Origin of the sequence: Pseudooceanicola onchidii, from assembly GCF_004959925.1 — a bacterium.
GTDB classification, from domain to species: domain Bacteria; phylum Pseudomonadota; class Alphaproteobacteria; order Rhodobacterales; family Rhodobacteraceae; genus Pseudooceanicola; species Pseudooceanicola onchidii.
Genome location: NZ_SPUW01000003.1, coordinates 557,760 through 614,661, shown reverse-complemented (window position 1 = coordinate 614,661; position 56,902 = coordinate 557,760). Strand labels below are relative to the sequence as shown.

General features: G+C 59.9%; 51 protein-coding genes (1 of these 51 running past the window's edge). 26 read left to right on the top strand and 25 right to left on the bottom strand.

From position 1 onward, the window contains the following. Positions 1–84 precede the first annotated feature (84 nt). Together E4S58_RS15910 and E4S58_RS15905 are read left to right on the top strand one after the other, a co-directional pair. Positions 85–444 (top strand): ArsR/SmtB family transcription factor, encoded by a 360-nt coding sequence (locus tag E4S58_RS15910; RefSeq protein WP_136637432.1) that lies wholly within the window; start codon positions 85–87, stop codon positions 442–444. Beyond that, the gene (locus E4S58_RS15905) at positions 441–983 is read left to right on the top strand and encodes an SRPBCC domain-containing protein (protein ID WP_136637431.1); all 543 of its coding nucleotides are present in this window, start codon (positions 441–443) and stop codon (positions 981–983) included. The genes E4S58_RS15910 and E4S58_RS15905 overlap by 4 nt, the downstream gene beginning before the upstream one ends. Before the next feature lie 134 nt (positions 984–1,117). Here the strand turns inward: E4S58_RS15905 and E4S58_RS15900 are convergent, their stop codons facing one another. Further along, positions 1,118–1,717, bottom strand: a complete 600-nt coding sequence (locus E4S58_RS15900; RefSeq protein WP_136637430.1) for a superoxide dismutase — start codon at positions 1,715–1,717, stop codon at positions 1,118–1,120. A 179-nt stretch (positions 1,718–1,896) separates the two neighbouring features. On the opposite strand from E4S58_RS15900, the gene E4S58_RS15895 reads away from it, so the two are divergent. Then, entirely contained in the window at positions 1,897–2,325 is a 429-nt protein-coding gene (locus tag E4S58_RS15895; RefSeq protein ID WP_136637429.1) for a DUF1801 domain-containing protein, read from the top strand. A gap of 241 nt (positions 2,326–2,566) precedes the next feature. Here the strand turns inward: E4S58_RS15895 and E4S58_RS15890 are convergent, their stop codons facing one another. The 5 genes from E4S58_RS15890 to E4S58_RS15870 form a co-directional block, all read right to left on the bottom strand. Beyond that, on the bottom strand, positions 2,567–3,094 hold the full coding sequence (locus E4S58_RS15890; RefSeq protein ID WP_136637428.1) for a VPLPA-CTERM sorting domain-containing protein: 528 nt from the start codon (positions 3,092–3,094) through the stop codon (positions 2,567–2,569). A gap of 424 nt (positions 3,095–3,518) precedes the next feature. Beyond that, complete coding sequence (locus E4S58_RS15885) at positions 3,519–4,082, bottom strand: sarcosine oxidase subunit gamma (protein ID WP_136637427.1); 564 nt, start codon at positions 4,080–4,082, stop codon at positions 3,519–3,521. Continuing rightward, on the bottom strand, positions 4,075–7,074 hold the full coding sequence (locus E4S58_RS15880; protein WP_136637426.1) for a sarcosine oxidase subunit alpha family protein: 3,000 nt from the start codon (positions 7,072–7,074) through the stop codon (positions 4,075–4,077). Before E4S58_RS15880 ends, E4S58_RS15885 begins: the two co-directional genes overlap by 8 nt. Before the next feature lie 48 nt (positions 7,075–7,122). Continuing rightward, positions 7,123–7,452, bottom strand: a complete 330-nt coding sequence (locus tag E4S58_RS15875; protein WP_136637425.1) for a sarcosine oxidase subunit delta — start codon at positions 7,450–7,452, stop codon at positions 7,123–7,125. Between the two features lie 294 nt (positions 7,453–7,746). Beyond that, a complete protein-coding gene (locus E4S58_RS15870; protein ID WP_136637424.1) occupies positions 7,747–8,061 on the bottom strand; it encodes a hypothetical protein in 315 nt (104 codons plus the stop codon). A 269-nt stretch (positions 8,062–8,330) separates the two neighbouring features. On the opposite strand from E4S58_RS15870, the gene E4S58_RS15865 reads away from it, so the two are divergent. Further along, the gene (locus E4S58_RS15865; protein WP_136637423.1) at positions 8,331–8,738 is read left to right on the top strand and encodes a hypothetical protein; all 408 of its coding nucleotides are present in this window, start codon (positions 8,331–8,333) and stop codon (positions 8,736–8,738) included. Between the two features lie 32 nt (positions 8,739–8,770). Here E4S58_RS15865 and E4S58_RS15860 read toward each other — a convergent pair whose 3' ends face one another. Beyond that, positions 8,771–10,018 (bottom strand): sarcosine oxidase subunit beta family protein, encoded by a 1,248-nt coding sequence (locus E4S58_RS15860; RefSeq protein ID WP_136637422.1) that lies wholly within the window; start codon positions 10,016–10,018, stop codon positions 8,771–8,773. 265 nt (positions 10,019–10,283) lie between these two features. On the opposite strand from E4S58_RS15860, the gene ccmI reads away from it, so the two are divergent. The 3 genes from ccmI to E4S58_RS15845 are packed head-to-tail and all read left to right on the top strand — an operon-like array spanning position 10,284 to position 12,252. Next, complete coding sequence (gene ccmI / locus E4S58_RS15855; protein ID WP_136637421.1) at positions 10,284–11,531, top strand: c-type cytochrome biogenesis protein CcmI; 1,248 nt, start codon at positions 10,284–10,286, stop codon at positions 11,529–11,531. Continuing rightward, positions 11,528–12,010 carry a Holliday junction resolvase RuvX gene (gene ruvX, locus E4S58_RS15850; RefSeq protein WP_136637420.1) on the top strand — a complete coding sequence of 161 codons (483 nt, stop codon included), beginning with the start codon at positions 11,528–11,530 and terminating at the stop codon, positions 12,008–12,010. The genes ccmI and ruvX overlap by 4 nt, the downstream gene beginning before the upstream one ends. Next, a complete protein-coding gene (locus tag E4S58_RS15845; protein WP_205965401.1) occupies positions 12,007–12,252 on the top strand; it encodes a DUF1289 domain-containing protein in 246 nt (81 codons plus the stop codon). The genes ruvX and E4S58_RS15845 overlap by 4 nt, the downstream gene beginning before the upstream one ends. An 8-nt stretch (positions 12,253–12,260) precedes the next feature. Here E4S58_RS15845 and E4S58_RS15840 read toward each other — a convergent pair whose 3' ends face one another. Beyond that, the gene (locus tag E4S58_RS15840) at positions 12,261–13,178 is read right to left on the bottom strand and encodes a hypothetical protein (protein WP_136637418.1); all 918 of its coding nucleotides are present in this window, start codon (positions 13,176–13,178) and stop codon (positions 12,261–12,263) included. Between the two features lie 243 nt (positions 13,179–13,421). Then, the gene (locus tag E4S58_RS15835) at positions 13,422–14,243 is read right to left on the bottom strand and encodes a sulfite exporter TauE/SafE family protein (protein ID WP_136637417.1); all 822 of its coding nucleotides are present in this window, start codon (positions 14,241–14,243) and stop codon (positions 13,422–13,424) included. Between the two features lie 176 nt (positions 14,244–14,419). Between E4S58_RS15835 and E4S58_RS15830 the strand changes: the two genes are divergently transcribed. Then, positions 14,420–15,601, top strand: a complete 1,182-nt coding sequence (locus E4S58_RS15830; protein ID WP_136637416.1) for a multidrug effflux MFS transporter — start codon at positions 14,420–14,422, stop codon at positions 15,599–15,601. A gap of 177 nt (positions 15,602–15,778) precedes the next feature. Here the strand turns inward: E4S58_RS15830 and dusA are convergent, their stop codons facing one another. Further along, positions 15,779–16,777 (bottom strand): tRNA dihydrouridine(20/20a) synthase DusA, encoded by a 999-nt coding sequence (gene dusA, locus E4S58_RS15825; RefSeq protein WP_136637415.1) that lies wholly within the window; start codon positions 16,775–16,777, stop codon positions 15,779–15,781. 272 nt (positions 16,778–17,049) lie between these two features. Between dusA and E4S58_RS18050 the strand changes: the two genes are divergently transcribed. From E4S58_RS18050 to E4S58_RS15810, 3 genes are all read left to right on the top strand, one after another. Continuing rightward, the gene (locus E4S58_RS18050) at positions 17,050–18,201 is read left to right on the top strand and encodes a site-specific integrase (protein ID WP_169052694.1); all 1,152 of its coding nucleotides are present in this window, start codon (positions 17,050–17,052) and stop codon (positions 18,199–18,201) included. Between the two features lie 119 nt (positions 18,202–18,320). Beyond that, positions 18,321–18,596, top strand: coding sequence for a pyocin activator PrtN family protein (locus E4S58_RS15815; protein WP_136637413.1), 276 nt, complete (start codon positions 18,321–18,323; stop codon positions 18,594–18,596). An 83-nt stretch (positions 18,597–18,679) separates the two neighbouring features. After that, a complete protein-coding gene (locus E4S58_RS15810; protein ID WP_136637610.1) occupies positions 18,680–18,838 on the top strand; it encodes a DUF2256 domain-containing protein in 159 nt (52 codons plus the stop codon). A gap of 260 nt (positions 18,839–19,098) precedes the next feature. Here the strand turns inward: E4S58_RS15810 and E4S58_RS15805 are convergent, their stop codons facing one another. The 3 genes from E4S58_RS15805 to E4S58_RS15795 form a co-directional block, all read right to left on the bottom strand. Continuing rightward, on the bottom strand, positions 19,099–19,704 hold the full coding sequence (locus tag E4S58_RS15805) for an MAE_28990/MAE_18760 family HEPN-like nuclease (RefSeq protein ID WP_136637412.1): 606 nt from the start codon (positions 19,702–19,704) through the stop codon (positions 19,099–19,101). Continuing rightward, positions 19,704–20,753: a DUF262 domain-containing protein gene (locus E4S58_RS15800; RefSeq protein ID WP_136637411.1), complete on the bottom strand. Its 1,050-nt coding sequence runs from the start codon at positions 20,751–20,753 to the stop codon at positions 19,704–19,706. The genes E4S58_RS15805 and E4S58_RS15800 overlap by 1 nt, the downstream gene beginning before the upstream one ends. A 351-nt stretch (positions 20,754–21,104) precedes the next feature. Continuing rightward, complete coding sequence (locus tag E4S58_RS15795; RefSeq protein ID WP_136637410.1) at positions 21,105–21,641, bottom strand: 3'-5' exonuclease; 537 nt, start codon at positions 21,639–21,641, stop codon at positions 21,105–21,107. A gap of 272 nt (positions 21,642–21,913) precedes the next feature. Here E4S58_RS15795 and E4S58_RS15790 point away from each other — a divergent pair, with 272 nt between their 5' ends. From E4S58_RS15790 to E4S58_RS15780, 3 genes are all read left to right on the top strand, one after another. Further along, positions 21,914–22,483: a hypothetical protein gene (locus E4S58_RS15790; RefSeq protein ID WP_136637409.1), complete on the top strand. Its 570-nt coding sequence runs from the start codon at positions 21,914–21,916 to the stop codon at positions 22,481–22,483. 115 nt (positions 22,484–22,598) lie between these two features. Beyond that, positions 22,599–24,503: a hypothetical protein gene (locus E4S58_RS15785; RefSeq protein WP_136637408.1), complete on the top strand. Its 1,905-nt coding sequence runs from the start codon at positions 22,599–22,601 to the stop codon at positions 24,501–24,503. Continuing rightward, on the top strand, positions 24,500–26,008 hold the full coding sequence (locus E4S58_RS15780) for a hypothetical protein (protein ID WP_136637407.1): 1,509 nt from the start codon (positions 24,500–24,502) through the stop codon (positions 26,006–26,008). Before E4S58_RS15785 ends, E4S58_RS15780 begins: the two co-directional genes overlap by 4 nt. 215 nt (positions 26,009–26,223) lie before the next feature. Here E4S58_RS15780 and E4S58_RS15775 read toward each other — a convergent pair whose 3' ends face one another. Beyond that, entirely contained in the window at positions 26,224–26,625 is a 402-nt protein-coding gene (locus tag E4S58_RS15775; protein WP_136637406.1) for a hypothetical protein, read from the bottom strand. A gap of 915 nt (positions 26,626–27,540) precedes the next feature. Here E4S58_RS15775 and E4S58_RS15765 point away from each other — a divergent pair. The 3 genes from E4S58_RS15765 to E4S58_RS15755 all read left to right on the top strand — a co-directional run bounded on the left by E4S58_RS15765 (position 27,541) and on the right by E4S58_RS15755 (position 30,404). Further along, entirely contained in the window at positions 27,541–28,095 is a 555-nt protein-coding gene (locus E4S58_RS15765; RefSeq protein ID WP_136637404.1) for a hypothetical protein, read from the top strand. Positions 28,096–28,230: 135 nt separating this feature from the next. Next, positions 28,231–29,652, top strand: coding sequence for a hypothetical protein (locus E4S58_RS15760; RefSeq protein ID WP_136637403.1), 1,422 nt, complete (start codon positions 28,231–28,233; stop codon positions 29,650–29,652). A gap of 338 nt (positions 29,653–29,990) precedes the next feature. Then, the gene (locus E4S58_RS15755; protein WP_136637402.1) at positions 29,991–30,404 is read left to right on the top strand and encodes a hypothetical protein; all 414 of its coding nucleotides are present in this window, start codon (positions 29,991–29,993) and stop codon (positions 30,402–30,404) included. A gap of 79 nt (positions 30,405–30,483) precedes the next feature. On the opposite strand, the gene E4S58_RS15750 is transcribed toward E4S58_RS15755, so the two are convergent. From E4S58_RS15750 to E4S58_RS15730, 5 genes are all read right to left on the bottom strand, one after another. After that, complete coding sequence (locus E4S58_RS15750) at positions 30,484–32,877, bottom strand: hybrid sensor histidine kinase/response regulator (RefSeq protein WP_136637401.1); 2,394 nt, start codon at positions 32,875–32,877, stop codon at positions 30,484–30,486. Continuing rightward, on the bottom strand, positions 32,874–34,373 hold the full coding sequence (locus E4S58_RS15745) for an ATPase domain-containing protein (RefSeq protein WP_136637400.1): 1,500 nt from the start codon (positions 34,371–34,373) through the stop codon (positions 32,874–32,876). The genes E4S58_RS15750 and E4S58_RS15745 overlap by 4 nt, the downstream gene beginning before the upstream one ends. Before the next feature lie 82 nt (positions 34,374–34,455). After that, complete coding sequence (locus tag E4S58_RS15740) at positions 34,456–35,109, bottom strand: hypothetical protein (protein WP_136637399.1); 654 nt, start codon at positions 35,107–35,109, stop codon at positions 34,456–34,458. Positions 35,110–35,121: 12 nt separating this feature from the next. After that, positions 35,122–37,242, bottom strand: a complete 2,121-nt coding sequence (locus E4S58_RS15735) for a catalase (protein ID WP_205965399.1) — start codon at positions 37,240–37,242, stop codon at positions 35,122–35,124. Between the two features lie 24 nt (positions 37,243–37,266). Further along, complete coding sequence (locus E4S58_RS15730; RefSeq protein WP_136637397.1) at positions 37,267–38,409, bottom strand: glycosyltransferase; 1,143 nt, start codon at positions 38,407–38,409, stop codon at positions 37,267–37,269. Between the two features lie 222 nt (positions 38,410–38,631). On the opposite strand from E4S58_RS15730, the gene E4S58_RS15725 reads away from it, so the two are divergent. Continuing rightward, positions 38,632–40,233, top strand: a complete 1,602-nt coding sequence (locus E4S58_RS15725) for an FAD/NAD(P)-binding protein (RefSeq protein ID WP_136637396.1) — start codon at positions 38,632–38,634, stop codon at positions 40,231–40,233. On the opposite strand, the gene E4S58_RS15720 is transcribed toward E4S58_RS15725, so the two are convergent. Genes E4S58_RS15720 through E4S58_RS15705 form a run of 4 tightly spaced genes read right to left on the bottom strand, consistent with a single transcriptional unit; the run spans position 40,230 to position 45,149 of the window. Continuing rightward, positions 40,230–40,988, bottom strand: a complete 759-nt coding sequence (locus E4S58_RS15720; RefSeq protein WP_136637395.1) for a hypothetical protein — start codon at positions 40,986–40,988, stop codon at positions 40,230–40,232. The genes E4S58_RS15725 and E4S58_RS15720 overlap by 4 nt on opposite strands. Before the next feature lie 24 nt (positions 40,989–41,012). Then, the gene (locus E4S58_RS15715; RefSeq protein WP_136637394.1) at positions 41,013–41,987 is read right to left on the bottom strand and encodes a glycosyltransferase family 2 protein; all 975 of its coding nucleotides are present in this window, start codon (positions 41,985–41,987) and stop codon (positions 41,013–41,015) included. Then, positions 41,984–43,129: a glycosyltransferase gene (locus E4S58_RS15710; protein ID WP_136637393.1), complete on the bottom strand. Its 1,146-nt coding sequence runs from the start codon at positions 43,127–43,129 to the stop codon at positions 41,984–41,986. Before E4S58_RS15710 ends, E4S58_RS15715 begins: the two co-directional genes overlap by 4 nt. After that, a complete protein-coding gene (locus tag E4S58_RS15705) occupies positions 43,122–45,149 on the bottom strand; it encodes an HAD-IIB family hydrolase (protein ID WP_240789574.1) in 2,028 nt (675 codons plus the stop codon). The genes E4S58_RS15710 and E4S58_RS15705 overlap by 8 nt, the downstream gene beginning before the upstream one ends. A 142-nt stretch (positions 45,150–45,291) precedes the next feature. Between E4S58_RS15705 and E4S58_RS15700 the strand changes: the two genes are divergently transcribed. Continuing rightward, the gene (locus E4S58_RS15700; protein ID WP_136637392.1) at positions 45,292–46,062 is read left to right on the top strand and encodes a sulfotransferase family protein; all 771 of its coding nucleotides are present in this window, start codon (positions 45,292–45,294) and stop codon (positions 46,060–46,062) included. On the opposite strand, the gene E4S58_RS15695 is transcribed toward E4S58_RS15700, so the two are convergent. Both E4S58_RS15695 and E4S58_RS15690 read right to left on the bottom strand, forming a co-directional pair. Next, positions 46,056–47,000 carry a sensor histidine kinase gene (locus E4S58_RS15695; RefSeq protein WP_136637391.1) on the bottom strand — a complete coding sequence of 315 codons (945 nt, stop codon included), beginning with the start codon at positions 46,998–47,000 and terminating at the stop codon, positions 46,056–46,058. The genes E4S58_RS15700 and E4S58_RS15695 overlap by 7 nt on opposite strands. 97 nt (positions 47,001–47,097) lie before the next feature. Further along, positions 47,098–47,838 (bottom strand): Crp/Fnr family transcriptional regulator, encoded by a 741-nt coding sequence (locus E4S58_RS15690; protein WP_136637390.1) that lies wholly within the window; start codon positions 47,836–47,838, stop codon positions 47,098–47,100. 215 nt (positions 47,839–48,053) lie between these two features. Here E4S58_RS15690 and ku point away from each other — a divergent pair, with 215 nt between their 5' ends. The 7 genes from ku to E4S58_RS15655 all read left to right on the top strand — a co-directional run. Then, positions 48,054–48,899 (top strand): non-homologous end joining protein Ku, encoded by an 846-nt coding sequence (gene ku, locus E4S58_RS15685; RefSeq protein ID WP_136637389.1) that lies wholly within the window; start codon positions 48,054–48,056, stop codon positions 48,897–48,899. Further along, positions 48,899–51,316, top strand: a complete 2,418-nt coding sequence (gene ligD / locus E4S58_RS15680; RefSeq protein WP_136637388.1) for a DNA ligase D — start codon at positions 48,899–48,901, stop codon at positions 51,314–51,316. Before ku ends, ligD begins: the two co-directional genes overlap by 1 nt. A 79-nt stretch (positions 51,317–51,395) precedes the next feature. Next, the gene (gene otsB / locus E4S58_RS15675; RefSeq protein ID WP_169052693.1) at positions 51,396–52,133 is read left to right on the top strand and encodes a trehalose-phosphatase; all 738 of its coding nucleotides are present in this window, start codon (positions 51,396–51,398) and stop codon (positions 52,131–52,133) included. After that, positions 52,133–53,908 (top strand): glycoside hydrolase family 15 protein, encoded by a 1,776-nt coding sequence (locus E4S58_RS15670; RefSeq protein ID WP_136637386.1) that lies wholly within the window; start codon positions 52,133–52,135, stop codon positions 53,906–53,908. The genes otsB and E4S58_RS15670 overlap by 1 nt, the downstream gene beginning before the upstream one ends. An 86-nt stretch (positions 53,909–53,994) precedes the next feature. Continuing rightward, positions 53,995–55,431: an alpha,alpha-trehalose-phosphate synthase (UDP-forming) gene (locus tag E4S58_RS15665; protein ID WP_136637385.1), complete on the top strand. Its 1,437-nt coding sequence runs from the start codon at positions 53,995–53,997 to the stop codon at positions 55,429–55,431. After that, positions 55,325–56,353 carry a glucokinase gene (locus E4S58_RS15660; protein ID WP_338101530.1) on the top strand — a complete coding sequence of 343 codons (1,029 nt, stop codon included), beginning with the start codon at positions 55,325–55,327 and terminating at the stop codon, positions 56,351–56,353. The genes E4S58_RS15665 and E4S58_RS15660 overlap by 107 nt, the downstream gene beginning before the upstream one ends. Positions 56,354–56,622: 269 nt before the next feature. Continuing rightward, positions 56,623–56,902, top strand: partial view of a 2Fe-2S iron-sulfur cluster-binding protein gene (locus tag E4S58_RS15655; RefSeq protein WP_136637608.1) — the 5' portion only. The gene runs 245 nt beyond the window's last position; 280 of the gene's 525 nt are visible here — the first part of the coding sequence; the start codon lies at positions 56,623–56,625; the stop codon falls past the right edge of the window.

Sequence of the window (56,902 nt, the reverse complement as noted above, 5' to 3'; positions counted from 1 at the left end):
GAAAAACGCCGTCACCCCGCCCCCTGTTCCACCATGCCCACAACGTGGGTTGACCTTCGCCCACTTATGTAGTTATGTAACTACATGACTACATATAATGAAGATACCGAAGCCGATACGCTTTTCTCCGCCCTGGCCCATGCCAGCAGACGGAAAATGCTTGATATCGTGCGGGATCAGCCCGGGATCACCGTCGGCCAACTGGCGTCGCAGTTCGACACCAGCCGGATCACGGTCATCAACCATCTGTCGCTTCTGACGGATGCGGGCCTGATCCTGAGCGAAAAAGACGGGCGGTCGCGCAAACTGTATCTCAACGCCGCGCCGATCCACGCCATCCAGCGCCGCTGGATCGACGCCTACGGTGCCAATTGGGCCGAGCAGACCCTGACCCTCAAAGACATGGCGGAAGCCGCTCACCTGACCCGAAAGGACAAGACATGACGATATCGGAGACCCTGCCCATGACGGCCCTGCCCGCCGTGCACCGCAACGCAACCTTCATCAACGCCCCGGTTGAGACCGTCTGGTCGATCCTCGTGGCCACCGGCAAACCCCTGCCCTTCTTCTTCGGCGCCATCTGCGACACGAAGGACGGACTGCGCCCCGGGGCCCGGATGCGCATGGTGCATCCCAACGGAAAGATCGCCATGGTCGCCGGAGAGGTTCTGTCCTTCGACCCGCCGCACCTTTATTCCCACACCTTCACGATGACCAATATCGACGAAGGCCCGGCCACCGTGACCTATCGCCTTACCCCCGAAGGCAATGGCACGCGGTTCGAACTGACGATCGAGAACGCCCCGGCAGGCGGCAAGCTGGAGAAGCAGATGCTGGGCGCGCAAACCTTCATCGGGTCCAACCTCAAGGCGCTGGCCGAAACCGGCCGCCCGGCCTTTTCGGGGCGCATGGTCATGCAGATGGCCCCTATTGTCGCGTTGATGGCGAAGCGCAGCCAGCGGATCGAGAACTGGCCTCTGTGAGCCGTAGGGTGCGTGCTTGCACGCACCGCCTGCAGCTCCCCGCCGGGGCGCGGTGCGTGCAAGCACGCACCCTACTCCAAACAAAAAAGGGCCCGCCAATCGGCGAGCCCTTTCCAATTCTGACGTCGCTCGGATCACATCCGCGAGGCGACGTTTTCCCAGTTCACCAGCTTGTCGAGGAAGTTCGACAGGTACGCCGGACGCTTGTTGCGGAAGTCGATGTAGTACGAGTGCTCCCACACGTCGCAACCCAGCAGCGCGGTCTGGCCGAAGCAGACGGGGTTCACGCCGTTCTCGGTCTTGGTGACCTTGAGCGCGCCGTCGGTGTCCTTCACCAGCCAGGCCCAGCCAGAGCCGAACTGACCCGCGCCTGCGGCGGAGAAGTCTTCCTTGAACTTGTCGACCGAGCCAAACGCCTCGGTCAGGGCTTTTTCCAGCTCACCCGGCATCTTGGACTCGCCCGGGCCCATCATTTCCCAGAACTGGTTGTGGTTCCACAGCTGCGAGATGTTATTGAAGATGCCGGACTGCGCGACCGCCTTGGGGTCGTAGGTGCCCTTGATGATCTCTTCCATCGACTTGCCGTCCCACTCGGTGCCGGCGATCGCCTTGTTGCCGTTGTCGACATAGGCCTTGTGGTGAATATCATGGTGATATTCCAGCGTTTCCTTGGACATGCCAAGGTCGGCCAGCGCGTCGTGGGCGTAGGGAAGATCGGGGAGTTCGAAGGCCATGATGCGGCTCCTTTTCCTGAGTAATACGGTTGCCCTTACATGTTATCCTAAAGTGCGGAACGTCAACCCTCCGCCCCCGTTCGGCAGCGCACGAGCGCCCTGCGCCGATCCGCAATGCCTTTCCGCAAGGCCATGAAGTCCAGCAAGATTTGCCGGATGTGATGTGCGATGGTGGGGCCATGGAAGATCTGCCCGCCATCCCGGCTCCGCCCGACGCCGTCGCCCGCGCGATCGACGCCCTCGCCCCCGCGAAGGCCTCGCGTCTGTGGGCCCTGCGACGGCTGGTCTTCGACGTGGCCGCCCGGACGCCGGATGTCGGCCCGCTGACCGAAACGCTGAAATGGGGCGAACCCGCCTATCTGACGCAAGCCACCCGCGCGGGCAGCACCCTGCGGATCGGGCCCTTGCGCGGGCGCGAGGACTGTGTCGCGATCTTCGTCAATTGTCGCACCGTGCTGGCCGACACCTTCCGCGAAAGGTTCGGAGACCACCTTCACGTGGTCGGAGACCGCGCGGTGCGGGTCGCGCTGTCGGGACCGCTGGACGACGCCCTGACCGAGGTTGTCGCGCTGACGCTGACGTACAACCGCTGGCGCAACAAGCGGTGAGTTCGGTGCCGGGCGGCCGGTATTGTCGCCCCTGTCGGGTGCTGATTACACGCGGCGCTACACAAAGACACGCCGCACCCCAAGTATGGTCGTCCGGAAGTTTTCAGTAGCAGCCACCAAACATCTGGCGACGCGGCGCCAATAGGAACCGATCGCAGGTCAGCCCAAAGAGTTGCCCCATAAAAAAAAAGAAAGGCGACCCGTAGGTCGCCTTTCGAAATCTCAGACTTTGATCCCGAAATCAGGACTTGCGACGCTTACGTGCCGCCAGCGCGCCCAGACCACCGAGCAGCAGGAAGCCTGCGGCGGGAACGGGAACTTCAGAGATCGACAGATCATAGTTGAAGCTCTCACCCAAAGCGGGAGTACCGGACCAGCTGAAAACCACCTTGATCGGCGAAATGGCGTCAACGGTGAACTGCGCTTCTTGCGAGCCGAAGAACGACGTGTAGACGGTGCCTGCAATATCTTCAACAGATACGGACAGCGAACCATAACCACCGATGTCATTGCTGTTCACAGCAAGGAACAAAGTAGCCTTGCCGAGAGCCGGCGTGAAGTCATAGTAGGTCGTGATGCTAGAGTCACCACCTTCCGAAATGATATTCGCGTCGATGCTGTCACCGACCATGATGCCGAAAACGGTGTCTCCGTCGTTGTAGCTACCTGCGGATGCTGTGGGGGAAGTAACATCAACCGTCGCAGCTGACGCTGCAAACGGAAGAGCTGCGGCGACGAAGGCAGCAGCAAGGGTATTCCGTGCGAACATAGTTATAATCCTCGTTGTTGGCCGTGTCGACGGCTCAAATGAATGAAGAAATGCTTCTTCCGTCCTTCTGTTTTACCGCGTGACACCTGTTGCCGCAAGGTGAATGTGGCGAAAACCGGGCGCCCCCCCCCTCGCCCACCACAGCGTCTTCAGCCTTATTTCTAACGTTATCAGAGACGCCGACTCTTGTCCGACGGCGTTTGAACTATCTGACAAAAGGCTAATCTGGACAAAAAAAAGGCAGACCGTGGCGTGCCAAGAGCTCGGCGAGTGGGAGGCATCACGCTGCAAGTGCGAACAGTTGCGCCCCCAGGCAGTCATCGTCCCGGCTCGGGAAACAAACGCACATCAACCGCGAATCAGGCACGTCAACTGCGCTAAAAGATACAAATGCAACAGGCATTTAACCGCCTGTCACACAGAGTCATTCGGCGAAAACCCGCGCTGACGACGCCGCCACCGTCAGCACGTCGAACGCATATTTTGCGACGGATCGGAAGCAGATCAGCTCGATGGCGCCGGGCTCGGGCATCCACAGGGCGACGGGGATCTGGGCCAGGCGGGTGCGGCGGATCTCTCCGGTCTCGAAGCGGTCCATGTCGACGGGGGCGAGCCGGACCATGACCTCGCGCAGGTGCGCGTCCTCGCCGGTCAGACGGAACCGCGCGCGGGCGTCGGACATGTCGGCGACCAGCGCATGGGCGGTGCCAAGTGCCTGGGTCAGCGCGGTCACGATCTGCGCCACCTCGGCCCGGGGGACAAGGATCATCGCCTCGTCGGGGCTCATCCACAGGATGGACCGGTCGCCCGCGCTGGACAGGCGCCGGACCTCGGGGACCGCAACGCCGGTCGCGGACTGAACGGCGGCTGCGACGGCATCCGACGACAGATCGCCGCGCAGGGTGATCATGCCGTGGGGGCCGGTTTCCGCGACGCGCACGGGGCCCTCGGCCACGGCGTTGGAAAGGGCGGTTACGGGATCAGACATTCTTTGTCCCTTCCTTGTCGTAGAACACCGGATCGACGATCTTGGTCGGGATTGTCGTGCCGTCGACCTTGTTGAACTGGATGGTCTCGCCCATCCGGTCGGGGCCGTTCAGAACGAGCCCCATGGCGATGCCGCGCCGGAGCGTCGGCGAATGGTAGGTCGAGGTCACGCGCCCCTCGACATTGCGCTGGCCATTGGCGTTGGTGCCCGCTGCCACCGCATAGGCGCCGTCCGGCAGGGTCGATCCGTTGAGCGTCTCGAGCCCCACCAGCTTCCACCGATCGGGGCGCGCCATGTCGTCGCGCAGCTGGGCGCGCTTGCCAATGAAGTCCTCTTTCTTCTTGGAAATCGCCCAGTTGAGCCCAAGGTCCTGCGGGATCACCGTGCCGTCGGTTTCGTCCCCGATCATGATGAAGCCCTTTTCGGCCCGCATCACGTGCAGCGCCTCGGTCCCGTAGGGCATGACGTTGAACTCGGCCCCGGCGTCGAGCAGCGCCTGCCAGAGCGCCAGCGCCTGGCCCGCGGGCACGGCGATTTCATAGGACAGCTCGCCCGAGAACGAGATCCGGTAGACTCGCGCCTGGATCCCCGCCAGAACGTGGTCCTGGAAGGTCATGAAGGGGAAGTCTTCGTTCGACACGCCCGTCGCGCCCAGTTTCTCCAGCACGGTGCGGGCCTGCGGGCCGACCACGGCGATCTGGCCGTACTGTTCGGTTGCGTTCACGACCCAGACGTCCCAGTCCCACCATTCGGTCTGCAGCCATTCCTCCATATGGGCGTGGATGCGATCCGCGCCGCCGGTGGTGGTGTGGCAGAGGTAAGTGTCCTCGTCCCACTTGGCGACAACGCCATCGTCCATCAGGAACCCGTTTTCCGAACACATCAGCCCATAGCGGCATTTGCCCGGTTTCAGGTTGGACATCATGTTGGTGTACATCATGTCCATGAACCGGCCCGCATCCGGTCCCTTGACGATCAGCTTGCCAAGCGTCGAGGCATCGAGCAGCCCAAGCGCGTTGCGCGTCTGGATGATCTCACGCTCGACCGCCGCGTGCTTGTCCTCGCCCGCGCGCAGGTAGGTGTAGGGGCGGCGCCAGTGACCGACGGGTTCGAAGACCGCGCCGTTGGCTTCGTGCCAGGCGTGCATGGGGGTGCGGCGCAGCGGCTGGAAGGTTTCTCCGCGTGCCTCACCCGCGATAGAGCCCATGGAAATGGGCGTATAGGGCGGGCGGAAGGTCGTGGTGCCGACCTGCGGGATCGGCGTGTCCAGCGCGCCAGACAGGATCGCCAAGCCGTTGATGTTCGAGAGTTTCCCCTGATCCGTCGCCATGCCGAGCGTGGTGTAGCGCTTGGCGTGTTCGACCGACTCGTAACCTTCCTGCGCGGCCAGCTGCACGTCCGTCACCTTGACGTCGTTCTGGTAATCGAGCCAGGCCTTGGCACGCAGGTCACGCTTGGCCGAGGCCGGCATGAGCCAGACAGGTTCGGTCGGGCGATCGTCCCGGGCGGTCAGCGCGGGCAGATCGGCGGGGGTCGTGCCCGCCTGGCCTACGGCCTGTGCCGCCGCAAGGCCCTGCGCCACGGCGTCGTCCAGCACGGCGTCCAGGTCCATCACGCCATTCGCGATCCCGGCGACGCGCACGAAGGCCTCGCCGTCCGAGCCCCTGGGCGGGCGGGTCGCGTCGGGGCGGAACATGGCCTGGTCGGTGTCCCAAAGAAGCTTGCCGCCGCAGTGCGACCACAGGTGCACCACCGGGGACCAGCCGCCGGACATGGCGACCGCGTCACAGGCGATCTCCTCGGTCACGGCGCCTTCGCCGGTCTGGCGGCAGACGGCCACGCCGGTGACGCGCTTGCGGCCTTTGACCTTGGCGATGCCATGGCCCTTGAGCACGCGGATCCCCTTGGCTTCGGCCAGGGTGCCAAGCGCCCCGGCCCCGCCTTCGCGCGCATCCAGGATCGCGGGCACGGTAAGCCCGGCCTCGACCAGCTTGATTGCCGTCAGATAGGCGTCGTCGTTGTTGGTCACGACCACGGTGCGGTCCCCGACGGACACGCCGTAATCGACCAGGTAATCGCGCACCGCCGAGGCCAGCATGACGCCCGGCACATCGTTCCCGGCAAAGGACAGCGGGCGTTCGATCGCCCCCGTCGCGGTGACTACCTGCCCGGCGCGGATCCGCCACAGGCGATGGCGCGGGCCGTCCTTGGCATCCAGGTGATCGGTCAGCCGTTCATAGCCCAGCACGTAGCCATGGTCATAGACGCCCGCGCCCATGCAGCGGGTCAGGATGCGGACGTTTTCCATCGCCTGCAGGGTCGCGACCATGCCCGCGATCTCAGCCGCCAGCGCCGGATCTTCGTCGACCAGCGTGCGGCCGCCCAGCATCGGACCCTGTTCCAGCAACGTGACCTTCGCCCCGCCCGAGGCCGCCGCCAGCGCCGCCGCCAGCCCCGCGATCCCGCCGCCGATCACCAGCACGTCGCAGAAGTGGTAGTAATGCTCATACGTGTCGGCATCCGCATCCTGCGGCGCCTTGCCCAGACCGGCGGACTGGCGGATCACCGGTTCGAACACGTGCTTCCAGAAGCTGCGCGGCCACATGAACGTCTTGTAATAAAAGCCCGCCGGGAAGAACCGCGAGAGCTTGGAGTTGATCTCTCCGATGTCGAACTCAAGGCTTGGCCAATGGTTCTGCGAGGTCGAGACGAGGCCGTTGAAGACCTCTTGCGTGGTGGCGCGTTGGTTCGGTTCGAACCGGCCATCTTCGCCGACCCCCAGAAGCGCGTTCGGCTCCTCTGCCCCGCTGGCGACAAGGCCGCGCGGGCGGTGGTACTTGAACGACCGGCCCAGCATCATCTGGTCATTGGCCAGCAGCGCAGAGGCCAGCGTATCCCCCCGGTAGCCCTTCAACGTCTTGCCATTGAAGGAAAAGGTGACCGGCGCAGAGCGGTCGATGCGGTGACCGCCGGTATTCAGTCGGGTGCTCATGTCGTCGTGCCTCTTGATCTGGGGCCTTGGTCGTCGGGTCGTGCGGGGTCAGGCAAGGTCGCGCCACTGCCAGCCGGGCCGCTTGTCGCGGATCACGGCCAGAAGATCTTCGGGCGGGGTCGTCACCTGCGCGCTGTAGGTGCCGAAAACCTCAAGCGTCTGGGTGTCGCGGGCAGCATGGAACCACTTGCCGCAGCCATAGACGTGCCGCCAACGTTCGAAATGCACGCCATACGGGTTTTCGCGGTGGAACAGGTAGCCCTCGAAGGCCTGATCGTCCGATCCGGGCCCTTCGCGTTTCAGGTGCGCTTCGCCCCCGCCGTGAAATTCGGTCTCTTCCGAGGTGACGCCGCAATAGGGACAGGTGAGGATCAGCATGGGGCCTCCTTCCGCGCGAATGTCGCGCGCACGAAAAAAGGCCGGACGCACGAAGCATCCGGCCCAGTAGACAGGTAAGGGACAAGGGAAAAAGAGGCAGGTGCCTTCTTCCCAGGCAGTGAAGGGGTAACGCGGGCCGCACGGGCAAGGTTCCGAGAAGCGGTTGAAAGAACAGGGCCTTTTCCGCGGATTTCCGCCGACGGGCGCTGTGCACCCCCTGCCCCGACATGCAAAACCCGGCCATGGCGCGCAGGCCATGACCGGGTCATGTCGTCAAAAGACGATAGCAGGGTGTCAGTCGGCCGTTGCCGCTGCACCAGCCGATGCGCCACCGTCTGCGGGGGCATTGGCGCTTGCATCCGCGTCCGCATCAGCGGCCGGGGCTGCAGCCTCGGACCCGCCAGCAGCGGCGCTATCGGCATTGGTGTTGATTTCGATGTTCGAGGGCGCAGACGCCTCGGGCGTGAAATCAGCGTCAGAGCCGAAGATGACATAGGCGATGACGGCGACAAGGACGACCAGTGCACCAACGACAAATGCGAGGGCACCAGAGCCGCCACGGCGGGTTTCGGTGGAGTTATTGTGGTATTCAACAGTGCGGTCGGCCATTTTGCGGTCTCCGAATTCGTTTCGTTTGACCACACAACAGGCAGACGCCCGGTTTTGTTCCATGCCGCCGCGCGGGATCCCGCCGCCTTCATGGTTCTGTCACCGGTCACGCAGGAACTTTGGCAAGGCGTGACGCGTTTTGGCGACATATTGAGCATCCGGGCGGAATCACCCCCGGGCTCGTGTGTTTCCGTTATCGGTCCCACCAAATGTGGTGGTACGATTTTCAGAAGATCCTCGACGCGACCAGCAACACAAGAGGCCAAGGCATGAGCAAGCAGATCCTTTTCTCCACCGGCGCGGGGCTCGACTGTCCCAAGATCGCCTTCGTGTCCCATGCGGATATCACCAGCCTGCCCGACCGGCCGGGGCTCTTCGCCCTGATCGGCACGCGGGGCAGTGACCGCAACGTGCCGCTCTACTTCGGCTACGCCGACCGGTCCATGCGCGACCAGGTGCCCTATGACCGCGGCTTCGCCCATGCGATCCGCAACGGGCTGGTCGGCTTCGCCTCGGCCTATCTGCCCGGCGGCGAAGACCCGCAGGCGCTTGTCGCCGCGCTGGCCGAGGCCCATGACGCCCCGGTCAACGCCAAGGCCAACGCCCTGCGCGACATCGAAGCCGCCCAGAGCGAACTGCAGGCCATGGCCAGCGCCCGCCGCATGGCAGCCCAGTAACACGTCGATATGACCGACGGCGCGCGACATGATCAGTGCGCCACCCCGGCGGCGACGCTTTCGTCGACGAAGCGGCCCTGACGGAACCGATCCAGCCCGAATTCGGCCGACAGCGGCCCGTGCTGCCCCCTGGCCATCAGTTCGGCCATGGCCCAGCCCGAGCCCGGGATCGCCTTGAACCCGCCGGTGCCCCAGCCACAGTTGATGAAACAGCCATCCAGCGGCGTCGGAGAGATGATGGGCGAACGATCCCCGGTCATGTCGACGATCCCACCCCACTGCCGCAGCATCTTGAGCCGAGAGATCATCGGAAAGGTTTCGACCAGCGCGCGCACCGTTTCCTCGATGTGGTGGAACGACCCGCGCTGCGTATAGTTGTTGTAGCCGTCCGCGCCGCCGCCGATCACCATCTCGCCCTTGTCGGACTGCGACATGTAGCCGTGCACGGTGTTCGCCATCACCACGACGTCCATGCAGGGCTTGATCGGTTCCGACACCAGCGCCTGAAGCGCCACCGATTCGATCGGCAGACGGAAGCCCGCCTTGTCGGCCATCACGCCCGAATGGCCCGCGACAACGATTCCCAATTTCGAACATCCAATATCGCCCTTGGACGTCTGGACGCCGACAACCTTGCCGTTTTCCGACTTTATGCCTGTCACTTCGCATTGCTGGATGATGTCCATGCCCATGGCCGAACAGGCCCGCGCATAGCCCCAGGCCACCGCATCGTGACGCGCCGTGCCGCCGCGTTCCTGCCACAGCCCGCCCAGCACCGGATAGCGCGGCCCGTCGAGCCGGATGATCGGCACGATTTCCTTCACCCGCTCGGGGCTGATGAATTCTGTGGTCACGCCCTGCAGCGCATTGGCCTGCGCGGTCCGCTTGTAGCCGCGCACCTCGTGTTCGGTCTGGGCCAGCATGATGACGCCGCGCGGGCTGAACATGATGTTGTAGTTCAGATCCTGGCTGAGCGTTTCATACAGCGACCGCGCCTTTTCATAGATCGCCGCCGAGGGATCCTGAAGATAGTTCGACCGGATGATCGTGGTGTTGCGACCCGTGTTGCCGCCACCCAGCCAGCCCTTTTCCAGCACCGCGACATTGGTGATGCCGAAGTTCTTGCCAAGGTAATAGGCCGTCGCAAGGCCATGCCCGCCCGCGCCGATGATGATGACGTCATACCGGGCCTTGGGCTGTGCCTTTTCCCAGGCGCGCTTCCAGCCCGAATGGTCCCGCATCGCTTCACGGGCAATGGCAAAGGCGGAATAGCGTTTCATGGGGGCGACTCCCTTGGGATTGCGGTCCTGTCAGTCAGCCATACCAATTGGCCCGTGGGAACCCTGCCGCAATGCGTCGTTTTCGCGTCCGATCCCGACACGAGGTCGCCACGGACCCGACGCGGGCGATTTTCACCACGGTCCACAGGGCAATCGTCACGGTGATCGCAGACGGGGCAAACCGTCGCTCACGGGTTTTTGTCCTTTTTCCGTGCCTCGGGGGTCGTTAGATGGGTCGGAACGCAATTGCCGGACCGTGACCCGAATGCTCGACTGGATCCTTCCCGCCGCCATGTCCCTGGCCGTCGCCGCCGTGATCGGCCTGGCCGTGCTGCGCGCGCGCGACACCGGCAGCGACAGCGACGACGCCGCGCAGGATCTGGGCCTGTACCGCAAGCAGCTGGAAGAGGTCGACCGCGACCGCGCGCGCGGCGTCATCCCGGACGAGGAAGCCGACCGCCTGCGCGCCGAAATCGCCCGCCGCCTGATCGCCGCCGACACCCGCACCGGCGGCGCGACGACGACGCAGGAACCCGCCCGTATCCGGCCCGCGCTGGTGACCGCCCTGCTGGTCGCGCTGGTCGCCCTGCCGCTGGCGCTTTACGCGTCGCTTGGCGCGCCGGGCTATCCGGACATGGGGTTGCAGCAGCGCCTGGCGATGGCCGCCGACCGGATGGAATCGCGCCCCAGCCAGGCCGAGGCCGAAGCCGCCGTGCCCGCCGGGGCGCTTGGCCCGCAAGATGCCCCGCCGCCCGAGTTCGAAGAGCTGATCCAGAAGCTGCGCGATGCCGTGGCCGACCGGCCCGAGGACCTGCAGGGGCTGCAACTTCTGGCGCGCAACGAAGCCGCCCTGGGCAATTTCCAGGCGGGCTATGGCGCGCAGGAACGGGTGCTGTCGGTCAAGGGTGATGCCGCCACGGCCGAGGATTACCTGGCCTATGGCGACATGCTGATCCTGGCGGCGGGCGGATACGTGTCGCCCGAGGCCGAAGGCGCCCTGCGTGCAGCGCTGGCCCGGGATGCGAAACTGGCCCCCGCGCTCTATTACATGGGCCTGATGATGCGGCAGAACGGCCGCGCCGATGTCACCTTCCGCCTGTGGGACAGGCTGCTGCGCGAGGGGCCCGAGGACGCGCCCTGGATCGCCCCGATCCGCGCCCAGATCGACGAGGTCGCATCGCTTGCCGGGGTCGATTACGAACAGCCCCGCCCGATCGAAACGCTGGCAGGCCCCACGGCCGATGACATGGCCAACGCCCAGGACCTGAGCGACGAGGACCGGCAGGAGATGATCCGCGGCATGGTCTCGCGCCTGTCGGACCGGCTGGCGACGCAGGGCGGCAGCCCGGCGGAATGGGCCCGCCTGATCCGCGCCTACGGTGTGCTGGGCGAGGTCACCCGCGCCCGCGCCATCGCCCGCGAAGCCCGGCAGGTCTTTGCCGCCACCCCCGCCGCGCTGGATGAAATCGCCGCCGCCGCCGCAAGCCTGCCCGAAGAAGGGGCCACCGAATGATCTTTGAAGAGACCGAGGGTTTTGCCGACGCCCTGCCCCCGATGCAGGCCATCGCCGGGCTGGATTTCGGCGAAAAGACCATCGGCGTCGCGGTTTCGGACACCTTTCTGTCCGTCGCCACGCCGCTGGAAACCATCCGCCGCAAGAAGTTCACCCTGGACGCCGAGGCGCTGGCCAAGATCGTGCAGGCGCGGTCGATCCGGGGCCTCGTGCTGGGCCTGCCCCGCAACATGGACGGCACCGAAGGGGCGCGCTGTCAGTCGACCCGCGCCTTTGCCCGCAACCTGACCCGCCTGCCCGCCTTTGCCGATCTTCCGATCACCTTCTGGGATGAACGCCTGTCGACCGTGGCCGCCGAACGCGCCCTTCTCGAGGCCGACACATCCCGCCGCCGCCGGGCCGAGGTGATCGATCACGTCGCGGCGGGCTATATCCTGCAGGGCGTGCTGGATCGCCTGCGGCACATAAGGGGCGCATGATGGCCGAGGTCTGGAAACGCGACGAAATCGAAAGCCCCTGCATCAAGGTCTGCGTGATCCACCCGCCGACCCGGCTGTGCACCGGCTGCCTGCGGTCGATCGACGAAATCGCCGTCTGGTCGCGCATGTCGCCCGACGAACGCCGCGCCGTGCTGGCCGAACTGCCGGACCGGCAGGGGCTGATCGCAAAACGACGCGGCGGCCGCGCCGCAAGGCTCGACCGCCGGTCAGGGAAAGACTGAAGGGCCGATCAGGCCGCCATGTAGCCTGCGTCGTCGTCCTCGTCATCTTCGCAGACCAGGTCGATGTGATGCGCGCGCACCTTGCCGAAACCGCCCAGCACCACCGCGACGCAGCGCCCGCCAAGGGTCACCGCAGCCGAACCGGGGCGCAGCGGATCTTCCATGATGCCGATCCGGCCATTTCCGGCCTCTCCGGGGCGATAGCCGATCAGGATCTGGTCCTGCGCGGGGTCGAATTCGTCGACGATCGGGGCGTCCTCGGTGTCGATCTCGGCCATAGCGGGGGCGGCTGCGGGGGCCGACTGGACCGGGGCGTTGTCGTAGTCCTCGTCCTCGACGTCATCGCCGATTTCGGCCAGGACGTCGCCCAGAAGCGTGTCATCTTGCATACCGTCTTCGGGGTCGACCAGTTCGCCGTCCGCGTCGCGCAGCCAGGTCTCGGCCTCGGCAACAACGGCATCAAGGTAATCCTCGTCGGCCATGTTGCGCGCCTTGACGCCCGTCGACCGCAGCAGCGCCGAATGGTTGATCTTGCGCAGGCCCGGCTCGACCTCGTCTTCATCCGCGTCCTCGTTGAAGACCATGCTGTCGCCCCAGTCTTCGGCCATGGCGGCGGCGCGGTCCTCTTCGTCGATGGCCACGTCATCGGCCCATTCGACATCGTCGAGGTCGTCATGATCTTCACCGGCCCGGAATTCGGCGATCGAGTCGGCACTGACCGCGCCCTGCCGCAGACCGACCACGCTGCGCATCTTGCGCGCCACCACGTCGATCCCCAGGATACCGATGCCGCCCTGGCCCTCGGCTTCGTTCAGCGCGTCCTTGGCGGACTTGTCGGCCATGGCCGAGCTTTCGGCCTCTCCGGTCGAAGAGGTGTAGACGACGCCAATCGTCGCAATCGCGATCACCACAAGAAGTTCGATCATGGCCAGCCCTTTCGGTCTTGTTCTTGAAACAAGGGTGCCAACCGATTGCGGCGCAACCACGGCACCTGTCAGGCGGGTTCTGGGTATTTTGATACACGTTTAAGGCGAAATTGGCGCGAGAGAGCCTCGATTTCGGCAAAGAAGTTACCAGGATCCTAACTTTGGCCACGGTCTGGAAACAGTCAGGCCAGGTCTCCGATTGACCCGCACAGGGCCCGGATCACCGCCGGGATCTTCCCCCGGTCAGCCCCAATACGCCTTGCGCAGCATGTTCGCCGCGACCAGCAGCAGGAACACCCCGAAAAACCGCTTCAGCGGGCCGGGGTTGGTCGCATGGGCCAGTTTCGCGCCATAGGGCGTGGTGATCAGGGTCATGGCGATCACGACCAGGAAGGTCGGCAGGTTGACCGCGCCGATCGTGAAGGGCGGCCGCATCTCGGCCGGGATCTGCACGAAAAGGAACCCGATGACCGAGGGCACCGCGATGATCACGCCGAACCCCGCCGCCGTCGCCACCGCCCGGTGGATCGGCCGCCCGAAAAGGGTCATCAGCGGCACGCCAAAGCTGCCCCCGCCGATCCCCATGAGCACCGACAAGAAGCCCACCATGGGCGACAGCACCGCGCGCAACACGCCCCTCGGCATGTCCTCGCGCAGCTGCCAGCTGGATTTGCTTAATGCCAGGTAGAGGCCGATGACCATCGCCAGCACCCCGAACAGCGCCTGCAGGGCCGAGGACCGCAGGGACGAGGCCGCCAGCACGCCGATCACCGCGCCGATGGCGATGCCCGGACCCCAGCTTTTCAGGATCTCCCAGTCGACCGCGCCTTTCTTGTTGTGCGACTGCACTGACCGCAGCGACGTCACGATGATCGTCGCCAGCGAGGTCGCCAGACACATCTGCATCAGCATCGGCCCGTCATAGCCAAGCGACTGGAACGCATAGAAGAACGCGGGCACCAGGACGATCCCGCCGCCGACACCCAGAAGCCCCGCCAGCACGCCGCCGATGGCCCCGATCACCGCCACCAGAAGCATCATGCCCAGAACCGCCGTGATCTCCATCCGAACTCTCCCTGTCGTGGTGCCGCCAAAAGCCCCCTTCAATCGCAGGTTTCCCCGGCCCCCGCAAGCGATGCTGCGCCGCCGCATAAATCCCCAACCCGCCTTTGCGCCGCGCCCGATTGACCGGATGCACGCCAGGGACTAGCACGTCCCCCTTATCGCACCGGAGGTTTCCCATGCTGCGCCTTGCCCTGATCCTTGGTCTGCTGTCGGCCGTCGGCCCCTTCGCGATCGACATGTACCTGCCCGCCCTGCCCGCCATCGCCACCGATCTTGGCGCGACCGAAGCCGCCGTGCAGGTGACGCTGACCGCCTATTTCCTGGCCTTCGGTGTCGCGCAGCTGATCTATGGCCCAATGGCCGATGCCACGGGCCGCAAAAAACCTCTGCTGATCGGGCTGATGATCTTTGCGGCGGGCTCGGTCGGGGCGACCTTCGCGGGCGACATCACGGCGCTGACCGGCTGGCGCTTCGTGCAGGGCCTGGGCGGCGCCGCGCTGATGGTGGTGCCCCGCGCGGTGATCCGCGACCGCTATACCGGGACCGAGGCGACCAAGCTGATGGCGATGATCATGCTGGTGATTTCCGTGTCGCCCATGCTGGCCCCGCTGGCGGGCGCGGGTGTCATTGCCGTCGCCGACTGGCGCGCGATCTTCGTGGTGCTGCTGCTCGCCTCGGGTCTGTCGATCGCCCTGCTGACCTTCGCGCTTGAGGAAACGCTGGCTCCCGAAAGCCGCCAGACACCGCGCCTTGCGCCGATGCTGGCGGGCGCGAAACGGCTGCTGAGCGATCCTGTCTTCATGGCGCTGACCTTCGTCGGCGGCTTTGGCATGGCGAGCTTTTTCGTCTTCATCGCCTCGGCAAGCTTCGTCTACACGTCCGAATTCGGGCTCAGCCCGACCGGGTTCTCCATCGCCTTCGCGGTCAATGCCATCGGGTTTTTCGGCGCCTCGCAGGTGGCCGCTCCGCTTGGCGCGCGCATCGGCATCGGGCGGTTGGTGCGGATCGGGGTGACGGGCTTCTGCCTGGCCACCCTGACGCTGGCCTGCATCGCGCTGGCCGGGCTGGCCAGCTTTCCGGTCATCGTCGCGGGCCTGCTGATCGGCAACGCCTTCCTTGGCCTCGTCATCCCGACGACCATGGTGCTGGCGCTGGACGATCACGGCGATATCGCGGGCCTTGCCTCGTCGCTTGGTGGCACGTTGCAGATGCTGGCGGGCGGGCTGATGATCACCGCGACGGGCCCGTTCTTTGATGGCACCGCCCTGCCGATGCTGCTGGCGATTGCGCTGTGCGGTCTGCTGGCCGCAGGCCTGTGCTGGGCGGTATTGGCAAAAGATCGGACTGTAGAGGCGTAGGACGGTCGGCGGGGTGAACCCCGCCCTACAAAATGCGACCTTTCCCCCATGACGTAGGGCGGGGTTCACCCCGCCACCAGCACCCTCGTGGGATGGCGGCACAGCACCGCTTTTACCCCTGGGGCTGAAGACCAGATCGCAACCCGAGTCGGCCCGACACGTCCCGACGCACGCCCTTTACGCGGCCGCCAACACCGGCTCCAACGCCTCTTCCACCAGTTCCGGCCCCGCCCCGGGCTTGTGCGCACCTTCCGACAGCACCCGCCGCCACTGACGCGCGCCGGGACGCCCGGTGAACAGGCCCAGCATGTGCCGCGTCACCTGCCCCAGCTTGCCGCCCTGCGTCAGGTGCGCCTCGATATAGGGAAGCATCTGGCGCGCTACATCGACCGGGTCGGCATCTTGGCCGGTGCCATAAATCCGCCGGTCCGCCTGCGCGAGGATCGCGGTCGGGTCGTGATAGGCCGACCGGCCGATCATCACCCCGTCCAGCCCCGCATCCAGAAAGGCCTCGGCCTGGTCAAGCGAGGTGATGCCGCCGTTGATCGACAGGTGCAGCCCGCCGAACATGCCGCGCATCCGCTGCACGAGGTCATAATCCAGCGGCGGGATGTCCCGGTTTTCCTTTGGCGACAGACCCTGAAGCCAGGCCTTGCGCGCGTGGATGGTGAACCGTCCGCAGCCCGCCGCCCCGACCCGGCTCAGGAACTCGGGAAGCACCTCTTCGGGGTTCTGGTCGTCGACACCGATGCGGCACTTGACCGTCACCTCGACGTCAACCGCCGACCGCATCGCCGCGACGCAGTCCGCGACGCGGCCCGGGTCGGTCATCAGCACCGCGCCAAAGGTGCCAGACTGCACCCGGTCCGACGGGCAGCCGCAGTTGAGGTTGATCTCCACATACCCCGCATCGGCCCCGATCCGCGCCGCCCGGGCCAGCTCATCCGGGTCCGACCCGCCCAGTTGCAGCGCCACGGGGTGTTCCTCGGGCGAATGGTCCAGCAGGTGCACCGCCCCGCCCCGCACCAGCGCCGGGGCCGTGACCATTTCGGTATAAAGCAGCGTCTCCCGCGACAGCAGCCGGTGCAGGGTGCGGCAATGCCGGTCCGTCCAGTCCATCATCGGGGCGACGGACAGACGCGCGGCCGCACGAACGCTGGAAAATCCTTGTTTCATTGGCTCTTCTGAAAGCTCCGGCATCCAGCGTTTCCGTCGTTTTGGCCGCTTTTCGCGGGTTTTCGAGCATACGGGACTACAAATGTAGGCCCGCCTTCAAGATTTGTAGTCCCGTTTCAAGGCTCATAGCAGTCCGTGGCCGAGGCTTCAAACCCACCAGCGAGGCGCGAAATCCTGACGTTCTCAGTGGCGATGAAACCCCTTGAGAAGAAATCTCCGCCCCCTGCCCGATGACCCGATTTGCTGATCACCCAGCAACGAAAGGACACGCTATGGGAACGATCCGCTCACACCTGCGCCGAGACGGCACCACCGGCTACACTGCTCAGGTTCGCAGGAAAAAGAAGGGCAAGACCATCTTCAATAGAACGGCCACGTTCAACACCCGCAAAGAAGCTGCGGGCTGGATCAGGTTTGTTGAGGCACATATCAAGGCTCCGGAACAGCTGGAGGCACTTCTTCAGAAGCAGGCTTCGAAGAGCTTGGCCGAGGTAATCCGCCTTTACACGGACAGCCTGGGCGAAAATGTTGGGCGGTCAAAGCTACAGTGTCTGAGCACACTTACGAGGTTCGACTTTGCAGACAATGACGTCACCAGCCTTACCGCCGCGCAGTTCGTGGAATTCGCGAAGGCGCTTGCAAAAGGTGTGCAACCTAACCCCTTGGATCCCGAAAAAATTGAAAAGAATTACTATGCCCTAAAGCCGAGGAGCCCAGCAACCGTATCAGCCTACATGTCCTACTTGGGTGTCGTCTTGAAGTTCGCCGGCCCGCTCGTCGACTTGGAGCTACCAGAAGCCGAACTCATCCGGGCCCGGGAGGCTTGCGCACACTACGGGATAATTGGCGCTTCGAATGAGCGAAAACGCCGGCCAACTCTCGAGGAACTCAACAAGTTGATGGCATATTTCGTGGCATACAGTGAGGCTGACCCTCGCGCCGTTCCTATGCACATGCTCGTATTGGCAGCGATATTCCTGACGTATCGACAAGCAGAACATACACGCCTTCTTTGGGAAGACATCAGACAGGCGGTCGAAGATAGCGACGCCACGATCCGCATCCGCGATCTGAAGCACCCAAGAAAGAAAAAAGGTAACGATGTGGACGTGCGGCTTCGACCTGAAGGACTCGCGGTGGTCTGTGCTATGCCACAGGTAAATGAACGAGTATTTCCTTACCATCCAGACACGATTAGTCGGCGCTGGACCGAAGCGTGCAAAGTTCTTGGCATAGAAGACCTGCACTTTCACGATTTGCGCCATGAGGGCATCTCTCGGTTGTTCGAAATGGGTCTCGGAATCCCGGAAGTCGCGAGCCAGACTGGGCACAAAAGCTGGGCCACCCTCCAGCGCTATGCACAACTCAAGAAAACTGGAGACAAATACCAAGGCTGGCCTTGGCTCAAACTGATTGGCCTTTGAAAGCCCTTGTCGACCGGTGATTAAACGAACCGGTCGACTGACCACCTCTCAGGCTTCAAAACGCCGCCCCCCCCGCTTACAAGCCACAAAACAACCTCCATAAAGAAGGATGGAAGAAAATGGACACTCTCCAATACACTATGATGACACTGCTCGCCTTCAACGACGGCGACCCGCTTATCGACATCGCCGTCGTTTCGCAGCATCACTTTGGCCAATCACCCGAAGCCTTCATGAAGAAGGTCGAGACAAAGAAGCTTCTGTTGCCGGTGACATCGATGGAACCTGACAACAGAAAAAGCCGACGCGGTGTCCATGTGTTCGACTTGGCTCAGTATATCGAGGCGCAGGCCAATATCGCCCGCGAAGAGTTGAAAGCTTACAAACTGGCGTGACGATCGCCGACCGGTGTAAAGTGAAAGGCTACCGGGTCATCCCGGTAGCCAATTTTGAATTCAACCGGCCCAAGACGCTCGACATGCAAACTAAGTCTAAACTGCCGACGAAAATCTGCGTCGCTTGCCAACGACCTTTCACCTGGCGACGCAAATGGTCGCGTGATTGGAACGAAGTGAAATTCTGCTCTGAGCGGTGCCGCCGGTCTCGCAGTAAAGAGAGGACGGACGTGCCTTCTTAACTTCGCCTACAATCACGGGTGCAGAACAAATAGGTGATCTTCAATTCCGTCTCGGCGTGGACAGCGGGCTGTGTTGCGCATGCTTTCAATGTTCAAGATGGGCGGAGAGCGGAAGTTCGCTGCACGCGCACAGTTCGAGTTGGCAGGTCGCAAAGAAAACGTTCGCACCAATATTGATCCACGCCCCACTTTTTTGTGCCCGAACTTAACGACAAGGTGACAGAAGCGTAAGTTTCCCAAGTGCAGAAAAACCTACTGGCTCAAAGGGATGACAACTTTTCGTCTATTACGAGAGCAAGCTCATTCATTACATCCTTTGCTGCGATCTCAAATTGAAGATAGTATTCAAACTCAGGAATAATCTCCCTCTCCCCATGCGCAATCTTGTTGCGCCGACTTACAAGCGTAAAAAGAGATCGGTTGTGTAAAGGCAGAGATTTCACTTCAAGATCTGCATCCTCTAACAACCTCTCTAAAATCTTCGGTGAGAGGTTTGATTCGGTATCGACTTCCGGAAATGAGATGGGCTCCGCAAGGACATTGGCCTCAAAGCCGCGCATGGCGGAAATAAAGTCAACTGGTGGTAGGTTCCTGATGGCCTTTAGCCTTTCGGTGAGCGCAAATGCTTGGGTCTTGGGGGCAAAGTTATCGCATCTCTCTCCAGAGTTCTTGAGAGCATCGAAGTAAACGGTTAGCGCAAATTTGCAAAACCCCTCAAAATGGGCGTATAGCAACGCCCACGCTGCGCGAAACAGAACGCGCTTTTCTCTTTCAGTGATGTCCTCGTTGGCGAGAAACAATCGAAGAACAGCCAGCTCCGCCTCACGCCAATCGAGATCGCGCTCGATCTCATCAAATGGAGTCATCAATCGAGCAGTGCTTCTCGAACAATTCTGATCCTTTCCTCCATCTTGCCCTTGGAGTTCGCACCTGGACCGCTGGCCTCCTTGAATTCGTCGCTTTCAAAGGCATTGCTTAGATTAGCTTGCAGAGCTATTGGATCAGCGTTTCCGAGTTCGCCGAAGTGACCAGCCAGCGCACCAACCACTGCTTCAAAGTATGCGGGCGCAAGGCGGCCAAACGCCTGTCCATCTCGGGATCTTGAAAAGGCGGCATCACCGAATTTCTCTGCAATGAAGGCAAAGAATTTTTTGAACTCATCTGGGTCAAGTTGAGTTCCATCGCGGTCGAACAAGATGTCTTCCATAAAGTTGTCCAACCACTCTCGAACATTCCCGGCAAAGCTGCCTTGATAGAACCGGACGGCGAAATATCGCAAAACCAGCTCTTCGTCGGCCCGCCGTTCCCGGTCAGGTTCGGGAAGGCGAATAATAGCCGCTCTGAAATTCGGATCCGCAGCCAGTTCTTGCAGCGTGTTGTAAAAATCTGCACCCCCTGAAAGCATACGTGATGAGCAGTTGCGAATTTCTTGGGCCGACAGTAGCGAGCCACCAGTGTTGAGGCGCTTAAACATTTCGTATTTCACATAATCATCTCCACTTCGCTTGATGATCACAGCGCGGATAGGAGTTCTTTTTAGTCGAAGGCGAATTGACGTGTTGAAGTCTTCAAACTTCATTCCATTGATTTCGTGCAGTATATCGCACCCGCCCAAAACGAGTTCCTCCTGCCCAATGGCTTCATGATCTAAAAACTGCAAGACCGAGCTCGTGCGCTGAAGCCCGTCAATCAGCTCAAGAACGCCATTCTCGTCCTCAATCAGAAAGATGGGAGGGATCGGGAGCCGAAGTAGTATAGATTCGATCAGGCGTGAACGCTGCTCGACTGACCAACGGAACAGCCGTTGATACTCAGGCCTGATAACGATTTCGCCATCCTTGTGCAGGTTCAAGATCTCGCCAAAGGAAAAATCGACGGCTTCCGTTCTGATCTCGTTGCTTTCGATGCTTTCCATAGTGATCCTAAGCTGCGTATCCGATGATGTCGTTCGAAACCAAATTATTACGTGGGAGAGTAAAGACCAAGGCTCCTTCATCGGGAAATTTTCTTTGCCTCCGCCCCAAAGCACTTCGAGGACTTATCGCAGACACAACAGTGCCAAGCCCGAAGGTTCCGTTGTAGATCGAAGTCGGCACGACAGACCTTGGCACCGCGGACAATACGTCAACCTGCGCATCTGACTGCATCAGAGACGCCGCGGCGCGGCAGTAAACTCTGGCCAATGTCCGGTTTGGGCCGAAACCTCTACTTCCAAAGCGAATTGGCACCGACGTGAGGCAACGCAACGAATGCTCGACAGTATGCATCAGTTGACGTGTGACAACGCCTCGAGCCAGCCCTGGACCATTCGAGCGCTGTCAGGACCTGCACGATGTGGCACCCTCTGCCGCACAAGCCTTTCGTAGAGCATGTCGAGAGCATATCCGTCGAAAGCTTGGAATGACACGTCATGGTAATTCTCTATGGTTGGCACATCACACGACCCGGTCGTAGCCAGTAATTTGGCAAGCCAACGCGTCTCGTATAGTGGAGCGTCGGAAACCAGAAGCTTGCCCTTTGAGCATGCCATGAAGGCTTTCGCGATAACGACGGCCGGTGGTGCCCCATCAAGGTCTCCAAACGGTATTTTGTGGATCGCGGAGCTTTTTGTTGACCAATCGTTCAAGACCCAACTGGGGTCCGGCTTTATCAAAGACGACCACGTCCGAAGCTGGCCTTTGTCGATCCAAGACAATCCAACCTCGATAGGCCAACTGAGTTCGGACAGGCTTGAGGCTTCGAAATCGATCACCGCGAAGGCCTCAATCAACTGATTGGCATCATGCCCACGAACGGATCTCATGTTTTGAAGCTCCTTTGGTTCGACAGGTCGCGGCATTGCGCGACAAAGGTCACCGCTTCTGTGCCCTGACGGGTTCATTCAGTAGGGCACCCAAAGACATCGATAACGTAGCATTGGCGTTGCGCAAACTCGCCTGCCAGTCGTCGTAGCATTTTTTCAGCATGTTGCGACGGCTCAGGGCTGACGCCCTTGTCTGCCACCTGCTCTTGCCCTCACTGCCAACATTTTGGTCAGGTCCAATTCGGACCCATCTCCCGCCAAAGGAGATGCTTATGACGCTCTATCGCTCCCTGATCATTCCGGCTAACAATGCTGGGCTAACCACGGAAGAACTTAGACGCTACCTGGGCGTTGGCCGCAACAGTGTGGTCGATGTTGCCAAACGGCTTGGCGTGGAAAAGACGCACGGCATCTATTCAGAGAGCATTCTATGGCGCCAGTTGTTTGGCGTGCTTCCCGCGGACGACCCTGCGAGGAGCCTACTGCGCGAAAGCCTCGCCGACATCAACTGGGTTCGCAAGGTTACCGGTGTCCCTAACTCGACGATCCGGGACAACCTCCGGACAGGGCGCTGGCAATACGACCGTGGCGTGCAGCTCGGCTATGCAGACGCTGAGCAAGCACCCCGCATGCGCCGCTGGCTGCCCGCGCTAATCCGGACCCGTGTCCTTGGCACCCCTACCCCAAACTTCGAGATCGTGGAACCGGTGCCGGTGTCAGCACCTGGCTCAAATCCACGATGCGAGCCTGCCTCTTCAGCCGACGCAGGTGACGTTTTCGCGGCTCTATTTGCTTCCGAAGCCGCTCGTCCCTCCAACGCCGAAAATAACAACAGTCAGTAGGTTTTCGGCACGGGCAAACCCACCGGTTTTTATTATCCGCCTCCCGATAACGCCAGATCGTCCCGGTAACACCGAAAGATAGAAAGTCAAACCAATGCTTACATCAGAGCCGTCGATGCGCGACATCATAGACTACGGTCTGGGTCACGAAGACCCTACGGTCCGTCAATACGCCAGCCATCTCGAGCGTATGTTGAGAAAGCGTGGTTACAAGGATCACCACCTACGAGTCCTCGCGGGCGCCCTGAGAGAATATCTCGACCTTGCCCCCAAATACTCGAAGCAAAATGCCCGCCTGAATGCCCGTGTTGCAGCATGGGGCATTTTGCCATCGACATATCGGCAGTATCAGGCCGATGGGAGGCGGATGATCGAGTTCTATCATGGCGACCTGCAAGCTCGGCAGGCACGCCGCGAAAGAAAGGACGGCTTCGCCCGCCTCAAGGCCGTCCTGCCGGACCTCATTGACGCGAACTTCATCAGAGAAGATCAGACCCGTGGCTATCCCAAACTATGCGATCTTGCCCGTTTGCGCGGCTGGGACATCACCGATCTGACGCGAGACCGTGTCATCCAACTTCGTGAGGAGTGTTCGACCTCAGACGAATGGGCACAAGCCAAGCGGGGGGCCAGCTTCATCGATTTGCTTCGGCAGTTTCCTACATGCCGCGCCATGCTCCCGCACGATGAGATCGGATCCCTGACAGGCGTTTTCCGAAACGAAGAGGCTATTCCCGAGTTCCTTTTCGAGGAGGTAAATAACTGGGTGACCAATGCGACCGTCGAGTATGACGACACCGCTCTTACAGACGAGGCCAGGGAAGCGACGGCAAAACGCCATTCGTCCGGCAACACCGGGATCTATAGAGCTGCCTTGAGAACCTACGTTAGGACCGCCGGTGAATACCGCGACCTGAAGATGTCCAACGGACTTACTCCGCTGTTCGAATTGGACGTCATCGAGAAAGTTCTGGTGACCCTCTGCGAGAGATCAAAGAACTCCAGCGGCCTGGAGCCGAGAAGCCTCTACGAATATGCGTCGGCGCTAAAGCTGACCGTCAAGCGTCGTGGCTTGACCGAGGAGGCGGAGAAACTCGCCAAGCTAATATCTCGCCTGCCGGTCCTGATCGAAGGAGCCAAGGCAAGCGAGCAGATGTCTCCCAAAACGAAAGCATGGTGCAGAAACCTCATCCAAAATGAGGTCAAGACCGAAATATTCGAGACCCAGCACCTCCAGTATGCCGCCAAAGCACAGGCAGCACTTGAAATGGCCGCGCTCGAAAAAATTGACCTTGGAGCGTTTGTGAAAGATCCGGCATCTTTAACTCTGTCAACCGAGGAGGTTCGCATCGCGAAGCGCCTCCTTCGGCAAGCCCGTATGTTCGGAACCTGCGCGGCCTTCGCAGCAATTGCGATTGACGTCGCTCCATTTCGGAAATCCAACATCCTGCGCGATCTGAACATGGACGGTCATCCGCAAACTTTCTTCGATCATCGATCTGACCCGGTGAATCCCCATTTCGTCATTCACATCCCAAACGAGCTCCTCAAAAACGGTAAAGCCATGACCGCTCGCGGGCAGCACATGCCACCCTTCCCGATTTCGGAAGCTCATCACCGTCGCGACGCTTTCAATATACTTTCATTCTACCTGGCGTGCATACGACCACTGTTCGGCGGATCGACCGAGTCTTCTCTCCTGTTTCCCGCCATTGAAGTGATCGGAGAGGAATTGGTTTTCCAGACGTTTGATAGTTGGCTCGCGGAGTGTTCGGATGGAATCGGCCTTCCCCTCACCAGCCATAACTTCCGGCATGGGTTGTGCTCCATCGAGATCAATGAGGATCCGAGTTGTTTCCCGCAACTCGAGACAATCACCGGAGATACCGAGCGTGTTCTGCGGAGAAACTACGCATTCATAGATGCCGAGAAGCGTGCTCTTGATTTCCAAGAAACGCGTTATCGCCGTAGGGCCAACCGTTCCCAATGGTCGAGAGAAATTCGGGGTGCCTCGGAATGAATGTTCACAGCATCCTGGCAAAGCCAGTCTGGAAAGCTCTGGCAATGCGTCCCGGTTTCGCAACTGTTGGCGAGGCTTCAATTCTCGCGACGGACGGGTTCTTTGACTATCTACTGGAACACGGTTTCAGCGCCCCGTCAGCCGACGACTTAGTCATGTGGCTGAAGGGCGATGGCAGAGCAGATGTTCAGCTTACCCTCGATTTGCTCGAGGACACCTTTTCACTCTTTGACCCATCGTTCTTGCGACAGATTGCGGATGCGCGCCAGAAACTGGCTAAGAAGTCTCCCGGGGCAAACCAGTCCCCGGTGCTCGCCCTGCCCAAAAACACCGTCATGCGTCCGTCATACGAAATGTTAAGTTGGGATCCGATTGCCCGACCACCGAAACGACCGCCGATCCTACGTCATGTTTCGATTCAACCCGACGAGTTGCCTCTGGATTATCAGGAAACCATTCGCCGTGCGGCTCGTGGGCTTCCGGGAGGAGGGGCCGAGGTCAAGGTCCCGGCCCGGAGTATGGTGCTGCGCATGCGCGAAAAGCTGTGCCAGTGTATGTGGTCGATCCGGCACAATGACTTCCAGCCTGTCCTTTCACCCATTGGCATCGATAGATACGTGAAGGATCTCATCTCGCGGTGCTCTCTGAAACCACATGGACTTCGCTGGTCATCCATCCGGGCGTCGGTGGACGGACTATACCTTTTCGCACGTTATCACGGCGAAGATGAGAGTATAATCTCGCACCTGCGTTGTTACATCAGAGAATTCGAGGCTCGTGAGCGCGCACAGAGGGCCCTGAAATTCTTTAAGCTGGCAAGGACCGGGAACACGACTGACCGTATTCTTGACCAAGCTGAACGGCTTCTTATCGGCGTCGATGCGGAACTATCCCCTGGCAAACGGCACCAGATGCGGAACGCCGCTGCCATTCTGGCCATATACGCCAACGCCCCGCTCCGGAATGCGTCCGCTCAGCTTGCCTTCGGCACTACTCTGTTCTGGGAGAACAACCACTGGGTCATCAGGACAAAGATCCAGAAAACACATACTTCTCGACCCGAACTTCTGGTTCTTCCGCTTCACCCCGAATGCGGACGGTTCATCGATGCAATTCTTCTCCAAGACTCGACGCCGGTCCTCCTGCCACACCTGAGAGAACAGGCCATACAGGAAAGACGGCAACTGTTCTGTCTCGTTGATGAGAGGCCCGCCGCTGCGAGCTACATCCCCAGGGTTTTCAAGGCGCTCACTGGCAATAGTTTTACGACGCTGCGCGTTATGCATTACTCAGACGCCATACGCCACCATGGCCCAGTGGGTATCGAGCTGGCAAAACATGCTGCTCATCACTCACCGACGACGTCAGGCACCGATATCGTCAGACTTCACTACATCGCGGAAGAAGTTGCACAGCTTGACGCCGAAGCGATGAGGGCACGGCGGGACCGCCGGGTAAATGGTATGCGCGAGCGCTACCGAGCCGACTTCAACTGGAATAGCTAACCACAACCTGCGGGCGACGGTAATTGGATGTTCAGACAGGTTACCCGTGTTGTAGGGTTTCTGTCTTTTCTTCTTTCTTTTCCTCCTCGACGGGTTTTTCTTCATTATTTTTGGTCGGCTGCGGGACCGGATAACCCTGCACAATCATCATTTCTGAATACTCCCGGAGACAATTGACAACAGGGAACGGGCGCTTCCTCGCGATCTTGGCAACGTCATTTGACCGGTTGCTCAGTGAGTTCTGAACGCGCCAACTGAAAGCACTCTTCAAACCTTGCCCTAAATTCGATTGGAAACGTGCGTGCCACTGGCAGCCAGCCCCCTGGCTGACCCAAGTCAGAGTTGAACCATGCATCATCTCCGCCGCGGATCGCGACCGTAGCTGCAAGCGCCTTGATGGTATCTTCACTGATCAAGCTCAAGTCGAGGTCAGTGATCTCGCGCCCATAGGTGGTCACCTCGATCATCCTCCTTTCGGCATCGTATTCAATCACACCAAGGCGAACGCCCTCCTGCACCCAGCCTATCGGCAACCAGCCTGAGAGACGTGCTCGAAACGCCTCTTGCCAGCCCGGATTCAACCAGCGTGTGTCCAACCAAAACGTTTCTTCCGTCACCACGGCCACTCCCATTTTGGGAGTGTCGAGTAACTCACGTAAGAGAGCCTGTCCAGCGGAAAGATGCGGCAGTGGCGGGCACATTACACACAAAACAATATCGGGACGTCATCGCAGCCTTGGTAAGCGCTCGGAAGTCTGCCGGCCTCTCTCAAGCGGCGCTGGCGGAGCAATTGGGCAGGCCACCGTCATTTGTGGCGAAAGTTGAGCTGGCAGAACGTAGGTTGGACGTCGTCGAATTTTATTACTGGGCGCGGGCTCTCTCAGACGAACCGACAGAATTGATCTGCGATGTGCTCGGCTTGCTTCCAGACAGTATGCCCCACTGAGGGCCTGGCACCCTCGTGGCAATAGGCGAGCGGATCTGAACGTGATGAACTCGCACGCCGCGCGCACCTGATATCTGCCGACGGGCTCGAGCTGGTCGGTTTGCTGTCCAGCACCCGGGCTACGGGCTTGAAAAAGTGCTCGTGCCGGACCTCCGACAATCACATTAGCGTGAGATTTGCCGCAGGTATTCCGCGTCCTGCGCCAGACGCATTGCGACCTGAGCAAGGCGACGTGCGACCTTTGTCAGAGATTTTGCGACCTGAGCAAAGTAATTTGCGACATGCCCCCGGCCCAGTGCGACCAACCCCCACTCAGGATACTGAAATAAAAAGAAAAAACGACCCCCTGAATAAAGAGAATCCCAGAATCAAGAGAATCCCCGAGGGGGGGCTGGTTGGTTTGTGGGTGACCGCGACACGGTTGCGCCTCCGATTTTGCTCTGCGCGCAAACGGCCAATATGCTCTGTATGACAGAGATCAAACACAGCACGAACCCCGGCCGCCCTCGCGGCGAGTTTACCGAAAACGCCCTGGGACTGAGGCAGTCTGCACCGTCCCAAAAGCGGTCTGGCCGAGGTGGTTTGTATGTCTGACGTAATGGACTGCGGAAGGCTCTTCGACGAATTGTCTCGTCCAGACCCAAGGAAAGAACTCACCCGTGCCGCCTCACCATTTGCATTGGCTACGGCCCTAACTCTCCTCGCCAAGATCGAAGAAACACCGCTGTTGATGCTCCGATACTCCGGAACTTCCTTGTCGATAGAACTGCCCTTCGACGAGATACCTGAGCGTGCTCAAGAGATCTTCGGGAGGGAACGTCCACGATACCTGGCTTTCCGCCAACGAATTCTCGATCTTCAATTGCTGGCAACCAGAACCCGCGTCGATGCAGACGCAATTCATGGGCTTCAACGACTGGCACGCCTTGAGATCGGCTCATGGGCGGCAAACCCCTTTTATGAGTTACGGCGCGTGCTCGGAGACCAGGTTGAGCCTGCGGAACTGAACCGAGATTTGGCGGTTGAGCTCGAGAAGTCCCTGACTGGCTTGAACAGAGCTACTTACCGTTCGGCCCTCGGCGTGCTCGACCGCCTCCAGAACTCCGAATTAGCTCAAGCCACTGGTCTCCTGCCCCGCTAGCTCATCGGCCCCCTGCCCCGGCCTTCGGATCACACCACACACGCCCCCCTCCCGCCGAAGCTCGAACGCCTGCATGCCCTTTCCGGACCCAAAGTCAAAAGCGCACTCCCGGCGGTCTATCGGGCCTCAGTGTTAATGCTTCTGGTAGATATCCACGCTGATCCAACTCTGGAAGAATTGCTCTCTGAGCAGGTGGTGGAACAGCTTATTGACCTCGACCCCTCTATTTTGGGCATGGAAAAGCCTAAAAAAAGAGCCTTTCACATTTACGTCCTGAACCTTTTGAAGACAATTTCGTCCGATCCATCGCGTCGAAATACGGCCTTCGATGCGGCTTCAATACCTTGGTCGAAGATCCGAGCCGAGTTAGCAGATCGTGGGATGGAAAAACTGGCATCGAGAACGCTCGCCGTCTCAAATCAAGCTCGCAAAGAAGGATTGAAGCCGTCTGACTTGACGCCGCAGTGGTTCACCGAAACAGAGAGGCGACTGACAAAATCCGAGCGGTCACGGTTCCGGTCAGGCGCGTTCGCAATAGATGCCCTGTTCGAACTCCAAGACTTTCCCGCCAAGTTGCTGCCGAAAGAACCCAGCGGTCTTCAACGGCTCAGGCAGCGCAAAGGAGAAGTGAGAGAAACGCCCGTGGCTAACCCATTCGCTGCGGCGTGGGCCTCTTTCAAAAATGCCCTCCTTAGCGAGGGGTTTTCTGGCTCGGATCTCGACAGGATAGCCGTGTTGGAAAATTTGGCGATCTATAACAAGAAGGCCCCTGATGACATTGACCGAGCTTTCATATCGTCGCGATTGGCTTGGGCAAAGAAATCCCGCAAGGTCGCTATTCGCGAGGCGGGGATGGTGATGGAAAGAGCCGCCGTCCTGCCGCAGCTTTCCGATTACCTCACTTCCTACAGCAACACGTTCCATGCGTCCGACCCTCAGCGCACCGTCCGGCTACCTACAAAAATACTGAGGGAGTTGAAAGATCTGGCCGGTCGTATCGGTTACAGTGAGAGCACGCGTCGTGCGCTTACCGTCGCGTGTAACACCCTGCACCGCCTACATATGGAAAATGGAGGCAGCCCGGCAGAGACCATCGATCAGGTCTTCGATTACGATCTGGAGTTATTCTCTGATGCAAGTCTGTCGAAAAATCAGCAGGCTCGCTACCGGCAGGCGGTTCGGGCAGCCAAACACTACGTCTCGCTGGCGTGGACGCCGAAGTGGAGCGAGCTTTACGCCAGCGCTCGCGATGCCGGGATCCCTTCGGCCGGGAACCCGATACCTACGATTTTGAAATACGCGACGGACCTCGAGCCCTCCGAACTGACCTCTGAATGGCTCCAAGCTGTCGAGCGAAGCTTACGCCGCCCAAACGACATTTCAATATATGGCAGAGCGGACCTGGCGAAGACGCTTCTGACGAACGTTCAACGTTTCGAGATTCTTCGGCAGAACGGCGTGTTCCAAAACATAGCTTTCATGCCAGCTGTGCTTTTGCCCACGGAACCATCTCCGCTCTCCGGGCTGATGCCCTTAGTTACTCATGGACAACGGTAGTCTCCCCAGCCGTCATCGCGCACTACTTGGGTCCAAGAGTTTCGACGTGCTCTCCTACTTGCAAATGACCCGCGAACTTCTTGATACCGGTGCCACATGCCACCATCCGTTCTGACCCGCGGCGGACGCGTTCAACTCCGGTAAGCTCGAACGGAGACGTATCCGTGACCTCAATCACTTGCTATATTGATACTAAAATACGTCGCAGCTCCCAAAGTTCGGAACAGTTCTTGGCGATGGCGTTGTGCTCAATATCGAGCATTTTGCCCCGACGACGTTCGATGAAGGGGCGGTTTCGTTGGAAAGTAAAATAAACATCGGGAAAGATCGAACCCGACATGGCCGATAGACGATACGAACTCTCTCTCGACCTGCGGGATGTTTTCGTTTGGCTCATTAGCCGACACGTAGACAAGGCCTTCGGTATTTGTGTTGACCGAAACTACAGCGCTGAACCGGGTGTCCTCTCTCATGTCGTAGTCGGCTGTGAAGATCAGGCCACGAGACGCATGCTTCGCGAAGAAGCAACAGAAGCGCTCCAGGCGCTGGGTTACACCGTCGCTCCGACGGGCGGCGATGTTTACGACACTTGTCCAGCATATCGGCACGAAATGTCAGCGCACCAACAGCTAAGCAGCATCCGACGGGTCTATGATGCGATGCACGGCAAATACGCTCCGGCACGCGATTACAGTCGCCCTCGTCCGACCGATGAAGAAATCGCCGCGCTCCCTTTCGATGACGCGTTCTGACACTCTGTCCGACGGGTAGTCTTTCTCAATGAACGCGCTAAAAGGGGCGCTTTCACTTCCGGTAGCAGTCACAAACTGCCTACGACTGCGTGGCACGGTCCGGCGCGACATTCTCCACAACTGAAGAGATTACGGACTTTAGGTTGGCTTCCGAAAACGGCTTATCGAGTTTCGCCGTGATATCTCCAGATGCACCCTCCGGTAGGTCCGCGTATCCGGTCGCCAGAATAACTGGCATGCCTGGATTGGATTGATGCAGCGCTTTCGCCAATTCGAGGCCTGTCATCTTTGGCATTGCTTGATCCGTTATGACCATGTCGATATCCGGCCGACTCGCAAAGATATCCAACGCTTGTGCCCCGGAGCTTGCCTCCAAAACTTCGTGGCCCATGTCTTCGAGCATTCCGACAGTGCCCATGGACACCAGAAGGTCATCGTCGACAGCCAATATCGTGAGTTTCCTATCTGTCTTTGTCTGGTTCGATGATACAGGGTGGTCGCATTCCTGATCTACACTTGGCACGCTTTCGACGATCGGAAGGTAGAGAAAAGCCGTGGTGCCACGCCCGACCACACTGTCCATTCGGAACACGCCGCCGGACTGCGCCGCCAGGCCATGGACCATCGACAGACCTAACCCGGTGCCCTTGCCGACGCCCTTGGTCGTGAAAAATGGCTCAAATGCACGCTCAAGTGTTTCGGCGTCCATGCCGCACCCCGTGTCCGTAACCGACACCACGACATAGTTTCCCGCCTTCAGATCGGCCCCCCCTGCATCCGAGACCTGCCGAGCGGAAAAAGAGAGGCGCCCTGAACCCTCCATAGCGTCACGACCATTTACGGAAAGGTTGAGAATTGCCATCTCGAGCTGGTTGGCATCGACAAGAACACTTGGCAGGTCATCAGGGATGTCGAAAACCAGATCGACTTGTGGACCTAACGACCGCTGGAGCAAATCTTTCAGGTCTGGAAGCAAACGCTGGACTTCGACCGCATCAAAGTGGAGTTCCTGTTTCCGGGCGAAAGCCAACATGCGTTGGGTCAATCCCGCACCGCGATCAGCAGCGGCAATGGCGTTGTTGAGATAGCGGGCGACATCTGAATCAGCGGACAGCCTGCGACGCGCAAGCTCCAGGCTGGACCGAATGGCCGCGAGCAGATTGTTGAAATCGTGCGCCACGCCGCCGGTCAGTTGGCCGATCATATCCAGCTTCTGGCTCTGCCTGAGCGCTTCCTGGGCGGTGGCGAGCGCTGCATCCTTTTCACGTCTCTCTGTCACATCGCGGCCGGTTGCAAAGATGCGATCCTCGTGGCCCGAGGCGGTCCAGGCAAACCACCTGTAACTGCCGTCACTGTGTCTGAGGCGGAACTCGACCGGATTGGCGACGGGGGTGGACATGACATGACGAAACGCGGACTTCGCAGTGGACAGATCATCTGGATGCACAAGCCGGGCAAAGCGCCGACCGCGCAGGTCCTCGACGTCCCACCCCAGCAAGGTGCTCCACGATTGGTTCAAAAGCTCCATCGAGCCCGATCGCGAGGTGACCGCCATCAAGTCCAGACTGAGGTTCCAAGCCTGATCCCGTTGGCGCGTCAGGTCGTGAACCGCGGCTTCCCGGGCCATGATATCATCGTGGATATCCGTGCAGGATCCATACCACCGGATGATTTTGCCCGTTTCGTCGCGGACCGCCTTTGCCCGGCCAAGCACCCAACGATAGTCACCTGACCTGTGGCGCAAACGGTATTCGATCTCGTAAGGTTCGCCGGTGGCAAGAGAGTGGCGCCACACCGACCATGCACGGTCCTGATCTTCGGGGTGGAACATCCCGTTCCAGGCCTCACCATCCGTCGAGCCTTCGGGAACCCCTGTGTATTCATACCAGCGGTCGTTGTAATAGTCGTGAAACCCGTCTGGCAGTGTCGACCAGATCATCTGGTCCACGGAGTTTGCAATCGTATGGAATTTCGCTTCGCTCTCGCGCAGCTGCTTTTCCCGCATCAACAGCTCTTCCATGCGGTCACGCGCTTCGAACTGGCGACGCCGGGCCTTGAGGGCCGACTTGACCGCGCGGAGCAGCTCTTCCGCATGCATGGGACGGGTCAAAAGAACGACGTTGCCCAAGGCATCGATCCGCTTGCGCGCGGTGTCTGACCGCGATTGTTCGCTTCCGATAGCCAGCACGATGAAGGGCAAGTCGGACCATGCAGGTTGCCCGGCCAAAGCGTCGTGTAGGCTTTCGGTATTATGACTGTTCAACGTCTCTTCGGTCAGCAAGACCGCGCCGAGGTCTGTCGTCATTGACGACAACAGGCTGTCGAGATCCCTGGCAATGAAAGACCCTATGCCCTGTTCCGCGAATAGTCGCGCGGCGACCTGAGCGTCCCGCCCGTGCGGCGCGTAGATCGCGATTTCAGGGCCGTGCGTTTGCACGTCCTGTTGCAGACCGCTCGACACCGCGAGGTTCACGAGCGACCCTCGTCTGGCCTGAGGTTCATCAGATCGTCCTTGGGGCGCCCGTAAACCGGGCTGCCGGACAGGATGCCGCTGAAATTGGTGATCGGCTCTCCGATGGTCACGCCGTTCTTGTCGATGCGGAATTCCCGGATGGACCGTTCGTGATCCGACGTGCGGGTCTTGATGACGGCGATGGATTTCCGAAGGTGACCTTCTGCCTCGAAGAACCTCAGCAACATCACCGTGTCCGCAAGGTAGCTGATATCGATGTCTGACCTGAGATCGCCGGTGATCCCATGATGCCCGACGATCAGAAGTGATACGACGCCACGCTGTGCGAGATAGCTCAGCAGCTCGTGCATCTGAAGCATCAAGTAGGTGTCACTCGGCATCGCGTGCAGATAGGCGTTCAGACTGTCGATGCCGACAACCGTCGCGTGGTGCTCCTCAACACTTGCCCGCACTTCACCGGCGAACTGGCCGGGTGTCAGCTCCGCCGGGTCGATTTGTCGGATGATAAGCTGACCATTTTCGACATAGGGTGTCAGGTCCATATCCAACGCTTTGCAGCGCTGCACCAACGTGCCGAGCCTTTCGTCGAACAGGAAATACGCGGCCTTTTCGCCACGTTCCAGTGCGGACAGCATACATCTTACGGCTGTTGTGGTCTTGCCAACCCCCGCCGGCCCCGAAAGCAGTGCATTGGTGCCCGGGACCAATCCGTCGCCCAAGAGCGCGTCCAACCCGTTCAATCCGGTCGAAATGGGTGTGCTGGAAAAGGCGGTTTCGTGGTCTGCGGCCACAAGCCGAGGATATACCTGCAAGCCGCCGCGTTCGATTGTGAAGTCGTGATAGCCGCCGTAGTATTTCATCCCGCGCATCTTCACGATCCGCAATCTGCGGCGTTCGGCCCCGAACTCACTGGCCAGTTGTTCAAGGCTGATGACGCCATGAGCCAAGGAGTGCAGTTGGAGATCGCCCGGATCGGCCGTTCGATCATCAAGCATCAACACCGTGCAGTTGCGTTTGGCAAAATGATGCTTGAGTGCCATGATTTGCCGACGATAGCGCAACGGGCTTTGCGACAGCAACCTGAGCTCTGAGAGGCTGTCGAGAATGACCAGACGCGGGTCCGTCTCCTCGACGCGATTTAGAATTCCTCGCACAGTTTCGCCCAGTTCGACATCGCTTGAGTGCAGAAGCGATTGGTCCTGATCCAAAGCAAAATCGGCCTCGTCAGCCATTTCGAAGATGTCCAGACCGTCAAGCGACCAGCCATGGGACGCGGCAACAGCCAGCAATTCATCGCTGGTTTCCGACAGCGTTACGTAAAGTCCCGAGAGATCAGACCGGATACCCGCCATCAGGAACTGGAGGGCAAGCGTGGTCTTGCCAGCACCGGGCGTCCCTTCAACAAGATACAGTCGATTGGGTGTAAGACCCCCGCGCAGCACGGCATCCAAGCCAGTGATGCCAGTCGTTGCCCGAGAGTCTTCGTAAATCGTCATGCCATATTCCAACCGTTTCTGCGAGGCTTCTCGTAACAGAAACAGCCCCGAGACGGTTTAGTTCCCGCTCTGTCTGACTTTGTCACACGTGCTGCAAATCCGTAGCGATCTGGGCCGAACCATATTTGCCGCACTGAAGCTTTTCCAGCACGCTGCGAACTCTGCGCCGTGCGGATCGGGACCGGACCTGTCTCGCCTCAAGAGTCCGGGAACGGACTGTGATCGTCGCTCCGTCCTCCCAGACGTCAAACTCTCTCACGGCAGCCACGATCTGCGACGCTTGGTTCGTCGCGGCGACCGAAACCAGTTTCAGTGTGGCCTGCGGAGACCGTCCATTCGACAGGTCATACCCGGCCCGGTCCAGGATATCCCGGAACGAACCGATATCGACGTAGCCGCCACTTGGCAGAGGCCCCTGGCCTGTCATCTCGGTTGGCCGTTCAAGTTCCTCACGACGAAGCTCTTGCCGATCCACGACGCTTGCGACACCGGGGCCATCTTTCGTTTCGATGCCAGCCAGAACGTCCAGAAGGTAGGCCGGTTGAGCCCCCATGTTTGAAATCAGGCAGCGCGCATGCAAATCCTCGCCGCCCCCGCGGTTGATCAATAGGCTCGACCTGCGTTGATCGCGGAAACCCTTGAGAAGAACGTGCAGGTAGACCAGCCAGACGACCGTCGTCGTCAGGCTGGCCCCGATCTGCACAAGCTCAGAGTTCTGGCGGATGAACTCAAGCATGACCAACGTCCATCAGGCCGATCGGTCCCAGAACCGCAGCGCTGCGCATTCTTTGAAGAACGCCGACGGCTTTATGTCCTTCGCGAAGAACATCCCGCCATCCGGTTCGTCAGGCAGGCCAGCCTTCTTGAGGAACGGCAGAGCCTCGTCGGTGACCATCATGAATTTTTTGTGCGCAAATGCGTCCGCGACCCAGGTCTTTGCAGGGTGACTTCCGGCGAACTTCTCCGCACCCTTTTCGGACACCAGCACCGCGACCGCATCGAACAGGACAGATGGTCCACCGTCGATTTTCTCGTCCGCTTCGACACTGGACCCGTCAGAGAGCGTCACGCTTCCGACCCTTGGGCCCACCAGCGCGATGACAGCCCCCGCCTTTTCCGCACCTTTCTTGAGGGCCTCCAACAGCTTCGCGTCTGCCCCGTCGCTGATCAGGACGCCCAGCTTACGACCTGCGAAACTATCCGGGCCGTTCTTCAGGATGCTGAGCGCAGTCGACTCCGCCAGTCCATCAACCCTTTCACGGGCAGGTTTTGCAGGCTTCGGGACCTCCATCCCCAGCCCGTCCGCCACCGACTGGGCAAGCCCCTCATCGATATTCGGCAAATGCGAAAGTAGGCGTTCACGAATCGCATTTGTTTCAACTTTGCTAAGCTCAAAAACCAAGGCATCGGCGATGTGCATCTGCTCAACCTCAGTCTGGCTGAGGTAGAATTGGCGCGCCTGACTGTAATGATCTGCGAACAGCTCTGGCCGCACTCTGTCTTTGACCCCTTCCGCTTCGGTCTGAACAGATCGGAAGCCGGTTTCAGGAGCCTCCCTCGGACCGCCCTCGGCTCCGCCCCAGGAATTGGGTTCATAGTTCGCACGGCCCTTGGGGTTGTGCATTGCCATGTGGCCATCCTGCTGGAAATGATGGAACGGGCATTTCGGTGCGTTGATAGGGATATGCGTAAAGTTCGGTCCGCCGAGCCTTTTGATCTGCGTATCGAGGTAAGAGAAGTTACGGCCCTGAAGCAGCGGGTCATTGGTGAAATCTATGCCCGGCACGATGTTCTGCGTGCAGAAGGCAACCTGCTCGGTCTCGGCAAAGAAGTTATCGACGACACGGTCCAGCACCATCCTGCCGATGATGCGAACGGGAACATCCTCTTCCGGGATCAGCTTGGTCGCGTCGAGGATATCGAAGGGGAAGCTGTCGGCGAATTCGTCGTCGAACACCTGAACGCCCAGCTCCCACTCCGGATAATCTCCGCTCTGGATCGCGTTCCAAAGATCACGCCGGTGGAAGTCCGGGTCCGCGCCGTTGATCTTCAGCGCCTCGTCCCAGGTGACCGACTGAAGGCCCTGCTTCGGCTTCCAGTGGAATTTCACGTAAGAGGATTTGCCATCCGCATTCACAAAGCGGAAGGTGTGCACCCCGAACCCTTCCATGAACCGGAAAGAGCGGGGGATGGCCCGGTCGGACATGGCCCACATGACCATGTGCATGGCCTCGGGCATCAACGACACGAAATCCCAGAAATTGTCGTGGGCGGTCTGCGCCTGCGGAAAGCCGCGGTCGGGCTCCTGTTTGGCAGCATGGATGAGATCGGGAAACTTCATCGCATCCTGGATAAAAAACACCGGGATGTTATTGCCGACGAGGTCCCAGTTGCCCTCCTGAGTGTAGAACTTCACCGCAAAGCCGCGCACGTCGCGGGCGAGATCTGCCGACCCCTTGTTCCCCGCCACAGTCGAGAACCGGCAGAATACCGGCGTCTTCTCACCCTTGCGCTGGAAGATATCGGCGCGGGTCAGATCGGGGATCGGGTCCAGCGTTTCGAAATATCCGTGCGCAGCATAGCCCCGCGCATGCACGACGCGTTCCGGAATGCGCTCATGGTCAAAGTGGAACATCTTCTCGCGGAAGTGGAAGTCCTCCATCAGCGCCGGGCCGCGCGCGCCCTGCCGCAGCGTGTTCTGATCGTCGGACACCGGGACACCCTGAGAAGTCGTCATCACCGGCACGTCGCCCCCGGCGGTTTGGTGCGTCTCGCCGCCCTCCCCGTAAATCGTCTGCGGCTGGTTCACCGTGGATTTCGTCGCTTTCGCGGGAGTCTTCGATTTCGTTTTGGTCGCGGCCTTCGCCATGGTCATGCTCCTTTTGGGGTTGGATTATTCGGCTGCGAGGGGCAGCACAGCGGCCGAAGCCGGAAGTTCGATTGGTGGGAATTCAACGTCGGGTGCCGGAGTGTCGCGTTCCGCAATGCAAAGGCGGTAGAGCTCCTCATAGCGGTCAATCATCGTCTCGAGACCGAAGCGGCTGACTGTCAGCTGCCGGACGTCATGGCGGTCCAAGCGCATGGCCCTTAGCGCTGCGGCCGCCAGTCCGACCACATCCCCTTCTTCGACGATGACTCCGCCCTCGCCGACGACCTCCGACACGGCGCCTGCATCGAAGGCCACCACCGGAACGCCGCAAGACATGGCTTCGACGGCGGCGAGGCCGAAGGGTTCGTTCCAGCGTGGGGTAAAAAGACAGACAGAGGCTCGTGAAACGGCGTCTGCCAGCATGTCCGGATCAAGGTTTCCGCAATAGGCGATCGTCGGCCCGAGGAACGGCGCCACTGCCTGATCGAAGTAGGCCTGATCTTCCACCGGCCCGAAAATCCTGAGCGCCAGCCCAGCGTAGCGCGCGGCACGAACGGCTTCCGCCGTCCCCTTGTTGGGAGTGATACGACCGAACCAAACTGCGGTTCCGTCCCCTTGGGGTCGGAAGGACCACCGTGCCGTGTCGATGCCGTTATAAGCGATATGCAAAGGCAGCTCGGAGGTCGCGGACGACCAAACCTTCAACTGTTCACTCGAGCAAACGGTAAACCGGTTCCATGCGGCACCGGAGGCATGGACGGCCCGACGCAACGCGTCAAACGGCGGCACGTGCAGTGAGGTCAGCATCGGCACCCGGTCCCTTCGTGCCATCCGGGGGGGATATCGATGAAGCGAGTTGTTATGAATGACGTCGAACCCGCCGTCGCGCAATGGGTTCAGTATTGCTTCGAATGCCGCGTCCAAATGAGCGTTCAACGCGTCGGTCCCGTGGAAGCGGTGCCATGGGAAATCAAGGTCGTAATGACGTTCTACGATCGGATGCAGCCCAACACCTGTTGGCGGTTTGCTGTCGCCAGACGCGAACAGCGTGATGTCGTGCCCCCGGTCGCGTAGGGCCGATGCCAATGCGTATGAATGGGCTTCCATGCCTCCCATAAACGGCGTGGTGATCGGGTGCCGAATATGGGCGATGAGGGCAATGCGCATGGGGCCTCCGTTGCCGCAAACCGGATCGGTTCGGGCTTCCTGTCAGCGACAATTGGTGAATTTGGACTGCGGTCTTTCTGTCTAAGGAACCAATCTAAGCGCCGATTGTTCCAATATTAGAAAACTTAATACGAAATCAGTTTTCGCGATCTCAGTTCAATTGGAAAAGGTCTTGCTTTGGAGCAAACTATCCCACGCGCGCGGCGCGGCAAGAGCGGCGGTGTGCGCACGCCTGACATGCGCGATCCGTCGCGGCCCCGCGTCGCGATTGTCGGCAGTGGCCCAACCGCCATTTACGCGCTGAAACAGCTGCTGACCTCGCCTCAGCCGCTCGAAATCCATCTCTTTGAGCGGGAACGCGAAATCGGCACGGGAATGCCGTATCGCGAAGGTGAGAACCTGCCCCAGATGCTGTCCAATATCGGCAGCAGAGAAGTGCCCCCGGTAGTCGAGACGCTTGAGGAGTTCCTGCGATCTTGCGATGCGGCCACTCTGCGAGAGTTCGGAATATCTGCTGACGACATCGGACCGGAGACCTTTTATCCGCGGCTGGTTCTGGGTCGGTATTTCGTGGCCCAGCTTGCGGCGTTAACGGCTCAGGGCCGGGGCAGAGGCCACGCGGTGGAGATACGATCCAGACACGCCGTCACTGACGTTATCCCAAGCTCAGATAGCACCGTGGTGAAATTTGAAACGCCTCACGCAGTCGGCCAGACACCTTTTGATCATGTCGTTCTTGCGACAGGCCACAAATGGTCGGAGAAAACGCACCCGTCCGGGGTCGTGCTGCACGCGCCTTGGCCGGCAGAGCGACTCCGCCGCTTCTCTGATTGTCGGGTCGGTATCTTGGGCAGTTCTCTGACCGCAATCGACGCAGCCGTGGCGCTGGCGAGTTTTCATGGCCGTTTCGACGAAACGGACGGGACCCGGTGGATCCCGAACAGCAAGGACAGTGCGTTCCGTATGGCCATGCTTTCAAGACGCGGGCTGCTGCCCGATGCGGACTGGTTCTATCCCCTGCCCCTTCCCGGCCTTCCGACATTCAACCGCGCAGGTCTCAAACTTCTTGTGACCCGCACCAGTGGGCAAACCGGTCTGCTTGAGGCGTGTCAAAGGCAACTGGGCGAAGACCTCCGGCTTCTGGACCCGACCTATGCCAGGCGGGCCCAGCCAGACCGTGTCGAGGGTTACGCCGAACGCCACTTTGCCGACCGGCTGAAACAAGGTGGCTGGGAAGCCGCGCGAACCGGCGTGGCCGCAGCAGCCAAGGCCAGAGAGGCCCGGCACACCGATCCTTGGCGCATGGCCCTGCTGGCAGCGCACCTGACATACGAAAGCGTCCTTCCCCACTTCAGCGCCGAAGACCGCAGGCTGTTCGACAAGGAGCTACGGCCGGTCTTCGCTGATGTTTATGCTTCGGTGCCACATCGCTCGATCCGACGGATGCTCGCCCTGAATGACGCCGGAGTTCTGGATCTGCATGGGTTGGGTCAGGACTACACCATCGCTCCGGCCGGCCCCGGGGCTCTGGTATCCGGAAAATGCGGCACCTTGGAATTCGATCATCTGGTAGACGCACGAGGACAAACAACAGCGGCCCTCGCCGACCTCAGCTTCCCGACCCTATCGCACGGCGGTCATTTCGATCCTGAGTCGCTGCGGGTCACGCATGAGATGTGCCGTGCCGCCACAATTACCTGCGCTGCCATCCCGGTCCTGCTGCGGCATAATCCGTTCGTTCAGGGCCTTGAGAATGTAGAAGAACTTGGACGGCGCGCAGCCGACAATGTGATGGCGTCGATGACCCCGCCCAAGAGCGCCTAAACAGTCCGGGGCGACAGACGATAGGCTTGTGCCCATCCGCGCAGCCCCTCGGTTGTGGGCTCCGGTTCCTGCGGAAGGCTGCTCAACAGAACGAGCGCAGCATCATCACTGCTAAAGGCCTCAACCAACATGCGCGGCAGGCGCATCTCAGGATCGGGGTGGCTATAGAACAGGGCAAACGGCGCCGTGTTCAACTGAGCGACCAGCGTCGCCAGCTGCGGCAGAACCGTGCTTCGGTAGTCCGAATTGTCGGGCCCCATGACCCGCCGCAACAATAGCAGCCCCCGCCCATTGCTCACCGTTTGTGTGGTCGACAGCACGAATGACACCGAAAGTGTCAGAACCACCATTCCATTCACTGCGCAAACCACGCCAAGCAGCGCGTAGCCCAGGCTCGATGGCTCTGTCTTTCCACCGCCGACGGTCGATAACAGATGGCCCGCGTGCGAGATCGCGCCAAGAAGACCGGCATCAACACCCGACTTGGACATTAGGACGGCACGGTCGAAACCGTCAAAGATAATGCCCCAGCCCACGCCGATCCCTGCAACCCACCAGAGCGCGACGGCGCTCATGACCACCGGACCGACAGCAACGTGTCGAAGCCGCCCATCCGGAAGGCTGCGGAACATCGCAAAGACCCACTTGGCGATCCGCAAAGACAAGAAACGCGACGGTGTTCCACCGATCGTCGTGAATAGAAAGTCGGCACACACGTAAACGGTGAGACCCACCCCGATCAAAAGCAAAATCATCGTTTCAGACTATAGCAAATTCCGTCATTCGGCAGCCGGCAGCAGGAAAACGCTCTGGGCTTTCTCGACCTGGGCCACGCGTGCGGCACCCGTGGCTTTGTCCTGTGCCTGATCCAGCTTGTCGATGACCCTGCGGGTGCTGGCGTAAGGCATGTTCTCCATTTGCGAACATAGCGCGTAATCCGCGTCGTCGGGATCACGTAGAATTCGGATGCCAGTCCTCGCGTTCTCGATCAGCCCCATTAGGCGGAACGCGTAGAGCCAGTGTTCCATGGTTCGATGCCCCCATTTGGACGCGAAGAGCTCTGCATTGCGGACAACGGAGCCGACTTGGTGGATCGGGGGCATGCAATGCGGGTGATATTGGTGAAACACCTTTGCCCCCTTGATCCAGTGAATCGGAATACCCAGTTCGTCCAATGTCCGCCCGTAATCGGTATCTTCCCCGCCATAGCCTACGTAGCGCTCGTCGAACCCGCCCGACGCGGTCCAGCTGTGTCTGTCTATCGCGAAGTTAAGCGACCAGAAGCACCGGTAGTCCTTGCATTTCGAGATGCCGTCGGCAGGCGGCCCTTGCCGGTCCGAATGACGCACGGCCAGCTGTTCGAACTTGGCATAGTCCAGCCCATCCGACGTGGCACCACCCGGAAGATACCCCACCTCGCCCATCAGAAGCCCTACGTGACAAGCGGACTTCGATAGGTAGTCGAAGACAAGATTGGGATGAGGGATGCAATCGACATCGACAAAGACCAGCAGGTCTCCGGACGCAGTCGCGGCGACGGCATTCCGTGCGGCGGCAAGCGGCAATTCGGGACCGGTGATGAAAATCTGCCTTACCGGGAAATCCGTGTCGGGAAGGCCGTCGTAGGGTTCGTTTTGCATGACGCCGATGATCAGCTCATCCGGTCGGACGGTCTGCGCCTGAAACCCGGCGACCACGTTTCGAAGATGCTCGGCGCGACCGGCGGCGATGGTCAAGGCAGAGATACGGGTCATGCAACAATTCCTTCGTGCTTATGTTTCAATGAGGGCGATGATGGGATCAACGATTGGATCCAACGGGCGGCTTCGACGGCCGCGTCACGGTTGATGAGGGCGGATTGCGCACCGGGCCGATGCCGATCGCGGGCTTCGGACACGGCGATCCGCCATGCCCCGGCGCTCGACGGCATGTGGTCGAGATGCAAAGCGACCCCTGCCCGGGCAAGCGCCCGCGCCTTTTCGACCTGTTCGTCAAAATAGCGCCACTCGGGAACGACGATCCAGGGGCGGTCGGCGGCCATCACTTCGGCGCAGGTGGTATTCCCGGTCGACGACACGACAAGATCAGCCGCCGCGATGTGGTCCGATACGGTGTCAATCCAGCCCTTGTGGATAAGGTTACACCCCTCGGTCCCGTGCCAGTCGACCTGCATCGCGCCGACGGTGATCCACGTCCAGTCCGGAAGCGCCCGCGCCGCAACACCAAACGGGGCGCTCGACCAGCCGCTTCCGCCACCCCCCGACAGAACAAGGGCGATCTTTTGCTGCGCGTCGAGCCCGAGCCGCGCGCGGGCCTCATCCTTCGACTGAGCCTCCGTCCGAAGCCCAAGTCCTCCAGCGAAGTGTGTCTTGCCCAGCATCGTCTCGGTCCAGTCCGGCTGGGCAAGCTGAGACGCAAAGGGGGCCAGAAGCCCGACCGCACCGTCATATGCCGCGCGGTGGCCGGGGTCACTTCGGTCCCCGTGCTGCAAAATCTTGACGTGCGGGACCGAGCAGATGCGGCAAAGCTGCGCGATCTCGGCGCTGACGTCGCAGATCATCAGAGAAGGATCGGCAGTATCGAACCACTGGGCCATAGTGGCCATCGCACGACGTATCCCCGGCCAGCCGAGCGGCGCGCAATGCAAAGTCTCAGGCGTCGCAACCGTATCAAACCCCTCGCGCTCCCGCCCCGAACGCTCGAAAAGGGACGGAATTTTGATGACACTGGTGTTGTCACGCATCGCGGGAAAAATGTCGTCACGGGCGCAGAAGATGACGACCTCCTGTTCGGTCGGAAGCGCATTCACCAGGCTCGCACATCGCTCCGCGTGCCCCCGTCCCTGATGGTGCACGAAATACCCAATGGGTCGTGGGACAATGGCAAAGTCACGCATGCCGCACCGCCGATCTTTCGGTCGACCCGTAGATCAGCGCGAGCCCGTCGAGAACGCCTGCTGCGTAGCTATGGCGGCTTTGAAAAGCCTTGCCCTGCAACAGCTCGGCGATGCCATCCCGTGCATTCGCAGGCAGAATGGCGGCGCCGCAGGCCGACAACATGTCCAGGTCGTTGCCACTGTCGCCAGCTGCGATGCAATCGGCCAGCGTCAGATCGAGCCTCGCGGCTTCGAACGTGATGGCGGCCGCCTTGCCAGCATTCGCAGGAAGCACATCAATCAGGTTGCCATGCGAATGAACGACGCGCGCCGCCAGCCCATGTTCGGCCAGGGTTTGGCTGATGCGTCGGCTATCCGCCGCACTGCCGAAAAAGCTCAGCTTCCAGCGGCGTTGATCGTGCATTGCTTGTGGTGTCGGCCCAAGGCCCGCGATGACGCATGCAATGTCCTCCCGGTGCCACCCCTTGGCAATTCGGTCGGCGTAAGAGCGGCACAGGCGATACTCGCCCCAACCTTCGCACCGCCAGATCTCGCTTCCGACGGATGTCACAAGAATATCCGGGCAAGGCAAATCCCAGGCCGCAATCACGCGCCGCGCCTCGGATATAGATCGGCCGGTGGCGACAAGAACGCAGGTGTCATCTCGTCTGGCAGACCACTTTCCGAAGGCCGCAGCGGACCGACGGTCGCCGGTTAAGGTTCCATCCACGTCGCAGGCAAGGATGCGTGAAACTTTCCGATGCGCCTTTGCACGCCGTGTCGAAATATCCCGATAGACGCAGACGCTCTCGCTTGCCCACTGCTTCCATTGGTAGAGTTTGCACGCTTTGGCACGCGCATCGGCGCAGTGTCGTTCGCGCTCCGGGTCATTCAGCAGGTCCAGAAGGCGCTGCGCAAGGTCGGCCGGATTTCCAGGATCAACCAGAGCCCCATAGCCGATGTCACCAATGATCGACGACGGTCCGCCACTGCGCGTTGCCACGACCGGCACTCCGGCTTGTGCGGCTTCGACAACGGTCAGCCCAAACGGTTCATGCCACGCAGGATTTCCGAACACGCCGTCAATCGCTGCCAGATCGTAGAGAGACCTCACATCAGCCGCAGTGTGACGCTTCGGCAGTGCAACGCTGCCCCACAGATCATACTGATCGATCAGCCCCATCAGGTCCTGATGAACGGCCACCTGTTCGTCCGGACCATCACGAAGAGATTTTCTTAGCCCGGCAAGGATCACGAGGTTGGCCGTGTCGCGAAGCCTGGGGCTTTCGCCGAAAGCGCGCACCAACGCCGCGAGGTTCTTCTTCTTCACGGGGCGCGCAACGGCGAGCACGATCGGCTTTTGCAGGTCTCGCAGGAATGGGGCAATCAGTCTCCGCCCCTTGTCCGGGCCCTGAGGCGGTGTCAGCGCGACACCCGGCGAAATCCGGTGAATCCGACCTGCCGCATCAGGGTCATAGGCCATAAGCTGCCGTTCCGCTTCATCGCGGGATGACACGATAATCCCATGCGCCGTGCGGATCGCCGCCAGTTCGTCGGAAACGCGCTGCGATGCAGGGTCGCAATCCGCTTTCTCCAACGCCAGTGAATGCGGTGTGTAGATCCATGGTATTGCGAATTTCTCAAAGGCCGCCCGGGCAATTGTTGCCGCGTCCGAGAAATGGGCGTGAATAACATCCGGCCGATACTCAAGCCCATCCAACATCTGGCAAAACGCTTCCGTGATCGCCGGGATTTCGGCATTCAGAGCATCTTTGTCGAGGTAAATGTCATTCGTGGTTCTCAAACGCCGAATTCGCAGTTTGGGGCAAACCTCTTCAATGGTTTTACTGTATGCCGGACCGAGTTCGGGATCGGCGAAGCCGCGTGTCACAATGTCCACGCCGGTGACCTGATCAAGCTTCGCCTGTGCCATCGCTGCTCCCAGAACATAGGCGATGTGACCGCCCGTATCCTCGGTCAGCCCGTAGTCGACAGGAGGCGCTTTGAGGCACCCCCCCAGCGCGATGTGGAGGATCCGCATTTTTTGTCCCTTTGACGATTGAAGTCTTGGAAGCCGGATGCATCTCCGACACAGAGAGAACACATGCTGCCCGCACTTGTTCCAGAATTTATTATACTAATGCGGTGTTGATTTTCCTGACCCGCGCCACAGGACTTTCAGTATGAGACGATACCTCTTCATCGGCGGCCTTCATCGCTCTGGCACCAGCCTCTTGGCGCGGCTAATCGGGGATCATCCTGATATCTCTTCTATTTCCGGCTCCCCGGCCCCCGAGAATGAGGGGTGCTATCTGCAAGGCGCGATCCCTCACACGGCCTCACACGGTCGGCCAATGCATTTTGGGACCGACCCGGATCAGCATTACATTGAAGGATGCCGCTACGACACATTGCACGTTCGCGAGCGGATTGAGGCTGACTGGGCCCAGTGGTTCGACCCGGCCAAACCCTGGCGCGTCGAAAAATCGCCCGTCAACTTGACGCGGATGAGATTATACCAGCAACTTTTTCCAATGTCGCAGTTCCTCGTCATCACGCGGCACCCGGAAATGGTCGCGGCAGCGGTGGCGAAATGGGTGGACGACACACCAACGGCACTGACGGAACATTGGAGCGCGGCCCACCAACAGTTGTGTGGGGACCTGCCCTATCTGCATGCCATCTGTGTCATTCGATACGAAGACCTCTGCCGTGACCCAGCCCGAACGATCAAGGGGGTTCACCAGTTCATGGGCCTTGAGCCGACAGGTGACGGCACCAGCACAGAGATCCGCGCCGGCAATGAGGATTACGCTCACCCGTCCGGTCTAAGTGACGAACTACCCTGCTGGGGATATGCACCCGGTGGAGAGGTGAAACCCTGGTCTCCGATCCTGCGCCACCCTCTCAGATCCACACGGGAACTCGTGGCGCACACCCTATCCGGTCAATAGCCGTCGAGTGGGAGGCGCATATCAATATGCAGCCACCCATTTTCGAACCGCCGCACCTTTTCAGCCTTCAACTGCATGGCCGACGCCTGAATGAGGCGAGACCCGAACCCTTTTTCTGCATCGACGTCGTAGTCCGGGACCAGTTCGCGCCAATGGATTTCCACGCCGCCCTCATAGGGGGACCATTCGACATTGATCGTTCCGTCGGTATGTCGCAGTGCGCCATATTTCGCAGAGTTCGTCACCCACTCGTGGAAAATAAGAACGAGGGACGTGATGGCCTTCGCGGGAATGAGGACCTCGGCGCCTGACATCACGATGGTCTGGCGGCTCCGCGCCGGAGCGAGGACTTCGTTCAGCAGCGCCCCAAGAGGGATCGGACGGGACGCATCGGTCTTCAACATAAGCGAATGGGCACGGTCCAAAGCTGTCACCCGATCGCGCAGGTTCGCAACCAGTTCATCTTTGTCAGAACTCTCGCGGGATGCACTGGAAATCATCGCCGCGACCAACGCGAAAAGGTTCTTGATCCGGTGGTTCATCTCGGCGAGGTGCAGCTCACGCTCAGCCAGCAGTTCTTGCTCCGAGGTGACGTCGAAGCTCACGCCAATGACCTTGTCGCCGTCGGGCTGCGAACGGAACTTCGCTACGCCACGCAGCCACCGTCCACGACCCGACGGCAAGACCAGCTTGAATGTCTCGTCGTATTGATCCCCTTCGGCGGAAAGACAGTCGAGCGCACCGAACACGCGCTCTCTTTCGCTCTCATCTATACGCTCGACGACAATATCGCGTGACAGTGCATCGTCTTGGGACAGCTCAAAGAGCTCTCGGCAGACATCGTCCAGCCGGAGCGTTCCACCATCCACGGAATATTCCCACCGCCCGATGCCAGCAAAGCCGAACGCGTTTTCCAAGCCGGAACTGATAGAGGACATCGGGGCATAATCCAGTTTAATCGAGGGTTGTCAGGCGTCCGAAGAACGACTTCGGCCTCTGCCCCAATGTTAACTTTCATGCTCCAGAGTCAACCGATCAGGTGAGCTTGAGCGGCCCCCGGCCATAAAGGTAGGCCGGATCGAACGCGCCCAGCTCTTTCAGCAGCGTCTTGTCAAGGACCGTCACCTGACCGCGCGAGATATCGACCACACCGGTTTCACGCAGTTTCTTGACGACCCGGTTCATATGGATGCTGGTCGTGCCGCAGGCGTCCGCCAGCTCTTGTTGCGTCAACGGCAACGAAAAACCGTTCTCGCCCGCCAGATCGACGAAATCGAGCCGCTGCCACAGTTCCGCAACCAAATGAGCCAGGCGGCCGTCGGCACTGAGGCGTTCCAGCTTCATGATCCACTCACGATGCATCGCGGCATCCAGCAGTGTCGAATACCATAGCATCCGTGCGAGGGTCGGTTCGGTCTCCAATATCTTCTGGATGCGATCATGCGGCGCAAAACCGATTTGCACAGAGCCGATTGACACGACATCGTGATCAAGGCGTTTCAAAGCAAAACCGTGCAAATCCACGAAATCGCCCGGCACGTGCAACGCAACGATGTGACGTTTGCCGTCTTCGTGGATCACGCGGGCCACTGTGCCTTCGATAAGGATCGTGCTCTGATCGACAACGTCGCCTCGGTTCAGGATTGTGTGCGGCGCGGTGAATCGCTCAACCTTATCGACCAGACCTTCCAGCAGTCCTTTCTCACGATCCGAAAGGGCATCTCTCGAGCGGCCCTGCAAGAACCGCCTGGTATAGGGGAAGGCTTCGTCTGTCATCGTATTGTTCCTCGCCCGGCGAAGGCGCTGCTCGCAATCCGGCCACTAACATATGTTAAGTTCCAACGCCATGCGCATAGCGGGGTCTATGATCACAACCCCTTTATCCGAGGCATGTTCCTTGATTAAGGGCGGCGCACCCGGCCGAATTGAACCAAAGGCATCGAGACCGAGTTACTCAGGCATGAGCTACGGCAAAGGCTACGGAGGGTAGGATGGCGTCACGAGCAATATGGAAGGGCCAGTTGAGATTGTCCTTGGTGTCCATCCCGGTCGAACTTCACTCAGCCACGAAGTCCGGTGCCAAGGTGTCCTTCCGCCAAATCCACGGCCCCTCGGGCAAACGAGTTCGGTATGAGAAAACCGCTCCCGGCGTCGGACCCGTGAAAGCCGAAGACATTCTGAAGGGCTATGAAATCGGAGACGACGAATACCTTCTGCTCGAGCCCGATGAGATTGATGCCATCAAGCTGGATACCAAAAAGACACTTGAACTTGTGCAATTCGTCGGAGCCTGTGAGATTCCTCCGCTCTACTTCGACAAGCCGTATTATATCGTCCCGAGTGATGATCTCGCCGAGGATGCTTATAGGGTTGTCCGCGATGCATTACGGCAATCGGAAAAGGTTGGCCTGGGCCAGCTTACCATGCGCGGCAAGGAATACCTCTGCGCTATCAAGCCCTGCGGTGACGGTCTCCTGCTGGAGACCCTTCACTATGCGGATGAGATCAAAAACGCTGACCCTCTGTTCTCCGATATCGAAGATGATCCAGCCGACGAGGAATTGCTGACCGTCGCGACGGAACTGATCGATCGGAAGACCGAACCTTTCAAGGCAGACGTGTTCGAAGATCATTACGACGCTGCCCTGCGAGACCTGATCGAACGCAAGAAGAAGAACAGCAAAACACCACGGGCAAAGGCGGGTGACGATGACCGCTCCGGCGGCTCCCAAGACAACGTCGTCGACCTGATGTCGGCGTTGAAAGAGAGCCTCAAGAAAGACGGTGCGAGAAAGAAAACGTCGTCATCCTCCCGCCGCTCAAAGAAATCGGCCTGATGGGGCGTCTCGACCGCTATATCGAAAAGCGGGACTTCAGCCGCACGCCCGAGCCATCTGATGGTGGCACCGGATGCGGTCTCGCGTTGAGATACTCGATCCAGGAACACCATGCGCGTCGAACGCATTTCGACCTTCGGCTTGAGTGGGACGGCGCCCTTCTCAGCTGGGCCGTCACCCGCGGCCCTTCGTTTCACCCCTCTGACAAACGCCTTGCTGTCCGAACAGAGGATCATCCCCTGTCCTATCTCGATTTCGAAGGCGACATACCGGACGGGAACTATGGCGCCGGGCAAGTCATGCTATTCGACATCGGTCACTGGCAGCCGACAGAGCCAGTCGAGAAAGGCCTGAAGAAGGGCCATCTGCGTTTCGTGCTACACGGACGGAGACTGACTGGCGGTTGGCACCTCGTCCGGATGAAGGGCCACCGTTCGGGTGACGGCCATCGGGAAAACTGGCTGTTAATGAAGGGGGAGGACGAAGCTGCCGGGCGCAGGGACCCTGTAGCCCGCTATAGGCGGAGCGTGCGATCTGGTCGGACACTCCGAGAGATCGCAGCCGAGAAACCAGATCGCGTGCCGGAGCGCACTGGACGACAGCCCAAATTCAAGCCGGTCCAACTCGCAACACTCAGCGATGAAGTCCAGCCCACGGACAAATGGTGGCACGAACTAAAATTCGACGGATATCGTGCCCTGATTTCACTCGGGCGTTCGGGAACTCGCATCTTCACGCGGAACGGACACGACTGGTCTGATCGGTTTGCATCATTGTTGCCGGCATTCGACGACCTCAAGTGCGGCTCAGCCCTGATCGACGGAGAGATCATTGCTGGAGCCGGGCTTCAGGGCTTTTCCGCACTACAATCGGCCATCAAATCGGGAGGACCCTACCAGTTCTTTGCTTTCGACCTGCTTGAACTTGACGGGCAGTCGGCGACGGCCAAACCGCTCGACGAGAGACGCGCGCTTTTGGAGCCGCTTTTGGGCGACGTGCCCCCACTCGGGCAGATCCAGTTATCCCCCGTCATTTCGTCGGACCCGCAGGACGCTTTCGCTAACATTTGCCGGGCTGGTGGCGAGGGTCTGATCGCAAAGCGAATTGACGCCCCCTACCGCGGCGGTCGGTCGCGAAACTGGTTGAAGATCAAATGCGAAAAGCGGGATGAGTTCGTCATTCTTGGCTGGCAAAAGTCTGACAAAGCCGGCCGTCCCTTTGCATCTCTTGCACTTGGAACGTTGGGCGCCGCAGACTTCGACTACCTTGGCAAGGTCGGCACCGGTTTTGATGACGACACCATGGATGCGATCCGGACCGCGCTTGGAAAGCTCAAGGAACACGCGCCGCCTGCCAACGTCTCGAAGGACGAGGCGCATAGCGTCACATGGGTCGAGCCCCGGCTTGTGGCGGAGGTCAAATATTCAGAACTGACCGGCGACAAGCGCCTCCGCCATGCGGTGTTCCTCGGGCTCCGAGAAGACAAAAGAGCCCGAACCGTGAAACTGGAGGCCGACGCTATGCCGGACGATGCCGTAGAAATCGCCGACGTCAGGATCACTCACCCGGACCGCACCGTCTATCCGGAGGCCGGGATCACGAAACGAGAAGTTGCGGACTACTATGCGGCCGTCGCAGATCGAATGGTGCCGAAGCTTGATGATCGACCGCTTTCGCTTGTCCGCCTGCCCGAGGGCCTGTCCGGCGACCGGTTCTTCCAGAAACACCTGGGCAAGGGGTTTCCGTCGGCGATTCTCGCCACTGAGATAAAGGAGAGCGATGGCAGTCCTGCGACCTACATGCGGGTAAAAGACGCGTCCGGTTTGGTCGGGGCCGTGCAGATGGGAACATTAGAGTTCCATATCTGGGGCGCGCGACGGGACAACCTTGAACGACCAGACCGGCTTGTTTTCGACCTTGACCCCGACGAAGGCCTCGGCTTCGGGGAGGTGAAGTCGGCGGCCTTCGATATCAGGGATATTTTGTCCGATCTCGGATTGGACTGCTGGCCGATGGTGACCGGCGGAAAGGGAGTCCACGTCGTCGCGCCCTTACGCCGCGTCGCGGAATGGGACACCGTGAAACTGTTTTCGCAGGTCCTCGCGACGCACCTGGCGCAATCCGAGCCTGAACGGTTCACGGCGTCGATGTCCAAGAGTAAGCGCAGCGGCCGCATCTTCATTGACTGGCTTCGCAACGAGCGCGGCGCAACCGCGATCGCGCCGTTTTCCTTGCGTGCGCGTGAAGGTGCCCCCGTTGCCGTCGCGGTTAGCTGGGATGAACTTGGAGGGCTCCGTTCGGCCCAAGCGTTTGGAATGGAGGCCGCGCTTGAACGCGAAGCCCCCTTTTCTGAGACGCCAACAGCCGGCCTCAGCCAGAACAAGATCGACGCCTTGGAAAAGATGATCTCAGGGTGATCCCATGAACATCAAAAGCTTGAAGCCGGAACTGCTGGGCTAACTTTATACTATGAATAACCTGTCTCACCAAACCTCAATGCATGACCTCCCTGCCCCGCCACGCGTCGATTGGGCCAGAAGCGCCGCCTATCTGGATTTCGATGGAACGCTGGTCGATCTGGCCCCTCGGCCGGAGGACGTGCGCCTTGGCCGAGATAACGTCGACCTCCTCCGCCGACTATCAGTTCGCTGCAATGGGGGTGTGGCAATCCTTTCAGGCCGTGACCTGGAAAGTCTCCGCCCGCATGTCAAAGACCTTCCGGTAGTCCTGAGCGGGAGCCATGGCGCCCAGATCGAGATCAACGGAGACCCGACCCTCGTCCCCGGCGCAGGTGCTGGCATACAGGACGCATTTCGGCGGCTCACGCCCTTCGCCAACGCACGGGGCCTCCTGATTGAAAGGAAGGCCGCGGCTATTGCAGTCCACTACAGGGCGCACCCGGAGATGGAGACCGAAGTCAGATCAAAAATCGAAGATATGGCCACAGCGCATTCCGGGCTGAAGCCGGTTCACGGCAAAATGGTCAGCGAGCTTGCATCAAAAGACTACAACAAGGGCACGGCTTTGATACAGCTTAGCAATCATCCGCAATTTTCCAACCGCACACCCGTGGCGATCGGCGACGACACCACCGACGAAGACATGTTCAGGGCGGCCCGTTCCATCGGTGGGATCGGGATCAAGATCGGCGCCGGACTGACCGCAGCAGATTACAGGTTCGAAACCCGTGCTGAACTGTCCGATTGGTTGGCCGAGACTCTGGAGGTGCAGTGATGGACCTTGGACTTGTCGGCAATTGCTCCGTAGCCGGTCTCATTGACCCGAAAGGCAGTCTGAACTGGTTCTGCCTGCCCAGATTCGACGGCGATCCAGTTTTCCATGCCCTGCTGGGATCGGGAAACGAGCATCCCGACGATGGTGCATTCAAGATCGAGATGGAAGAATTGCAGGACGCGACACAGGCCTACCTGCCCAATACCGCGATATTGCGCACGGTCCTGAAGGGCAGCGGCGGAGTAATCGAAATCACCGACTTTTGCCCGAGGTTCGAAGCATTCGGACGCCGGTTCCGTCCGCGCATGTTTGTCCGGCAGATCCGTCCGCTGGAAGGCTGGCCCCGCATCCGCATTAAGGTTCGTCCCCGGTTCGAATACGGCGCGCGGAAACCATTTGTCACGACGGGATCGAACCACCTGCGGTTTGTCGGCGACAACGAGATTCTACGCCTGACATCCGACGCGCCGCTGGATCACGTGCAAAGTGAACAACTGATCCATCTCGACCGGCCCTATACGTTCATTCTCGGCCCAGACGAGACACTCTCGGATGCCCCGGCAGCCACCGGCGACAGGTTCTTTGCAGAAACCCGCGCCTATTGGGAGGGGTGGTCGCAGCGCCTGGCCGTGCCTTTCGAGTGGCAGGACGCAGTCATTCGTGCAGCTATAGCCCTGAAACTCTGCAACTACGAGCAGACCGGGGCCATCGTTGCGGCGATGACCACATCTCTGCCTGAGGCTCCGGACAGTGGCCGCAATTGGGATTATCGCTTTTGCTGGGTGAGGGACGCGTTCTTTACCGTCCGGGCGCTGAACTCTCTTGCGGCGACGCGAACGTTGGAAAACTATTTTCACTGGCTCATGAATGTCGTTTCCGATGCCAAGGGTGGTCATATCCAGCCGGTCCTGGGCATCGGGCTGGAAAAGCAGCTCACAGAATGGCACGCAGAACATTTGTCTGGCTACAGGGGTATGGGACCGGTGCGCGTTGGCAATCAAGCCCACGAGCATCTTCAACATGACACCTACGGCAATGTCATTCTGGGCGCCGCTCCGGCGTTCTTTGACAAACGTCTGCGCATGGACATCGGGCCCCACGCATTCGCGATGCTCGAACCTCTCGGCGAACAGGCATGGGCGCTGCATACGGAACCCGATGCGGGCATCTGGGAACTACGCACGCGCTCACGTATCCATACTTCGTCATCGCTGATGTGCTGGGCCGCCTGCGACCGATTAGCTAAAATCGCTGCCTGTCTTTCCATCTCCGACCGGGCAGGCTTCTGGAGGCATCGAGCGGATTCAATCAAAGCAAAGATCCTCAAAGAGGCGTGGTCGGACAAACGACAAGCCTTCGTCGAAAGTTTTGGCGGAGAAACCTTGGACGCGAGCGTGCTGCTGATGGGCGAGGTAAATTTTCTGCCCGCCACAGACGAACGCTTCAAGCTTACCGTCGACGCACTGTCGAAATCGCTCGGTCGTGGAGCTCTGATGCTTAGGTATGAGGAGGCCGATGACTTTGGCGTCCCCGAGGTCGGCTTCAACGTCTGTGCTTTCTGGCGTGTGGACGCGATGGCGCGCATCGGCCGGAAGGAAGAAGCGCGAGAGCTGTTCGGCGAACTGCTAAACGCTCGAAACGGGCTGGGCCTGATGTCCGAAGACACTGCCTTTGACACCGGCCTTGGCTGGGGCAATTTCCCGCAGACCTATTCCATGGTCGGCATCATCAACGGAGCGATGCGGCTGTCCCGCTCCTGGGAAGCCGAGCTTTAGAAAAGATGCCCAAAGCACGGAACGATCTCAACACAGTATTGTTGTCCTGATGTTAGTTTTTTCGCACACCAAGAGGTAGACCGACAATGGAGGGCAGGCTCATCGTCGTATCCAACCGGATACCAACCGAAGGAGCCTCCTCAGGTGGACTCGTCGTCGCCCTGCATGACAGCCTAAGTGAGCGCGGCGGTATCTGGATCGGCGCGCACCCAGACGACGGACCGGAAGACGGATTATTCGAAATTGGAAGCGAACCGTATCAGAGGCTCGCGTTTCGTTTAAGCAAATCGCAATACGAAAACTATTACCTGGGCTTTTCCAACTCCGTGCTTTGGCCTCTATGTCATCGGCGCAGCGACCTGGTCCAACTCAAACCCGTTTACATGGAGAGCTACGAGGCTACCAACCGTCGTCTCGCGTCCATGGTCGCGTCGGTTACTGAGCCCGGCGATCAAATTTGGGTTCATGACTACCATCTGCTCCCGCTCGCAAGCGAACTGCGTAGCCTCGGTGTGAACAACAAAATCGGGCTGTTCCTACATATCCCTTTCCCTGCACTCGCCGATCTGTCCATTCTTCCCGATCCGTCGGCCTTCGCGCACTGGTTGGCGTGCTTTGATCTGGTCGGATTGCAAACGCGGGCGGATACTGCACGCTGTCTGGAAATGTTCAGATCTGACCCGCGTGCGGAATTCTTCCAGGATGGCTCCGTCAAGTTCGGCGATAGACTGGTTCGCATCAAATCTTTCCCAATCGGTATTGCAGCGGACCGTTTTCGGACGCGGGCGGAGACGCCGCAGGACGATCCCTTCGGCGCTGAGAGACCGCAAAAATACATTATCGGTGTCGATAGGTTGGACTACACGAAAGGTCTCCCTCATCGGTTTCGCGCTTTCGGCGAGTATCTCAAGCGATACGCGGAAGGACGACGCCCTTGCCTGGTCCAAATTGCCCCACCGACGCGCGAGGTCGTGGACGCCTATCGGCAGATCACCGAAGAACTCGAAGAGCTTTCAGGTCGCATCAATGGGCAACATGCGGAGCTCGATTGGACGCCGATCCGGTATATTCACCGTCCGATCGCCCGCGACCGTCTGGCGGGTGTTTACCGTAGCGCAAGCGCATGTTTGGTGACGTCTCTCGCAGATGGGATGAACCTCGTCGCTAAGGAGTTCATCGCGGCACAAGACCCCGACGATCCGGGGGTTCTGATCCTGTCGCGTTTCGCGGGGGTCGCAGAGGACATGACGGCTGCCCTGCTCGTCAATCCTTACGACGTCGCGGATATCGCGCAGGCCATCGATAAGGCGCTCAACATGCCACTGGAAGACCGGAAAACCCGTCATCGTTCATGCTTGGATGTCGTCGAAGCAACGGACGTGGATATCTGGACATCGAACTATCTTGCAGCCTTGGATGCCTGTCCGGGAAGTCTATCAGTCTCAGACATTTTTGATCGCTTGCAGCGGCGTGGCGCGTCAGAAAATGTCACCCGCAAAAAGGAGACCACAATTGGTCGCTGACAGGCTTGTGGCTGACGTCGGAGGGACAAGCACCAGGTTGGCACTGGCCAGCGGCGGGAATGTGCTGGGCGATACCGCCCACACATTCCGAAATGATGACTTTCTGTCTTTCGAAGCCTTGCTGGGTGTCTTTACCGCGAAATTTGCGACCCGTCCCAAGCAAGCGGTGGTAGCCGCAGCCGGAAAGCCAAGCCTCGGTTCAATTCGTCTCACGAACAGGGACTGGAAAATATCTAACCAAGTGTTCCTTTCTGAGGGCATCGAGGACGTGTTTTTCCTCAATGACCTGGAAGCTCTGGCTTATGCGACGAACTCGACAACGATTACGTTTCAAGGCGTCCATCAGTGTTCGCCTACAGGCAGACAAAAACTGGTGGTTGGCATCGGAACTGGGTTCAATCTATGCCCATTTCAGTCGATTGACAGAGACCGCCTCCTGACATTTTCGAGCGAAAGCGGTCACATGTCCCTGCCTTCAGACATAACTGAGGTCGCCAATCTTGACGGAGGCCGCGTTCGAACAGTTGAAGATCTATTCTCGGGTAGAGGATTCCGGCGGGTGATTGGAAGCGCGGCGGGTTACCGTATCGAGGACGTCGACCAATCGGAACAGGTGCTCAAATCGAACAAAGGATTGGCCGAACGAGTTTTTCGCCTCTACGGCAGAGCGCTCGGACAGCTGTTAAGGAATCTGTGTGCCAGTCACCTGCCATACGGTGGGGTCTTTTTGGCCGGGAGCGTAGCGCGCCGAATTTTCAGCGAGCAGATTTTCGTCTCAGAGCTACTGGCCACCCCGGGCAACACCATCCTTGGTGACGACTGGCTCCCACCCATTTCGCTTTTTTGCCAAGACGATGCGGCACTCATGGGATTAGCTACATGGGAGCCTGTCCACGCTGACATCTCCGACTACCGCTCGTAACGTTCCCTCTCAGAAACACGCCGAACGTAGATAGATTACCCAGCCCGGCCCTTGGAAAGGAGTCGGGCATTGGTGTGCAGCTTCGAGGAACTACTTACTCGCTGACCCGTTCAGAGACTACCGAGACCCAGCCGCTGCTAATCTCCACCATGCGGACCTCATGCAGGAGGCACCAATTACGTCGTCGCAATGTTGAGCGGCGCGGAAAACAAAACGGAACGTCACGCAATCTCGATCGTTTCCTTCTTAACCTCATGAAGGACGATCAAATGAACACAAACCTGACAGTGAACGGCCGGCCTCACGCCCTCGATCTCGATACACGTGTCACGCTATTAGATGCGTTGCGCGATCAGCTGAAGCTGACGGGAAGCAAGAAAGGCTGCGATCACGGCCAGTGCGGTGCCTGCACCGTGCTCGTGAACGGCCAGCGCATAAACGCATGCCTCAGCCTCGCCGTGATGCACGACGGTGACGAAATCACAACTGTCGAAGGTTTGTCGTCCGACGGCAGGTCACCGCTTCAGGCGGCCTTCGTGCGTCACGATG

Excerpts from the sequence above, each read along its gene's own strand:
- E4S58_RS15910 (WP_136637432.1), top strand. The coding sequence starts at position 85 with ATGACTACATATAATGAAGATACCGAAGCCGATACGCTTTTCTCCGCC.
- E4S58_RS15905 (WP_136637431.1), top strand. The coding sequence starts at position 441 with ATGACGATATCGGAGACCCTGCCCATGACGGCCCTGCCCGCCGTGCAC.
- E4S58_RS15900 (WP_136637430.1), bottom strand. The coding sequence starts at position 1,717 with ATGGCCTTCGAACTCCCCGATCTTCCCTACGCCCACGACGCGCTGGCC.
- E4S58_RS15895 (WP_136637429.1), top strand. The coding sequence starts at position 1,897 with ATGGAAGATCTGCCCGCCATCCCGGCTCCGCCCGACGCCGTCGCCCGC.
- E4S58_RS15890 (WP_136637428.1), bottom strand. The coding sequence starts at position 3,094 with ATGTTCGCACGGAATACCCTTGCTGCTGCCTTCGTCGCCGCAGCTCTT.
- E4S58_RS15885 (WP_136637427.1), bottom strand. The coding sequence starts at position 4,082 with ATGTCTGATCCCGTAACCGCCCTTTCCAACGCCGTGGCCGAGGGCCCC.
- E4S58_RS15880 (WP_136637426.1), bottom strand. The coding sequence starts at position 7,074 with ATGAGCACCCGACTGAATACCGGCGGTCACCGCATCGACCGCTCTGCG.
- E4S58_RS15875 (WP_136637425.1), bottom strand. The coding sequence starts at position 7,452 with ATGCTGATCCTCACCTGTCCCTATTGCGGCGTCACCTCGGAAGAGACC.
- E4S58_RS15870 (WP_136637424.1), bottom strand. The coding sequence starts at position 8,061 with ATGGCCGACCGCACTGTTGAATACCACAATAACTCCACCGAAACCCGC.
- E4S58_RS15865 (WP_136637423.1), top strand. The coding sequence starts at position 8,331 with ATGAGCAAGCAGATCCTTTTCTCCACCGGCGCGGGGCTCGACTGTCCC.
- E4S58_RS15860 (WP_136637422.1), bottom strand. The coding sequence starts at position 10,018 with ATGAAACGCTATTCCGCCTTTGCCATTGCCCGTGAAGCGATGCGGGAC.
- ccmI (WP_136637421.1), top strand. The coding sequence starts at position 10,284 with ATGCTCGACTGGATCCTTCCCGCCGCCATGTCCCTGGCCGTCGCCGCC.
- ruvX (WP_136637420.1), top strand. The coding sequence starts at position 11,528 with ATGATCTTTGAAGAGACCGAGGGTTTTGCCGACGCCCTGCCCCCGATG.
- E4S58_RS15845 (WP_205965401.1), top strand. The coding sequence starts at position 12,007 with ATGATGGCCGAGGTCTGGAAACGCGACGAAATCGAAAGCCCCTGCATC.
- E4S58_RS15840 (WP_136637418.1), bottom strand. The coding sequence starts at position 13,178 with ATGATCGAACTTCTTGTGGTGATCGCGATTGCGACGATTGGCGTCGTC.
- E4S58_RS15835 (WP_136637417.1), bottom strand. The coding sequence starts at position 14,243 with ATGGAGATCACGGCGGTTCTGGGCATGATGCTTCTGGTGGCGGTGATC.
- E4S58_RS15830 (WP_136637416.1), top strand. The coding sequence starts at position 14,420 with ATGCTGCGCCTTGCCCTGATCCTTGGTCTGCTGTCGGCCGTCGGCCCC.
- dusA (WP_136637415.1), bottom strand. The coding sequence starts at position 16,777 with ATGAAACAAGGATTTTCCAGCGTTCGTGCGGCCGCGCGTCTGTCCGTC.
- E4S58_RS18050 (WP_169052694.1), top strand. The coding sequence starts at position 17,050 with ATGGGAACGATCCGCTCACACCTGCGCCGAGACGGCACCACCGGCTAC.
- E4S58_RS15815 (WP_136637413.1), top strand. The coding sequence starts at position 18,321 with ATGGACACTCTCCAATACACTATGATGACACTGCTCGCCTTCAACGAC.
- E4S58_RS15810 (WP_136637610.1), top strand. The coding sequence starts at position 18,680 with ATGCAAACTAAGTCTAAACTGCCGACGAAAATCTGCGTCGCTTGCCAA.
- E4S58_RS15805 (WP_136637412.1), bottom strand. The coding sequence starts at position 19,704 with ATGACTCCATTTGATGAGATCGAGCGCGATCTCGATTGGCGTGAGGCG.
- E4S58_RS15800 (WP_136637411.1), bottom strand. The coding sequence starts at position 20,753 with ATGGAAAGCATCGAAAGCAACGAGATCAGAACGGAAGCCGTCGATTTT.
- E4S58_RS15795 (WP_136637410.1), bottom strand. The coding sequence starts at position 21,641 with ATGAGATCCGTTCGTGGGCATGATGCCAATCAGTTGATTGAGGCCTTC.
- E4S58_RS15790 (WP_136637409.1), top strand. The coding sequence starts at position 21,914 with ATGACGCTCTATCGCTCCCTGATCATTCCGGCTAACAATGCTGGGCTA.
- E4S58_RS15785 (WP_136637408.1), top strand. The coding sequence starts at position 22,599 with ATGCGCGACATCATAGACTACGGTCTGGGTCACGAAGACCCTACGGTC.
- E4S58_RS15780 (WP_136637407.1), top strand. The coding sequence starts at position 24,500 with ATGAATGTTCACAGCATCCTGGCAAAGCCAGTCTGGAAAGCTCTGGCA.
- E4S58_RS15765 (WP_136637404.1), top strand. The coding sequence starts at position 27,541 with ATGTCTGACGTAATGGACTGCGGAAGGCTCTTCGACGAATTGTCTCGT.
- E4S58_RS15760 (WP_136637403.1), top strand. The coding sequence starts at position 28,231 with ATGCTTCTGGTAGATATCCACGCTGATCCAACTCTGGAAGAATTGCTC.
- E4S58_RS15755 (WP_136637402.1), top strand. The coding sequence starts at position 29,991 with ATGGCCGATAGACGATACGAACTCTCTCTCGACCTGCGGGATGTTTTC.
- E4S58_RS15745 (WP_136637400.1), bottom strand. The coding sequence starts at position 34,373 with ATGACGATTTACGAAGACTCTCGGGCAACGACTGGCATCACTGGCTTG.
- E4S58_RS15740 (WP_136637399.1), bottom strand. The coding sequence starts at position 35,109 with ATGCTTGAGTTCATCCGCCAGAACTCTGAGCTTGTGCAGATCGGGGCC.
- E4S58_RS15735 (WP_205965399.1), bottom strand. The coding sequence starts at position 37,242 with ATGGCGAAGGCCGCGACCAAAACGAAATCGAAGACTCCCGCGAAAGCG.
- E4S58_RS15730 (WP_136637397.1), bottom strand. The coding sequence starts at position 38,409 with ATGCGCATTGCCCTCATCGCCCATATTCGGCACCCGATCACCACGCCG.
- E4S58_RS15720 (WP_136637395.1), bottom strand. The coding sequence starts at position 40,988 with ATGATTTTGCTTTTGATCGGGGTGGGTCTCACCGTTTACGTGTGTGCC.
- E4S58_RS15715 (WP_136637394.1), bottom strand. The coding sequence starts at position 41,987 with ATGACCCGTATCTCTGCCTTGACCATCGCCGCCGGTCGCGCCGAGCAT.
- E4S58_RS15710 (WP_136637393.1), bottom strand. The coding sequence starts at position 43,129 with ATGCGTGACTTTGCCATTGTCCCACGACCCATTGGGTATTTCGTGCAC.
- E4S58_RS15705 (WP_240789574.1), bottom strand. The coding sequence starts at position 45,149 with ATGCGGATCCTCCACATCGCGCTGGGGGGGTGCCTCAAAGCGCCTCCT.
- E4S58_RS15700 (WP_136637392.1), top strand. The coding sequence starts at position 45,292 with ATGAGACGATACCTCTTCATCGGCGGCCTTCATCGCTCTGGCACCAGC.
- E4S58_RS15695 (WP_136637391.1), bottom strand. The coding sequence starts at position 47,000 with ATGTCCTCTATCAGTTCCGGCTTGGAAAACGCGTTCGGCTTTGCTGGC.
- E4S58_RS15690 (WP_136637390.1), bottom strand. The coding sequence starts at position 47,838 with ATGACAGACGAAGCCTTCCCCTATACCAGGCGGTTCTTGCAGGGCCGC.
- ku (WP_136637389.1), top strand. The coding sequence starts at position 48,054 with ATGGCGTCACGAGCAATATGGAAGGGCCAGTTGAGATTGTCCTTGGTG.
- ligD (WP_136637388.1), top strand. The coding sequence starts at position 48,899 with ATGGGGCGTCTCGACCGCTATATCGAAAAGCGGGACTTCAGCCGCACG.
- otsB (WP_169052693.1), top strand. The coding sequence starts at position 51,396 with ATGCATGACCTCCCTGCCCCGCCACGCGTCGATTGGGCCAGAAGCGCC.
- E4S58_RS15670 (WP_136637386.1), top strand. The coding sequence starts at position 52,133 with ATGGACCTTGGACTTGTCGGCAATTGCTCCGTAGCCGGTCTCATTGAC.
- E4S58_RS15665 (WP_136637385.1), top strand. The coding sequence starts at position 53,995 with ATGGAGGGCAGGCTCATCGTCGTATCCAACCGGATACCAACCGAAGGA.
- E4S58_RS15660 (WP_338101530.1), top strand. The coding sequence starts at position 55,325 with ATGCCTGTCCGGGAAGTCTATCAGTCTCAGACATTTTTGATCGCTTGC.